The sequence below is a fragment of the Lacticaseibacillus sharpeae JCM 1186 = DSM 20505 genome, assembly GCF_001436225.1.
Classification (GTDB): domain Bacteria; phylum Bacillota; class Bacilli; order Lactobacillales; family Lactobacillaceae; genus Lacticaseibacillus; species Lacticaseibacillus sharpeae.
The window spans coordinates 1-43,723 of sequence record NZ_AYYO01000019.1 but is presented as its reverse complement, the minus strand read 5'-3'; the positions used below and the strand labels follow the sequence as shown (position 1 = coordinate 43,723).

Here is a 43,723-nt window from a genome sequence, read left to right as displayed (position 1 = left end):
GAAGGACGAACTCCAAATGATAAATTTACTATTCAACACCGTTTGACATAGTTCCGGAAATATTTGCCTTTAAATCTTGAGGAAACGCCGCATGGAAACAACCGCGCCGACAGCCCCGATGACAATCCCGACGACTGCGAGCAGGAGGTCCAGCCACAGCAGGAACGGCATGACTGGGTACAATGAGAAGCCGTTGCTGGCTTCAGAGATATCCATCGAGCCGTGCACCACATGGTAAGCAATGTCGACGAACACCATGGGTACGATTGACCCGAGCAACCCGGTCCAAGCGCCTTCAAGCAGGAATGGCCAGCGAATGTAACTGTTGGTGGCCCCAACCAGCCGCATCACGCCGATTTCATCCCGCCGCGACAGAATGGTAATCCGAATCGTGTTACTAATCAGGAAGACGGCCAGCAGTAGTAGCAAGACAGTGAAGCCAAAGCCCCAGTTGCGCACACCATCAATGTAGGTGAACAGCTTCCGGGCCGTTTTGCCCCCGTATGACGCGTCGCTAACGTTATCCAGCTTCTGGGCCTTCTTGGCGATGGCCATCGTGGAATCTGGGCTCGTGGTCTCAACAATGAAGACGTCATTCAGTGGGTTTTCGTCCCCCTTGAACATGTTCCACTGTGAACCGTAACCACTAACGATGGTGTTCAGTTCCGTGGACTTCGACCGGTAGCTAACCTTGGTCACATTCTTCATCTTGGTTAGCTTCTTACGCAGCGCGGCCTTCTTGGTCTTGTTCACGTTGCGGTCGATGTAAACCCGGACCTGCACATCGTTTTCCACCTGGTGGCTAATCCGGTTCCCGTTGAACAGAATTGCCATAAAAATCCCGACCAGAAGCAGTGTGACCGTCACGGCCGAAACCGCAGCCACACTCATCCAGCCGTTACGGCGCAGACTCTTCAGACTGTCGCCAACGTGCCTTTTAATTACTTCAGTCTTCAATGCCGTATGCCCCCTGTTTTTCGTCTCGAACTAAGTTACCGCCCGCAATTTCCAGCACGCGGTGGGACCGGCCGTTAACCACGTCCCGGTTATGCGTGGCCATAATGATGGTCGTCCCCTGGTTGTTGATTTTTTCGATAATGTCCATGATTTCTTCACTAGTCTCGGGGTCGAGGTTACCAGTTGGTTCGTCGGCAATCAGCACCTTGGGACTGTTCACAATCGCCCGGGCAATCGCCACCCGCTGCTGCTCACCACCGGACAGTTCGCTCGGGAAGCGGCGGACCTTAGTTTCGAGGCCCACCTGGCGCAGCACATCAAGCACACGCGGCTTGATTTCGGCGTCGGTCTTCTCGATTACCTGCATGGCGTACGCCACGTTTTCGAAGATGGTCATCCGGGGCAACAGCTTGAAGTCCTGGAAGACAATCCCCATTTCCCGGCGCAGGAATGGTACCTGGCTGGGCCGCATGGTTGAGTAGTCGAAGTCATTGAAGACGATATTCCCTGTCGTCGGGGTCAGCTGGTGGTACAGCATCTTGATGAAGGTCGATTTACCCGCACCACTGGGCCCGATGACGTAGACGAATTCGCCCTGATCAATGTCCAGCGAAATGTCCTTAATCCCGGGAACACCATTATCGTATTTTTTACTTACATTTTTGATGGAAATCATTTTTGTCCCCCTCTAATCGCGCTCTATCAGCATTTATTCCGGATTGTTCTGCGCCAATTGCCACTGCAGGTAGGCGTAGATGAATGGGTTCAGGTCACCGTCCATGACGGCCTGACCGTTCCCCGTTTCGTAATTGGTCCGGTGGTCCTTAACCATCGTGTACGGGTGAAAAACGTAGGAGCGAATCTGCGACCCAAAGCCGTTATCGAGCTGCACACCCTTGATTTCGGCTGCGCGCTGCGCTTGGGCCTCTTGTTCCCGCTGATACAGCTTGGCCTTCAGCATGGCCAGCGCCGTTGCCTTGTTTTGGAACTGCGACCGCTCAGCCTGACTGGAAGTGACAATCCCGGTTGGAATGTGAATCAGACGCACCGCCGAACTGGTCTTGTTAATGTGTTGGCCACCCGCCCCACTACTACGGAAAACTTCCATCTTGATGTCATCCCACGACACGTCAATGTTAATCGAATTGTCGAGTTCGGGCATGACGTCAACTGAGGCAAAACTGGTGTGCCGCCGTCCCGCCGCATCAAAGGGCGAAATGCGGACTAATCGGTGCACCCCGCGTTCACTCCGCAGCATGCCGTACGCATTCGTCCCGTTAATCAGCAAGGTGACACTCTTGAGCCCGGCTTCATCACCCGGTAAATAATCAGCAACTTCCACCTTGAATCCGTTTTGTTCAGCCCAACGCTGATACATTCGCAGCAACATCGCACCCCAATCTTGGGCTTCCGTACCGCCCGCGCCCGGGTGGATTTCGAGAATGGCGTTGTTACCGTCATATGGTTCAGCAAGTAGCAGGTTCAGTTCGTAACGCTGCATTTCATCCTGCAGCTTGGTCAGATTGGCCTCGGTCTCCGCCTGCAGGTCGGCATCCGGTTCTTCTTGCAGCAGGTCGAAGGAAACTTCGAGGTCCTCCAGTGCATTTTGCAACTCGTAGAACGAGTCGTGCTTGGCCTTCAGTGCATTGTTCGCATCGATGACTTCCTGCGCCGCCTGGGCGTTGTCCCAGAAGCCCGGTTCAGCCATCTGGTGTTCGTTCAGAGCAATCTGTTCGTTCAGACCATCGAGGTCAAAGCGACCCCCTGAACTGCTGTATTTTGGTACTAATCTCAGCCAGTGCTGAGCGAATCTGACTAAATTCCATTGAGATATGCGCTCCTTTTACTTTGATAACCGCGATTGAACTCGCCAAATTATTATTATTGATAAGCCTAGTGTACGCACGTTACATTACGTTTAGGGCACGCCCACCTAACATAAGTGTAACATCTACCGTAAAATTGGCGATTTAGGCGCACCATGTAGCGATTACATTCTGTTTATTCAAGCCCAATTGTACAACGTGAGTCTAAATGTTTGGTAAATGTCCACGTCGTTTTGGCTTTTTTCAGAAAAACAAAAGAATCGGTCCCACCAACGCACACGCGCAGGCGGAACCGATTCTCGGTTAATTAACGGCGGATGTTCTGGCGAATTTCAGCCTTCATGAACAGACGCGTCGTGTTGTCGTCGATTGCCGCAATCATTTCTTCAAACATCCGGTAACCTTCTTCTTGGTACTCAACCAGCGGATTCATCTGGCCGTAACCACGCAGCCCAATTGACTGCCGCAGCTGGTCCATGGCATCGATGTGGTCGGTCCAGAGGGAGTCAACCACCCGCAGGATAACAACCTTTTCGAATTCCAGCATTTGCTGTGGATCGTTCAGTTGTTTTTCCTTGGCGTCGAAGTTCTGGTTCACAAGGTCCATGAGCAGGGCCTTGATTTCGTCGGCGCTGAGCCCGTCGAGGTCGCTTTGCTTGAACTTGTCGTCGCCGGCCATGTTCGCCAGCACGTAATCACTGATGGCTTCGAGGTTCCAGTCGGTTTCCGCACCCTGGGTGTGCAGGTTCACAACCCGGGTCACAGTGCGTTCAATCATCGCGAACAGGATTGGCTTCAAGTCCTCTTGTTCGTTGATAACCTGCTGGCGCTGGTTGTAAATGACTTCACGCTGTTCACGCATCACATCATCGTACTGCAGGGTCTGCTTACGGGTATCGTAGTTGTTCCCTTCAACCCGCTTCTGGGCAGACTCAACCTGGCGACTAACCATCCGGGACTTGATGACCTGATCTTCGTCATCGACGCGCAGCCGTTCCAGAACGGCCTTAATCCGGTCAGAACCAAAACGCTTCATCAAGTCGTCTTCAAGGGACAGGTAGAACTGGGTCAGACCCGGGTCACCCTGACGGCCAGAACGGCCACGCAGCTGGTTATCGATTCGGCGAGATTCGTGCCGTTCCGTCCCTAGTACGGCGAGTCCGCCGACTTCCTTGACGCCCGGTCCAAGCTTAATGTCAGTCCCACGGCCGGCCATGTTGGTCGCAATGGTAACGGCACCGCGCTGGCCCGCGTTCATAACGATTTCGGCTTCCTTGAAGTGGTTCTTCGCGTTCAGCACCGTGTGCGGAATCTGGCGTTGGTCCAGCAATTCACTGAGCCGTTCACTAGATTCAATCGCCACGGTCCCAACCAGCACTGGCTGGCCCGCTTCGTGCCGCGCCTGAATGTCATCGGCAACGGCGTTGAACTTGCTGTCAAGTGTTGGGTACAGCACATCGGGTTCGTCCACACGCACGATTGGCTTGTTGGTCGGAATGGAAATAACTTCCATGTTGTAGATTTCGCGGAATTCTTCCTGCTCCGTCTTGGCCGTCCCGGTCATCCCGGCAAGCTTATCGTACATCCGGAAGTAGTTTTGGTACGTGATGTTGGCCATGGTCTGGCTTTCATCCTGAATCTCGACGCCTTCCTTAGCTTCAATCGCTTGGTGCAGACCGTCGGAGTAACGCCGGCCCTCCATCGCCCGCCCAGTAAACTGGTCAACGATGAGCACTTCGCCATCCTGCACCATGTAGTCAATATCGTTCAGCATGATGTAGTTCGCCCGCAGCGCCTGGTCCAGGTGGTGGGTCAAAGCCGTGTTTTCGGTGTCGTAGAGGTTAGCGAGGCCAAAGTTCTTTTCGGCCTTCTTAATCCCGCTTTCAGTCAAGCTAGCGGTCTTGGTTGGCCAGTCAATCTTGTAGTCTTCGGTTTCGTGGAGTGTCTTCACGAACCGGTCAGCCCGAATGTACAGGCCGGTTGACTGCTGGGCCCCACCAGAAATAATCAGTGGCGTCCGCGCTTCGTCAATCAAGATGGAGTCAACTTCATCGACCACGGCGAAGTTGAGTTCCCGCTGGACCATCTGTTCCTTGTACACAACCATGTTGTCACGCAGGTAGTCAAACCCGAGTTCAGAGTTGGTTGAGTAGGTGATGTCACAGTTGTAAGCCGCGCGCTTCTCGTCGCTGCTCAGCTGGGAAACATTCAGACCGACAGACAGGCCGAGCCAGTTGTACAGTTCGCCCATTTCGGTTGCGTCACGGGTGCTCAGGTATTCGTTAACCGTCACCACGTGCACACCCTTGCCGGCAAGCGCGTTCAGGTAAACCGGCATGGTACAGGTCAGGGTCTTCCCTTCACCGGTACGCATCTCGGCAATGTTACCTTCGTGGAGCGTAATCCCCCCGATAATCTGCACGCGGAATGGGAACAGACCAAGCACACGCTTAGCCCCTTCACGTGCCACCGCAAATGCTTCTGGCAAAATATCGTCGAGAGTTTCGCCATTTTGTAAGCGAGTTTTGAATTCAGGTGTCTTAGCCTGCAAGTCTTCATCGGACATTGCGGCGTATTCGTCTTCATATGCTTGGACCTTGTCGGCAATCTTACCGAGTCGGCGTACTTCACGGTCGTCACTTTCGACCATTTTACGTAACAAGTTAGCCATGTAGTTGATCCTTCCCCTGCACCGCTGTTTCTGTGTGCAATATCCTTACTATTCTATCATAATTCTGCATTAGCAACAGCCCCTACAACAAATGGTCGCTAAAAGTTGCGCGATTGTAAAATTATGGCACTATCCGTGCGGAAACGCCACACTTCGGCAACATTGATTTCTGCTACTAATATACTACAGCGATGGGGGCAAATAAAATCAAAACTGCAGCCTTGCCGCCCAGTCGGCCATGCGCAATTTTTCACATCAAATTTTTAGCTTAGCCAACAAAAAACAGGTTCTGCGCTATGCGGCGCAGAACCTGCTTCTGGATTGTTAAAATATCATTCGTCGGTTTCAATCAGGCCGTAGCGACCATCACGACGACGGTAGACGATGCTGGTGCCGTTGGTCTCTGCGTCTTCGAAGATGAAGAAGTTGTGGCCGAGCATGTCCATTTGTAAGATTGCTTCCTGAGAATCCATTGGCTTAAGGGAAACACGCTTGGTCCGGACAACGGTCAAGTCGGGTGCGTCTACCTCATCTGCGCCATCAGCTGCACCAGTTGGCGCAGTCGTGAATTCAGGGAATCCCTTCTCGCGAGACTTCCGGTTGATCTTGGTCTTGAACTTGCGAATCTGGCGTTCAAGCTTGTCGGTTACCAGGTCAACAGATGCATACAGGTCGGGGCTGGTTTCCTCTGCGCGTAACGTGATGAATGGCATTGGGATCGTCACTTCAACCTTGGCGTTCTTATTCGTGTACACCTTCAAGTTGACGTGTGCGGTCGCCTGCGTGGAATCAGCAAAGTACTTGTTCAGCTTGCTGATCCGCTTTTCGACGTAGCTACGGATTGCGTCGGTGACCTCGATGTTTTCACCACGGACATTGTAAGTAAGCATAAAACTTCTCCCCTTTCCGGTAACAGGAAGTTCTCTTCCTTGACTTAATTATACTAAGACAAGGTTCGGAATACAAACGTTTTCACAAATTCCTTGTTAACGAATGAGCGTGCGTGAAATCACTTTCCCCGAATAGCCAGCATCACGAATTGCTGCGGCTGCGTGGTGCAAAGTCGTGCCCGTTGTGTAGAGGTCATCCAGCAAACAAATCAGGCGGGTGCGGTTCAAAGTCTTAGCCGGCACCACGCAGCGAAAACTTTGGGGCGTTCGCAGCCGCGCCGCCCGATTCTTCTGGGCCTGGGGCTGCTCCGTATCAGCTTTAGCCAACCACATTTTGAGCGGCAAGGTGCCAAACAAACCTACTACTGGGTCAAACCCGCGCACTGCAAAATGTTTTGCTTCCGTTGGCAGCGGCACAAAAGTCGCGCCCCGGACCATCCGCAACCGCTCAACATCCGCGGCAAAACAGGTGCGTAAGTTGTAATCGCCAATCCCCTTATATTGCTGAATCAACTCCTTCATCGCGTCGTTGTACAGGTAGAGCCCGCGATTTTGCAAAGCGGGCACGCCTAACTGCGCCCAGCGCAGGCAGTCACGGCAGCGTCCCGTCTGCTCTGCCCGGCCGCAATCCGGACAACAGCGCTGCTGGTCAATGCGCGCAAATAGCTCACGGCACTGGTTGCATAGCGTTTCGTCAATCAGCGGCTGCAGCGAAATCAAGGCGGCTAAACTATGTTGGCCAAATAACGGCTGGCCACACCGCCGGCACTTCATCGCGCCCCCCGGCGGTTCAGGGACCGAATCTGCTTAATGGCCGCGTGGACGGTTTTGGTATAGTTAGCACAGACGAATTCGACCGGATCGTCGGGATGCTCCTTGCTGCGCCCCGCCCGGCCCGCCATCTGCACAAGGGCAGAGGTGGCGAAAATCAGCGCATCGGCTTGCAGCACCACGACCCCACAGTTGTAAAACGTCACGCCCCGTTCCAGGATCGTGGTCGTCACCAGCACGTTGATTCGTCCTTCCCGCAGTGCCCGCACCCGCTCTTCCCGGGCCGGTTCCCCCGCGTGCACCGTCAGACTCGCAATCTGCATCGCGGCCAGTGCCTGCTGCACCGGCTTTAGCGCGGTAATCGAGGGGACAAACACTAACATGCGCTGACATTTGCGCATAACCCGGGAAATAATTGCCCGCTGCTTGGCGCCAAAATGTGTCGGCTGGGGCACAATCGTCACCTGGGGGACGGGTAGCGGATAGCCGTGAAAACGCCGCGGCAGATAACTCACCCCAATTTGCCCCCGTTTAACCTGGCGCATGAGGTTGACCCCGGGCGTGGCCGTGAGGAACAACACGGTGCCGCTGCAGGCATTGCGCACGGCGCTTTCGAGCATCGGATCAGTACTAAACGGGAACGCGTCCACCTCATCCACCACAATTAAGCCGAACGCCTGCCGGTAACGCAATAATTGGTGCACGGTCGCCAGGAGCAACTGGGTGACCGGCACTGGCCCACTGGCACCGTAGCGCACGGCTAAGGGCACGTCCGCAAACGCCGCAGCTATCCGCGGGGCGAGCTCCAAAATCACGTCGATGCGCGGGGACACCACCGCCACCCGCACTCCGTCACGTAGCGCGCGCTCGAGTACGCCAAAGAGCATCTCGGTTTTACCCGCGCCGGTCACAGCCCACAGCAAGCGTTCTGCGCCGCGCTCGTAAGCTGCGACCAGTTCGTCCGCGACCCGCTTTTGCGCGGGCGTCAGATTACCGGTCCACGACATCTGAACTGGCGTTGGTACAGCCGGTTGCGCCGGGAAATACCATAGCCGGTCTTGATCCGTCACCCGCCCCATCGCGATGCACGCCGGACAATACACGCTGCCATTGGGCAATAGCTGCTTGTGCTGGGCAAAGCGGCTGCCGCACCGGTTGCACCGGGCACTGCGGCCGGAACGTGTGATTGCCGCAACGCTGCGCCCCTGTGCTAGAATTGATTCAGGCAGTTTGAGCCATGCAACTTCGGCGGTGGTTAATTGCTGTCCCGCCACGTCTTCAATTTTTACCATCAATATCACCTCATAAGGAGATTACGCAAAATGGACCGCATTACCCTTGCCCAATCTGGAAGAAATGAAATTGTAATCAAAAAATCCCGGTTCATCACGAGTATGGGCCGGGTTGCGACGGCCGAAGAAGCGGAAGCCTTCGTGGCGGATGTGCGCCGCGCAAACCGGAAAGCAAACCACAACGTCTGGGCCGCCCGCATCGGCTGGCCCGTAAGCGTCGAACGGGCCAGCGATGACGGCGAACCCAGCGGCACGGCCGGTGCCCCCACCCTGCGTGGACTCACCGTGCACGATGTTAGTAACGTCGTGGCCGTCACCACGCGCTACTTTGGCGGGATCAAGTTGGGCGCCGCGGGACTAATCCGTGCCTACACCCAATCCGTAACGGAGGCCATTAGCACACTTGGCCTGGTGCAGCTGGTGGCAGAACGTGAGCTGAACATCACCACTGATTACGCGACGTACCAAGTGGTGGACAACTACCTGCGCGAACACGAACTAACGGCCACGGCGGATTTTACCGACCACGTCGTCATTCACGTTTTTCTTGCTGCCGAACAAGACGCAGCCGTGCAAGCTGAACTGACCAATATCACGCGCGCGAAAGTCGCGTTCAGCTTCGGTTCCACCCGAACCGCAGAAGTGCCGCTAAAGGAGCAATAAGCAGACAAATAGCGTTCTAACCAGCAACCAGAAGGCCGCGGTTAGAACGCTATTTTATTAACATCATTTATTTAGTTTATGGACAATCTTGCGGATCATGAATAGCAGCGGCGTGCGGTTATTGCCGAGCAGGCCGATAAGTTCCACGAACATCTCAATCCCAAACAGCACCCCAATCGTCAGCAATACGTTCCCCAGCGTGCTGCTCAAGGGGTAGAGCAACGCAATCATGGCGAAAACTAATTCAATGCCATAAATCACGAGTACGGTTTGCCGGTGCGTGAGCCCGAGCTGCATCAGACGGTGGTGCAAGTGGTGCTTGTCCGCTTGCGAAATGGCCACGTGGTTCAAGAGGCGCCGGATGATGGCGTACAGGGTGTCGGTCACCGGCACCCCGAGCGCGATGACGGGCATCACCAGCGAGATGAAGGTCACGTTCTTCAACCCCTGCAAGGAACACACTGCGAGCATGAAGCCGATGAACAGCGAGCCAGTGTCCCCCAGGAAGATGCGGGCCGGATAGAAGTTGTGCGGCAAGAACCCGATTAATGCGGCAACGAGGGCGAAAATCATGATGGATGTGCCCACTTCCGCGACGCTCAGGAAGAAGAAGCCGATGATGCCCATCGTGGTCAGCGCGATGATGGATACCCCCGTGGCCAGTCCGTCCAGGCCATCAATCAAGTTGACGGCGTTCGAAATCCCGAGAATCCAGAACACGGTAATCGGCAGACTAAGCCAGCCGAGCTGGAAGTGAATCGGGCCCAGGTTAATCTGCGTCATCTTCACTCCGGCAAGGAAGTACACGATGAGGGCAGCAATGAAGAGCCCAAGCATCTTCTGCCGGGGCGTCAGTTCCTTAATGTCATCAATCATCCCCGTTACAATCACGACGGATTCGGCGAGGAACAGTGAGAACATCAGGTGTGTGTTGAATTGTGGCCGTAATAGCACGAACGTGGCGAATGTGAACGCGAGGAAAATTGCAAGGCCCCCGAGCGTTGGCATTGGCACTTTATTCACCCGGCGCTTACCCGGATTGTCTACCGCACCCAGTACGAAGGCAAGCCGCCGAACGAACGGCGTAATGGCAGCCGAAATAATCATTGTCGCAATTAAGCTGACTACGATTTTGAATACCGACATCTGGTCGTCCCACTTTCTATCTACATACAACCATCATACTACGTGTAAAGGCAAAATTAGTCATTGCAACATGTTCTTAACCTATCTGTAGCTTTGCTATGTACGAAAAAGGAACGCCGGTATGCGTTCCTTTCCCTAAATCATTGTTACTTAGCGTACTCAACTCTTCTAGTTTCCCGAATAACCGTGACCTTAATGTGGCCGGGGTATTCAAGATTGTGTTCGATTTCGTTCTTAATGTCGCGTGCGACCAGGGTGGCCTGATCATCACTCAACTTCTCGGGCTTAACAATGACCCGAATTTCCCGACCTGCCTGAATCGCATAACTGTGATCCACGCCGTCGAAGCTGTTCGCGATGCTTTCGAGCTTCTCCAGTCGGTGGAGGTAGTTCTCAAGCGATTCGCTCCGGGCGCCAGGACGGGCGGCCGAAATGGCGTCAGCAGAAGCGACCAGAACCGCAATGGTGCTGGTTGCTTCGGTGTCACCGTGGTGTGAAGCAATTGTATTCACAACTACTTGTGGTTCGTGGTACTTGCGCGTCAATTCAACGCCAAGTTCAACGTGTGAACCCTCAACTTCGTGGTCCACCGCTTTACCAATATCGTGTAATAACCCCGCGCGTTTCGCTAGAGTGATATCTTCACCAAGCTCGGCCGCCATGACGCCGGCAAGCTTAGCAACTTGAATCGAATGGTCGAGCACATTTTGCCCGTAACTAGTCCGGTAATGCAGCCGACCAAGTGTTTTAATCAAATCTGGGTGCATGCTGTGAATGCCCACATCAAAGAGGGCCTTCTCCCCAATTTCGCGCATCTGTTCATCCATCTGGCGCCGGGCCTTATCCACAGCCTCTTCAATGCGGGCTGGGTGGATACGACCGTCCTGAATGAGGGCTTCAAGCGCCATCCGGGCGATTTCGCGCCGAATTGGGTCAAAACCAGACAACACGACGGCTTCTGGGGTGTCATCAATGATGATGTCAATCCCCGTCAGCGTCTCAAGGGTGCGGATGTTCCGGCCTTCACGACCGATAATCCGCCCCTTCATGTCATCTGTTGGCAGGTTAACCACCGTCACCGTGGTTTCGGTGACGATATCTGCGGCCGAGCGCTGAATTGCATCCGCAATCAGCGTCTTGGCGGTTTTACCAGCGGTGCTTCGTGCTTCGTCTTCACTTTCACGCACCATAACGGCCCGTTCGTGTGTCAACTCATCACGCGTCTTATCAAGTACTTCCTTACGTGCAGCTTCAGGCGTCAGTTCCGCAATGCGGGCCATTTCGGCTTCGGCATCGTCTTCACTGTGTGCGAGCTTAGCTGCAAGTGCGTCAAGGTCATCCTGGCGCTTGCTTAAATTCGTATCCCGATCCGCAAGACTCTGTTCCTTGCGATCGAGCGTGTCATCACGACGGTCTAAAGTTTCTTCTCGGGCGTCTAAGCGGCTTTCGGTCTTGGCAACCTCATTGCGCCGTTGTCTTACTTCGTCCTCAACCTGATTCCGGTAACGGTTAGCCTCATCTTTGGCTTCAATCACCGTTTCCTTCTTCAATGTCGCGGCCTCTGTCTTTGCTTGGGCGATAATTCCCTCGGCCGTGCTAGTTGCTTCGTTTAGATTTTTAGTATGGATGTGCTTGTGGACACTAAAACCACAGGCATACCCAATCACAATAGCGATGGCTGCGGGGACTACCGCGAGCAGAATATCTGCTGTCACGTTCTCACCTCCGCATCATCTTTAATAAGTTTTTCAAACTCAGATGCATATTATTTTTGTAGATTATTACAGTTCTTAATTCTAGCCGTACACTTCAAGGGTGTCAACGACAGATACCACACAAACGGCGAAAATGGGGCATTAGGCACAGAAAAACTCCCGCCCAAACTGTGTGGCGGGAGTTCTCCGTTACGCTTCTTCTGCTTCCGGTTCCGGGGCAGCTGCAGCATCTGGGACGGCTGCTTCCGGCTCTTCGGCCCCAAATTCCCGGATGCGCGCGCGAATTTCGTTTTTTACATCTTCGTGCTCGTCCAGGTAGGCCTTCAGGTTCTCGCGGCCCTGGCCAATGCGCATGTTGTTGTAGCTGTACCACGAGCCACTCTTATCAATGACGTCGCGGGCCACGGCCATGTCAACAATTTCGCCAGTCTGCGAAATCCCCTGACCGTACATAATATCCACTTCAGCCACCCGGAATGGCGGGGCAACCTTGTTTTTGACCACCTTAATTTTAGTGCGGTTGCCAATAATGTCCGTGCCATCTTTGATTGGCTCGGCCCGCCGCACTTCGAGCCGAATGGTCGCGTAGAATTTCAGTGCGCGCCCACCCGGAGTTGTCTCGGGATTGCCGAACATGATGCCGACCTTTTCCCGAATCTGGTTGATAAAAATTGCAATCGTCTTGGTGCGGTTAATCTGGCCCGACAGCTTCCGTAGTGCCTGCGACATCAGGCGGGCCTGCAGACCCACGTGGGCATCACCGATTTCACCGTCGATTTCCGCGCGTGGCACCAGTGCGGCCACCGAATCGACGACCACAATGTCAACCGCCCCGCTGGCCACCAGGGTGTCCGCAATCTCCAGGCCTTGCTCCCCCGTATCTGGCTGGGAAAGCAGCAGGCTGTCAATGTCGACGCCCAAATTGGTGGCGTACTTAGGATCCATCGCGTTTTCCGCGTCGATATATGCCGCCGTACCCCCGGCTTTTTGCACCTCTGCCACCGCGTGCAACGCGAGCGTCGTCTTCCCGGAACTTTCCGGGCCGTACACCTCAATGATGCGGCCGCGGGGAAACCCGCCCACACCTAATGCCTCGTCTAATGCGAGCGAACCTGTGGACACGGTCTGCACGCGGGTATCAGCTTTCGCCCCCATCCGCATCACCGCGCCCTTCCCGAAATTTTTTTCAATCTTCTTCAGGGCTTTCTCCAGTGCCGCCTTGCTTTCTGCCGTTTGTTCCATGCCGTCAGGCCTCCTGTCCTTGGTGCACACCTAGCCACTGCTAGCCGCGTGCACGTAACGTAAGGGAAAAGTCCAACTGGAACAGAATCGGCCTAATTGGACCGTAATTCGTGGAGCAACATCATGAGGGCTGTTTTCACGCAGCGAATCCGCACTTCATTCCGGTGGCCGCCGAGGTGGAATTCTTCAGCGCGCACACCGGTTGCAGTCGCGAGCCCAATCCACACTGTGCCGGCGGGGTGGCCTTCCAGACTGTCCGGCCCCGCAACCCCAGTGAAGCTGACCGCCATTTCCGTGCCCAAGGCCGACCTTGCGCCTTCAGCCATCGCACATGCGGTCTCCCGGCTGACCACGCCGTAATCGGCAATGGTTGCAGCGTTCACACCCACCAGCTGGTGCTTAACTGTTGGCGCATACGTGACGAAGCCGCCCGGGAAGACGGCCGAAACGCCCGCCACTGAGCCAAGTGTGGCCTGAAAGAGTCCCGCCGTTAAGCTTTCGGCGGCCGTAATTGAAATCTTACGCGCAATGAGCTCTTGCACAACCGTTTGCGCGAGCGTCACGTTCGCACCCGTCGCATAGTAATACGGCGCCAGCACGGCCAAAATGCGTGCTTGCAGCTGGTCAAGCATGGTGTTTGCGGCCGCTTCACTGACCGCACTAGCGGTTAGGCGCAGCGTGACTTCATAGTCCTTGATGTATGGTGCAACGGTGGGGTTGTCTTGTCCATCAATGATGTCGCCAATTGCGGTTACCAGCGCCGACTCGCCGAGGCCGAAGAATCGCAGCGTGCGGCTCACCAAGTGCTGCTTTTCCCCTTGCATGAGCCGGGGCAGCAGTTCGCGGTCCACCATCACGGTAAACTCGCGGGGTGGGCCGGGCAGGAGCACGTACTGGTGCGCTTCGCCTGAGACAATGGCGCCCACTGCCAGCCCCACGTGGTTGGTCAGCGTGACTGCGCCTTCCGGATATAGCGCCTGGGCCAAATTATTCGGCGTCATGACCTTTTGCCGCTGCTTTGCGAGATCATCCAGCTTTTGCCGGTGTGCGGCGTCCTCGACCAGTTGTAGGCCCAGGTGCTTGGCCAGGACCTGCTTCGTCAAGTCATCTTTCGTCGGGCCTAAGCCGCCCATGAGGATAATCATCTGACTGCGCTGTTCCGCCACGGTAATCGCCGCATCCAGCCGCTCCGGGTTGTCACCCACAATTTGCTGGTAGTGGCTTGTTACCCCCACCTGACTGAGTCCGCGTGCTAAATACGCGGCGTTCGTGTTCACAATCTCACCAAGCAGCATTTCTGTTCCGACTGCAATTAGTTCTGCATCCATGTTTTGCCCCCACATTAATAGATTTCGCCAATTAACGAAAATGCCCCGAAACTTTTTTGGCTGACAGTCAAAAAGTTTCACAGCACCGTTTCCGCTTCAATTATACGCCTTAAGCGCACGCGCACGCCGCACCAAAAAGGACGCCCAGTGTGTGGGCGTCCTTTTGGTTAGAAGCTATCTGAGAATACTGACCGGTTCTTGTAGAAGTATTCCACCCCAGAGTAGATGGTGAAGAATACGGCAATGTAGAACATGATGCTGGCCAGTGGGAAGTGCAGCGCCGCAAACCCGGCGTTGTTGACGAGCAGGAAAATGATGGCGAACATCTGGGATGTCGTCTTAATCTTCCCGGGCCAAGCAGCCGCGAGCACTTCACCGCCATTAGCCAGGAGCAGCCGCAAGCCGGTTACTGCCAGCTCACGCCACAAGATAATGGCAACGCCCCAGGCAGGCACCTGACCCGCAACCGCGAGGAAAATGAATGCGGTCATGACCAGCAGCTTGTCAGCCAGTGGGTCGGCGAACTTGCCGAAATTGGTGACCAGGTGGTTCCGCCGGGCGATTTGCCCATCAGCGAAGTCAGTTAGGGACGCAACGATGAAGATAACGACCGCAACGAGCCGCGCAATTGCGACCTTGGTGCCAAGAAACATGACGGTCCCGGCTGGAAAACCCAGGGCTAATACCAACGTGAAGATGGGAATCAGGATCATCCGCATCAACGTCAGTTTGTTAGGTAAATTCACTTTTTCGTCCCCTTATTATTCAACCGTGAAGGTGATTGTCCGTGTAAAGTGGGTGCTGTCACCCAGATCAACCTTCGTGCCGTTAATCTTGATGGCAGTTGCCTGCGTGTTCCCGGTGCGGATGGCGAAGCTCGTCGTCCCGTCCGGAATGTCGATTGACTTGCTATTACCAGAGGTCAATGTTCCCTGCCAGGTCATGGTTCCACCGACGGAGAAGCTAACCCAGGCAGAGCCGGTTGTCGCCGCAATGTCGACCTTGTTGCCGGAACTTGGCATCTTCTTGATGGTGTACGCAGTCGTGTCGGCGGCGGTCGGCGTAGAAATCGTCAACTTCTTGGCGTCCTTGGCCTTCTTGCTGGAAGATGCGGCCGCCTTCTTCTTACTGCTTGAAGCTGCCTTCTTCTTGCTGGAGGCCTTGGCCTTCTTGGAGGAGTCAACCTGCACGCTGGAGGAATCAACCGGAATACTTGGCTTGTTGTCCTTCTTCTGCTGGCTGATGGTGAAGCCGTAAACAACGGCAATCAGTGCGACAACAATCACCCCAATGATGATGGTTGGCACCAGCCGGCGCACCCGGTTGGTAACGGCTGGCGTTGCCTTTGGTGTGAGGCGCGTTTTTTCGCGCTTTTCTGGTTCTGGGGTCACTTGTTCAGGCTGTGGAGTCGGAATGTCCTGCTGGAATTCCTCAACCAATGTGTCTGGGTTAACGCCCACAACGCTGGCGTACTGCTTAATGAATGCGCGCACGTAAAAGTCGCCTGGCAGTGCGTCGAAGTTACCTTCTTCAATCGCTAACAGGTAGCGCTTTTGAATCTTCGTGATTTGCTGTAAGTCGTCAATCGTGTAGCCCTTTTCAAGTCGTGCTTCACGTAACTTCTGACCAATCTCGTCCATGTTGTTATCCTCACCCGTTCGCTTTAATATCTAGTAATAAGTCTAGCATAAATTTGGTTGCTCTTGAATTAAGAAATGGTTAGGTTACAAACTCTTTTCATCGCAACCAGCCCCCGGTTACATAAAGCGTCTGGCCGGTAAAGTAACCTGCACGCTGATTCACCAGGGTATTCACGAAGTACGCAATGTCCGTCGCGTTTGCAAACCGACCAGCCGGGATGGTTTCACGTACCGCTTCCAAAGCGGACGCCCCAAACTCCCGGTTCATCTTCGTGTCCACCGCACCGGGTGCCACGACGTTCACTGTGATGCCTAGGCTCGCTACTTCTTGAGCGTAGGCTTTAACGAACGCCGACTGCGCACCCTTCACCGTTGAATACGTCACTTCCATGGCCGAACCACTCGCACCGTAAACTGAGCCAATGAAGACAATGCGGCCATTGCCACTAGCCGCCAACTTATCTTGGACGTGATTAATCAGCGCCATGGGCGTCAGCAAGTGGACCCGCATCAGCGCCGTCATATGGTCAATCGTTGCGTCTTTGAACAGCTCGTAATACGTCATCCCCGCGGCAACAATCACGGCGTCCAGGCTAAACAGCTGGTTCGCAATGGTTTGCGCGGAATTTACGTCGCGCAAATCACCCGCGACGGTGAAGAAGTCTTGCTTGGGGTACTTAGCGCTGAGTTCCGCGGCCAGTTGATCCGCAATCGCAACATGCGCGTGGTAGTGCAGATAGAGGCTCCAGCCATTCCCCGCCATTTCCCGAGCAACAGCCTGGCCAATATCCCCGGAGGCACCCAGAATTAATGCACTAGGCATCAGCAACATCCCCCTGTTCACTAGCAATGTGGAACACGGACAGGGCGTCAAGGTTCAGTAACGATGCAGCCACTGCCTCGACGTCAGTGAAAGTAATGCCAGACATGAGTTCCGGAACGTCAAACAGGGTCGTACTCCCAAAGCTGCCATCCGTAATCTGGTTGGCAATACTCTCCAGTGAGTTGAGCGCCGCGTAGAACTTCCCCAGTGCCGCCTTCTTGAGCCGGTTGAACCGGTCAGCGTTCCAATCTGGACTCTGCTGGTAATTCGCCACCGCATCCACGATGGATTCGGTGAGCACCGCTGGATCAGCATTGTCGCCACCGATGGAAATGTAGTTGTAGCCGCGGCCTCGGGCGAAGTCGGCGAAGAATGAATCGTCAATCACGCCGGCATTGTACAGGTTCTGGTAGGTTGCCCCGGAATCGCCAAAGAGTAATTCCAGCATTAACCGCGCCGTTAACGTGTAGCGCAAGCCTTCAATGTCGTCTTCCAGATTCGTGGTCCCCTTGATGCCGACAATCCCCTTAGCGCGGGAAATTGGCATGGTCTGCATGCGAAACGGCAAAATCGTCTCGATGTCGTAATCTGGCACTACCCCCCGTTCCAAAGCGGGTGCGGGCGCGTAATCCTTCTGGGCCTGATTAGCCTCAACGACCGCCGCCATCTCGTGCACATCAAAGTTCCCCACCATCGTCAGCACCATGTTGCTGGGGTGATAGAACGCAGCGTGCACTTCCCGCAACACTTCTGGGGTGATGGTCGCAATTGATTCCACTGATCCCGCCACATCGAGGTGCACGGGGTGCGTTGGGTAGAGGTTACCCAGGATTCCGGAGTAGAGGCGCCAGCCCGCGTCGTCTTGGTACATCTGAATTTCCTGACCAATAATGCCCTTTTCCTTCTCAACGGTCTGGTCCGTGAAGTATGGGTCTTGGACAAAATCAAGCAGGATGTTCAGATTATCCGCAATTGCATCGGTCCCGGAGAAGAGGTAGCTCGTCTGGGTCGCACTGGTGAAGGCGTTCGCTGACGCCCCACTCTTGCCGAACAAATCAAAGGCGTCGTAATCGGCCTTATCGAACAGCTTATGTTCCAAAAAATGTGCAGTTCCGGCAGGCACAACGGTGTAATCCGCGTCCTTGTCGGTGCGGAAGCTATCGTCAATCGCCCCAAACTGGGTGGTAAACATCGCGTACGTCTTGTGGTAACCGGGCTTGGGCACAAAGTTGCACCGCAAACCGTTGGGCAGGGTCATGGTGTACAGATGCTCACCTAAACCCGTTCGTTCCTTCAGTTCTGTCATTATTGCGCCTCCCCGTTCAAGAAATAGACTGCCTGCAACTCCATCTGGGCCGCAGCCGCCTGTACGTCTGCACGGGTAACGGCCGCAATCTGTGTAAGTTCAGTGTGCGCGTCGAGTTTAGCGTCCGGCAGCATCGCACTGGAGAGGGCCAAACTGGACAAGAAGCCCTGACTATCCAGTGAGGACTTGCGGTCATTAATCATGCCATCCTTAATCGACTGCAGGTGTGCGTCGGTGAAGTCCCCCGCAACCACCTTCTGCAGCTGCAAGGCAACCAGTTCCTCGACCCGCGCGCGGTTTGTCCCGTCAATACCGGTTTGCACCATCATGAAGTGGCGCATCATGTTCGTATTGGCGCTGGCATAGTAAGCCAGACTCTCCTTTTCACGCACGTTGCGGAACAGTAGGGATAGCGGTGAGCCGCCGAACAGTTCACAAGCCACCAGCGTTGCGTAGTATTCTGGGCCAAAATGGTCCCCGCCGACGTGGTACGCGAAGTTCAACTTACTTTGGACCACGTTTTCACTGGCCGTTTTACGCACAATCTCGGTGTGTAGTGGCTGGTCATATTCGATTTCCTTGCTCGCGACAGTGCGGCCAGTAAGCCCCAGTCCGCTGGCAAGTGTGCGCGCCGTTTCTAAATCAACGTTGCCCAGCAGCACAATTTCCACCTGGTCGTTAGCCAGCATGTCCTTGTAGGTCTGCACAAGCCCGCGGGCCGTCAGTGGCTCAAGGTTCTGCGCGGTCCCAAAACTAGGAATTGCCTGTGCGGGGTCCTTGAAGTATGCCTGCTGCAATTCAAGTGCCGCCTGCGTGCCCCGGTCATCACTGAGCGAATCAAGGTAGACCCCGAGGTTCTTCTTCTCAATATCGAAGGTTGCCTGATTGAACTGGCCATCCTGAATATTCGGTCGCAGTAGCGCCTCCTGCAGAAAATCAAAGGCGTGACTGAGCAGCTCGGGGTCCGCAAACTCGGAGCTGAGCACGCGCATCCCCGCGCTCACCCGGTGCACCCGGCCCACACGCGCAACGTTAATGCCGAAGCTGGCACCATACAGGTCCTCAAGCTTGGCGGCAAACTCCGCCTGGGTGGGGTAGGCTGCCGAACTCATCTCCAACAGGCTGGTGAGCAGCGTCCGCGCGCCAATGGTTGCCCGCTGCAGTGGTGCCAAGAAGTTCACGCTAATATACGTGGTTTTAAACTGATCAGTGGGGACGACACTCAAATGTACCCCGTCGGTAATCTTTACTCGCAAATTAAGCTCCTCTATTAAAGTGCAATGCGCTGCGGCAATTGCCACAACGCTGCGCACCATCTTTATTCATTTTCACCCGGTGCCTTCGCGAACACCTTGCGTGGCTTACTGCCATCCGCGGGTCCGATGTAGCCGCGATTCTCTAGGTCATCAATCAACCGGGCCGCCCGGTTATAGCCAATCCGGAAGCGGCGTTGCAGCATCGACGTGCTGGCCGACTGCTTTTCCCGCACAAACTTCAGTGCGTCGTCGAACAACTCATCGTCGCTGTCGCCGCCCTCTTCTTGTTTTTCATCCTCCGCGGTCGGAATCATCTGCTCGTCATAGGCGGGCTTCACCTGATCCGTGATGAACTTCACCACCGCTTCAACGTCGGCGGACGGGATGAAGGCCCCTTGAACCCGCTGCGGCTTATTCATGTCGATTGGGTCATAGAGCATGTCCCCACGGCCCAGCAACTTTTCAGCCCCATTGGCATCCAAAATAGTACGGGAGTCCACCCCACTCGACACGGCAAACGCCATGCGGGAAGGAATGTTGGCCTTGATGAGCCCAGTAATAACGTCGACACTAGGCCGCTGGGTGGCGATAATCATGTGAATCCCCGCCGCCCGCGCCATTTGGCCGATGCGGATAATCGCAGTTTCAATCTCAGCACCGGCCACCATCATCAGGTCGGCCAGTTCGTCGACGATGACCACGATGTACGGCATCTTGCTCAGCCCTTCGTCAGGGTTCTCGCTCACTTTGCGGTTGTATTCGCCCATGTTGCGGACGCCAGCCGCGGCGAAGCGTTCGTAGCGGCGTTCCATTTCTTGCAAAATCTTGTTTAAGGCTGCCGGTGCCCGCTTAGCCTCCGTCACCACGGGGGCCAGCAAGTGCGGCACGCCATCGTACACGGACAGTTCAACCTTCTTCGGGTCAATCAGCATCAGCCGCACGGTTGTCGGCTTGGTCCGCATGAGCAAGCTGGTAATAATGACGTTAATCATGACTGACTTCCCGGAACCAGTGGCCCCGGCAATCAACATGTGCGGCATCTTCGCCAGGTCGGCCGTCACGATACTACCCGCAACGTCCTGGCCCAGCGGCACTTCAAGCGGCTTGTCCGGATGTGCAGGCGTTGCGCGCAGCACGTCTTTGTAGCCAACCGTCCGGATGTGCTGGTTCGGCACTTCAATCCCGATGAGACTCTTACCGGGAATGGGTGCTTCAATCCGGATATCTTTAGCTGCCAGCGCTAGTGCCAAGTCATCGGCGAGGTTCACAATCTTGGAAACTTTGACCCCGATTGCCGGCTGGATTTCGTACTTCGTGATTGACGGGCCGAGGGTCGCCGCCGTCACCTTCACGTCCACGCCGAAGCTGGCAAAGGTCCGCTCCAGCTTCCCCCGATTAACGCGAATGGCGTCCTGCTCTTCCCGCTGGTCAACGGGCGCAGGTTGGGACAGAATGTCTAGTGGTGGCAATTTGTAATCATCAGTTGGGTCGCCAGTGACGATTTCCGCATCACTGTCAGCCGCATTATCCGCCTTATCTGCAGCAGTCGGTGCCGGCGCTAACGTCGCTGCACTGTCAGTAATCGGATCCGGAATCGGCGTATCGGCAACGTTAATTTTAAATTCAGGCTCTGGAATATCCTGGCCCGCGAGCGGGTCGGTAAATTCGTGGGCCGCCGGTAATTCCTTGGCGTCCACTTCATCCGTGGTCCGCGCCGGCTGCACTGCCGCGTGTTTACCCTTTGCCGGCTTATTCGCTTGACCACTCAACTGTCGTTCATGCCAGTCACTAATGGCCGTCCGGATGCGCGATACGCCTTCAGCAAGCGCATGTCCAATCCGGTGCAACACGTCAAAAATCTGGCTGGACTGGATGCCAAAGAACAGGCAAAGGCCAACAAGTGCGATAATTCCGGCCACGATGTAGCTGCCGACTTGCCCCAGCAGCGGGTACGTCCCGGTATAAATCAGCGCCCCGAGCAGTCCGCCCCCGGCCGGCGTCCCCGTCGTCAGGGCGGCAAAGTCGGTCTTCAGGATAAACCAGGTGGCAGACCAAAAGTGGGCGTGCACGTTACTGGCGTGCATCACGTACCCAGTAAAGCCAATGAGGCTGGCCAGATACATGAGCGCGATGCCCCAGATGACGCGTTTGCGCAGCGGCGGCATGTGCCCCGCAACGACCATCCACGCGCCCACAAAAATAAACGCGACGGCCAGCGCCAGATATGTATCCCCGCCGAGCAGCCGGAGCACGTTGGCAATCGTCACCCCCAGCATGCCTGGGTGAAAGAGTGCGAGCAGGCCAAACGCCGTGATGCCGGCGCCAAACCAGTTCATTGTATAATCGCCGGCCTTGCGCTTAGTCTTACGCGCAGCTGGACGCCTTGTGGTTGTTTTTCTACGTTTGGTTTGTGGCATTGCCCATTTCCCCCAATTCTACAGAGACGATTATACATTAAGAGGGGTGTTAGACACAAAGAACATGGCCTAACACCCCTCTAACCGTTACTTTAACTTATCGTGTGCGTACGTGTGTGACTTCTCCAGCCCGGCAAAATTCTGTTGGCGCAGCGCCTCGTACGTGACCAGCGCGGCGCAGTTGGACAAGTTCAGCGCGCGAATGTTTTCCGTCATCGGAATCCGCAAGCACTTCTCCGGGTTGGCCCGCATGAATGGTTCGGGCAGCCCCGTGGTTTCCTTACCGAACATGTAGTAGTGGTCAACACTGGTATCGCTGAAGTCGGCGTCCGAGTACGTCGTGTCCGCAAACTTGGTGATAAGGTACAGGTAGCGCTGATCTGGCACGGTTGCGAGGAACTCTTCCAGACTGTCGTGGAACACCAGCTTAACCTTGTCCCAGTAATCAAGGCCGGCGCGGCGCACGGTGTGGTCGTTGATTTCGAACTTCATCGGCCGGATGATGTCGAGCACAGAGTCGGTGCCGGCCGCCGTGCGCGCAATGTTCCCGGTGTTCTGCGGAATCTCTGGTTGGTACAAAACAATATGGTTGGTCATTTATTTACCCCTCACTATGTATCATCGACAATTAATTAATTACAATTCTACCGCTTTTTGCTCGAAAAATCTGTGCATGATTTTTGCACAAGTGTTTTCGGTTTCATGCAAGCTTCCAAAACGTGGTTGCCCCCACCCGGACAGTTTGCTAGCATCATGCAATCCCCAAGGCTTTGGGCATGAAAAAAGCGCATCCCCTCGGTTTTGACACGGCGAGAAGATACGCTAGTAAAGACTTAATCGTTAATTTTTATCAAACCCGGCAACCACGCACCTGATAAAAATCAAAGAAAAATTCTCGTGAAAAATATACCACCTACGATGAACAATTGCAAATTTCTGCAAGAATTAATATCACAAGGATACTTTAACCTGGACTCTATTTGCCGTATCCTTAGGGGTAGAAGCAAGTTGACCAAAAAACGGCGACGGTGGAGGAATAACCATGCTCACAATATACAAGCACCGCAATGGCGGCGGGGTCATGCAAACCAATAAAATCGAAACTGGTGTCTGGATTAACGTCGTGGCGCCCGATCAAAAAGAACGGGCCGAACTGATGGCCCAAACTGGTGCCCCCGAAGACTTCCTGCTCTATGGCCTGGACCCTGACGAAGGTGCGCGGTTTGAATACGACGATGACACCGACAGCAGCCTCATTATTTACGACATGCCCGTCCCCCAGCGCACCGAGCGCAGCAACGGTTACGAAACCATCCCGCTGGCGGTCATCGTCACCAAGAAGTGCATCATCACCATTCACACCGAAGACATTCCGCTCATGCAGTACTTCGCGGAGGGCAAGGTGCCGAGCTTCGACCCGCGCAACGCCTACCACTCCGCCTTCCAGTTCCTGTATCAGGTCAGCGTCAGTTACCTCACCTACCTGCGCGACATCAACAAAGCCCGCGTGCAAATCGAAAACAAGTTGCAACGAACGCTGCGCAACGATGAACTCTACGGACTCATGGGCATTCAGCGCAGTCTGGTTTACTTCATGATGAGTCTGCGGACTAACCGCATCGTGCTCGACAACCTGGGCCGGGGCAACGTGTTGCACCTGAACGAGGAAGAGCTCGATTACCTGGATGACATCACCATTGAAAACCAGCAGGCAACCGAAATGGCGCAGATTAGTAACTCCATCATCCGCGAAACCGCCGATACGTATTCCTCCGTTATCAACAACAACATGAACGGCGTGATGAAGTTCCTCACCAGCTACTCCATCATCCTGACCATCCCCACGCTCGTCTTCTCCTTCTACGGTATGAACGTTGAATTACCGTTCGCGGGCACCCACTGGAGCTGGGTCATCACCATCGGCATCTCGGTGATCATTGCCCTCGTTTTGGGGATTCAATTCTGGCGCAACAAATTTTTCTAACTTACCTTGCAGAATTACTGACAAAAAGTTAGTAATTCTGCTTTTTTAGTGCTACAATAACCGTATTGTTAGAAGCGAACCGACTCCAACCACGAAGACACCATTAGTGAAAAGGAGCTATACATTGGCCAAGAAGTCAAAAATTGCGAAAGCACAAAAAATTGCCCGCACGGTCGCCAAGTACGCCGACCTGCGCGCACAGTACAAGGCGGACGGTAACTACGCGGCACTGGCAACCCTGCCCCGCAACGCCTCGCCTGTCCGGATGCACAACCGTGACGAACTCGACGGCCGGCCGCACGCCTACATGCGTAAGTTCGGGATGTCCCGCCTCAACTTCCGGCAGCTCGCACACAAGGGCCAGATCCCTGGGGTCCGTAAAGCCAGCTGGTAACCTAAAAAATTGCAAAATAAAAACAACGATTGGCCGCAACTGGTCAATCGTTGTTTTTGTTTAGTCCAAATCGTACACAATCTCGGTGCCGACCTTGAACACCGGCTTGGCGGTTGGGGTCAAGTAAATCGCGTTACCCAGCTGGTCTTCAGCCGGCACGGGCTGGAACACGAGGGTGGCGTGACCGATTTGCTGCAAGTTAGCGTTGGTGATGCCGCCGACGCCAATCACGCGGTACTTAATCTGATTGATGTATAGGTGATCGCCCACTTTGACGGTCATTTTTTTCTGGGCGCTGGGGTCAGCGAACTCCTGAATTACAGACACGTCACGCAGCGCGGGGGTCGCCTTGTCCCCGAACAGAATTACCATTTGGTCCTTGGGGCTGAGTGCCTGCGCGCCAATTTCTTTAACAACAGATTTTAATTGCATACTTCACTTCATCCTCACTACTTGGTATATATTCATGATAACATGTTTTGAGGGTAGCGAATCCGCTTTCTTTAGATATATACTACCTTATGAAAGGGGGCCAATATTTTGGCAGAAGAAAAAGTAATCCTAGGTGGCTACACGAAAAAAGGTGGCGCCGGGATTTATCAGGCGGTACTCGATACCGTCACGGGGAGTGTGTCCACGCCACTGCCCTACGTAACTGGCATTAATGGCCCAACATATCTGGCATTATCCAAGGCAAATCGCCTGTACACAGTCGCTGGCGGCGATGGCGTCGGCGGGGTGGCCGCAGTGGATCTAAACGGCGAGCAGCCTAAGATTCTCGGCAGCGTCCTGCAACCTGGTACCTCACCCGCACACGTGAGCGTTGACGAAGACCGGCGGCTGGTATATGCGGCTAACTACCACGAAGGCCGCCTGAACGTTTACGCAATCCAAGAAGATGGCAGCCTCGTCGCCACGGACGAAGCTAAGCACAACGGCAATGGTCCATTGCCCGAGCAAGACGCCAGCCACGTCCACTTTGCCGGGCTCACTCCCGACAAGCGGATTGTGGTCGTGGATCTTGGTAACGACACCGTTAGCACCTATGAAGTCAGTGCAGCCGGCAAGTTGAGCACACCAACTGTGTTCAAGACCGCCCCTGGCTTTGGTCCGCGGCACATCGTCTTCCACCCAACTAAGCCTGTCGCTTACCTGCTGGGTGAACTCAGTAGCAAGGTGCAGGTGCTGGACTACGACGCAACTAACGGCACGTTCGCTGTGCGCCAGACATTAACCACCATTCCCACCGACTGGACTGAACATAACGGTGCCGCCGCGGTACGCATCAGCGCCGACGCCCGCTTCCTGTACACCAGCAACCGGGGCCACAACAGTATCGCCACCTTTGCGATTGACCGGTCCGGCGAACTGGAATTCGTGAACCACGTCAGCACGTTTGGCGACTTCCCCCGCGACTTCGCCATCGACCCTAGTGGCAACTACCTGCTGGCAGTGAACCAGAACTCGGACAACGGCACATTGTACCGCCGCGACCCCGTCAACGGGACTTTGACCACCCTGGCCATCAACATTCCGACGCCAGAAACAGTTTGCGTGGTATTTGCCTAAAACTTTGGCAAAAAACAAGTAACGACCCGTCTTGACTAAATAACTATCTGCTATACTTGTAGCTATTGTAATAGTGAAGGAGTAAAAGTATTAATGGCAGATATTATTAAGGCAATCATCATTGGGATTGTCGAAGGGTTAACGGAATTCCTGCCGGTCAGCTCGACCGGGCACATTGATCTGGTGCAGTCCGTGATTCACATGGGCCAAAGCGCCGATTTCAAGTACATGTTCAACTATGTGATTCAACTCGGCGCCATCATGGCCGTGGTCTTCCTGTACTTCCACAAGCTCAACCCACTCGCGCCCAGCAAGACGCACGCGGAGAAGAACGCAACCTGGACGCTGTGGTTCAAGGTCATCGTCGCCGTCATTCCGAGTGTCATCATTGGGTTGCCACTCAACGACTGGATGGATGAACACCTGCAGACCCCACCCGTCATCGCAACGACGCTGATTATCTACGGGATTCTGTTCATCATCATTGAACGCTACAACAAGAACCGCCGGCCAGTGGTCACTAGCCTGGCGGACATCTCGTTCCAACTCGCGATTCTGATTGGCCTCTTCCAGGCCCTCTCCATCGTGCCTGGGACCAGCCGTAGTGGGGCAACGATTCTCGGGGCCATTCTCCTCGGGACCTCCCGCTATGTTGCGACCGAATTCTCGTTCTTCCTCGCCATCCCCACGATGTTCGGGGTTTCCATCCTCAAGATGGGTTCATTCTTCCTTAAGGGCAACACTTTTGGCGGCGGCGAAATCGCCGTGTTGGCCACTGGCTTCATCGTTTCGATGATTGTGGCCTGGGTCACCATCAAGTGGCTGCTGAAGTTCGTGCAGGGACACGACTTCACCGGCTTTGGTTGGTACCGGATTGCCCTCGGGATTGTCGTTTTACTAGTAATGTTCTTATAAAAGCTGCCGCAGTTGCGGTAGCGTGACTGATTGGAGATAACTATGCTTAACGAAATTGCAATTGAAAACTTCACCCTCATTCCTGCCGCAATGGCTGCCGGTGCCCAGCGCATCGAACTGGTCGGTAACCTCGGTGCTGGTGGGACGACCGCCACAAAAGGTACCGCCATTGAAGCCCTGAAGTACTGCCACGAACACAACGCAACGGTCGTCGCAATGGTGCGGCCCCGCGGTGGTGACTACTACTTCAACGACACCGAACTGAAGATTATGGAACGCGACATGCTCGACATGCAGTCCATCGGCATGGACGCCGTGATCTTCGGCGCCTTGACTCCAGACAACCACTTCGATGTCGACGCAATGGAGAACCTGATTGCCGCAGCTAGTGGCATGCAGCTGGTCTGCAACCTGGCCTTCGACTGGATTCCACATGAGGATCAGAAGGCTGCCCTCGACTGGTTGGTTGAAAAAGGCTTCACGCGTGTCCTGACCCATGGTGGCCTGCTCGACACCAAGGTCACCGACAACCTTGAACACCTGAAGGAAATCGTTGACTGGGCTGACGGCCGCATCCAGGTTCTGCCTGGTGGGGGCGTCAACGATGGCAACAAGGATGAAGTCATGGCCGCAATGGGTGTTTCCCAGGTACATGGGACCCACGTACTCGGTGAACTGACAGCTAAGTAAGCTTTTGGGAGCGGACAACATGTCCGCTCCTTTTTTGTTGCTGCCGGACGGACTGGCCAAACTTGTCCGTGAAGACCCGCAGCTAGTGCCTTATACTGGAACCAATTCTAATCAGGGAGCCAAAGATGCACGCAATCGACGTTAACGAACTTTACCACATTCTATACACCAAATTGGGGCCCCGCCACTGGTGGCCGGCCCGCAGCACGGAAGAACTACTGTGCGGGATGATTCTCATTCAAAACACGAACTATAAGAATGTTGACCGGTCTTTAGCCAATCTTGATGCAGCCACGAACTTCGGGTTAGCGGCCCTCCTCGCACTGCCAGATGGTCAGCTACAAGCGCTGATTCGTCCCAGCGGTTTCTACAAAAACAAAGCTCGTTATTTACGCGCCGTGCTACAGGCATATCACGACCACTACCACGAGCTGGCGGCGCTGCCCACGCCCAGCCTGCGCAAACGGCTGCGGGATTTACCAGGCGTCGGCAACGAAACGGCCGATGTCATGCTGCTGTATGTGTTCATGCGGCCAGCGTTTGTCGCCGATTCCTATTCGCGCCGGTTGTTTGCCCGTCTTGGCCAAGACGCGCCGTATCCACAATTGCAGGCGCATATTGCTCCCACCATGCGGCTGAATATTGCCCAAGCACAAGAATTCCACGCACTACTGGACGATTATGGCAAATTGGGTCCGGATGTCTTTGGTTTAGCTGATCAATATCAGCTGAAACTGTAATTTAGCGCAAAAAAATAAGCGGTTCAGCCGCTTATTTTTTTAGCCCTAACTGCTCCTGCAACTGCTGCATGTCGCTAGTTAGCGGTGCGTGCAGGTGCAAATCTTCCCCGGTGAACGGGTGCTTGATGTACAGGTCGCTGCAGTGCAGCGCCTGCCGTCCCAGCAACATTTCCCCGCCATACAGCGAATCACCCACGAGTGGCCGGCCGATGCTAGCAAAATGCACGCGAATCTGGTGGGTGCGCCCCGTGTGCAGGTACACGCGCGTTAAGGCGTACGGCCCGGTTTGCGCCAGTGTGCGGTATTCCGTGACGGACTTTTTGCCGTCCGGTGTCACCGCCCGGCGCATGTAGAAGTCAGACGACAGGCCCAGCCGTAAAACCAGCCAGCCGTGGTGCATCAGCGGCACCGGCCCACTGCTAATGGCCAGGTACTGCTTATCCAGCGACTTGCTGTGCAGCTGCCGGTCCAGCAGGGTGTGGGCGAAGGAGTGCTTGGCAAAAATCATCAGACCGCTGGTGTCCCGGTCCAGCCGGGTAACTACATGAATCGACGTGCTATCCGCGCCGCTTTGCTGCAGGTAGTACTTCACGAAATTGGCCATCGAGTCATCCGCCTTGTTCGCTGCCGGAATCGAGGCCGTCCCCGCGGGTTTGTTAACCACCAACAGGTCGCGGTCCTCGTACACGATATCTACCGGTCCGGGGGTGGCCACCACCGCGTCGGCCGGCACTTCCGGCGCCATCAGCACGCGCACCACGTCCCCTTGGTGCAAGGTGAACGCCGACTTGCGCTGCTTGTGGTTCACAAAAATGGCCCCACCGTGAAACTTCAGTCGGGTCATTTGGGCCATACTCATTCCTTGCTGCACCAGGAATTTTTGCAACCGCACCGGGCGTTCATCCTGGACAATCCACTTCAGCAACATTAGTTCTTCGCCCCGATGAAGGCGTCCTCCACGCGGTCCCAGAAGTGCATGTGCTTGTAGCGAGCGAAGTAGATGCGTTCGTCCGCAATCTTGTAGCGAACTTCCTTAATCGGCCGGTCCGTCATGTTGAACTGGTCAATGGTCATCACGTAATTCACCCCTGGCGCGGGCTTCAAGACCACCCACTCGTCCGGTGCAATGATGATTGGTGCCGACAGCGTCCGGAAAACGCGGTTGTTAATCGACGCGATTTCGGTAATCTGAAGTGCTTCCAGCCGGGGGTGCAGCACCGCCCCGCCGTTAGACTTCGAATACGCCGTGGAGCCGGTGGGCGTGCAGATGCACAGGCCATCCCCGCGGAAACTCTCAAAGAAGTTATCCTTAATCAACACGTCGGTCTTCATCGTGCCCGACACCCGCTTGAGCGTCGATTCGTTGAGCGCGACATAATGCCCGGTCGTGTCGTCTTCGTACGTAACTTTGATGTCCAGCAACGGGTAACCGACGCGTTCGCCCTTATCGTTCAGGAGTGCCTGCACCAGGTCATCGAGCTCAAAATCACGCCAGTCGGTGTAGAAACCGAGGTGTCCCGTGTGCACCCCCACGAAGCGAATCTTGTCCAACGCGGCGTTATACCGGTGAAAGGCGGAGAGCAGCGTACCGTCGCCGCCAACCGTAATCACCACGTCGGGGCGGGCTGGGCTCACGGTGAATCCCGCTGCCTTGAGCTTCTTGCTTAGCGCGTGGGCTGCGTTCGTACTTGATTCACCTGAATTATGAAATACCCAAACTCGCATTAACGTTCCTCCTTGGCGTCCGGATGGTCATCCGGCGTCTTTGGCTGCTGTCCTGCACTGTCATCGTTATCCGCACTGTATTGCATCCCCGACATCTGCGGCAAATCTTGCCCCTTGCCGTATGAAAACAGTTGCTGAGCTTCCTGAATTTCTTCACGGATTTCGGACATCTCTTTATCCAGCTGGAAACTGGCCTCGGCCGCACGCTTGAGTCGTGCCTTCAAGTCATCCGGGAATTCGCCCTGGTACTTGTAGTTCAGCGAATGCTCAATCGTGGCCCAGAAGTTCATCGACATCGTGCGAATCTGAATCTCCGCCAGAATCTTCTTCTCGCCGTCCACCAGCTGCACGGGGTACTCAATCACCACGTGGTATGACCGGTAACCAGACGACTTAACGTTCGTGACGTAATCCCGCTCTTCCAGCACTTCCATGTCGGTGCGCTGGTGCAGCAGGTTCACCACTTCATAGATGTCTTCCACGAACTGGCACATGATCCGCACCCCGGCGATATCCTGCATGTCCGTTTCAAGCACATCGTCATCAATGTAGCGCCGCGCCTGCTTTTCGATGATTGAATCCACCGACTTCACCCGCGCCGTCACGAACTCGATTGGAGAGTGCTTGCTTGCTTGTTGGTATTGTTTGCGCATGCCGCGAAACTTTATTTTCAGTTCGGCTACCGCTTGTTCATACGGCATTAAAAATTGATCCCAGTTTTGCACCATCACAAAGGCCTCCCAAACACTCGCACCCACAACCTGTTGGTGGGCGTACTTATCTATTCTATGTTAATCCCGTACTATTATAGCAAAAAGAAAAGTTATCTGCCCGGATTCAGGCGTGCTAAAATATGCGTGTGCAAAAACAACTGTAATTTAACCGCCGATTCTGGTTCGCGCGCTATTATTTACCGCCCGGACCACAAATCACTGGAGGACATCATGCCTGTTAATACTGAAAAAGAGTTCAAGTGTCTAATCAATGCCGACCAGGCTGGCGCCATCACCACCGCTTACGCCTTCAATGCCCCATACACCCAAACCAACACCTACTTCGACACAGCTAAACGCGCCCTCGCTGCTAGCCGCTGCGCCCTGCGTATCCGTCAGTTTGCGGACCACGGTGAACAGACCATCAAGGTGCTGGCCAACGCCGTCCCGCGCAAAATTCTGGAATACACCGATCCACTCACCACCATGCAAGCTAGCGAGCTGGCAGACGCGGGCAAAATTCTGGCTCCCGGAACCGTCGCCAGCCAGCTGCACGTGCTGGGCATTGACCTGGATGCCGTCAAGCCCTTCGCGCGCGCAACCACCACGCGCTCGGAGTACCCCTTTGCTGCCGGCTTGCTGGTAGTTGACCACACGCAATACCCCGACGGTTACTGCGACTGGGAACTCGAAATGGAATACAGCGACTTCGAGCCCGCCAACGCCTTTTTCACCAATCTTGAAGAGCAGTTCCACATTCAGCCCAGCAAGGTCACCAGTAAGATTGTGCGGGCAACTGCGCACAGCTAAGGCAGCTGCGCAAGTTTCGCATCGATGCCGCTAAACCACTGCGGCGCCCGCACCCAGCGCCAGCCGGTAGGAGTCGGCGTCAACAGCTGTGCATTAACCAGCACCCGGCAAAACACCGGTGCAAGCTGCTCCAGATAACGGGCCCAGTTAACCAGCGGCATGCTCGCTGTGCGGCAATACTGCGCCCAAAACCGCGTGTTGTCCGCCTGGGAAATATTGCGGCCGCTAAACCGCAACAGCCACATTACCCGCAGTGCCCATTCAGGTAGTGCAAGGCCGGGGAAGCAGGCACAGTCTTGGTGCACCACCCACGGACACCCGAGCAGGTTTAGGCGGCGCGCATAACACGCATTTTGCAGCGCCATGATTTTACGGTCGCGGTAATGCAAGGATAGTTGCACCTCACGCGCACTTTGCACCAGCACCGGTGGTTTACCCACCAGGTGCGCACCTCCAGGATGGGGCCAAAGTTCTTGTTGCTGACAAAAACTGGTACGCAGGTCGGTGCGCAAAAACAATTTGCCGTGCTGCACATCTAGGTGTTCGGTCATTAGCCGCCCGTCTGGGGCCAACCGGGCGAATTTCGTTGCTGCCGCCAGCCGGTCATAGCGGTGCCCCAAAATCCAGCGTACCGGAATGTCTTCCTGCCGGTAGCCCTGGGTGCGGGCACGCAACTTGGGCGCGGCCAGCGGGCTACACTGGAACTCAAGCGCGAGGCGCGCCGGCCCCCGCCTGAGCAGCACATCGATGCGCTGCTTGATGGCCGGCACGTACACCTCAAATTCAGCTTCCCAGCCCGCCGCACGGCCAATCTCTGCCAAGAGCAGCTTGCCGCGCAGGTGCTCGGCGCTTTCCGGCTCGCTGGCCACACAGGCATTGTGGCGGTGGGCAAAATGGGCGGGCATCTGGCTGCCATTTTTGATTAGCACCGCCCCGTGGCAGGCCGGGCAACGATACTGTCCCCCGCCGGCCCGCAGCCGGGCTGCTTGCGCGTGCGAGAGCAACGTCACGCGCTTTCCCCGTTCATCTTCACTTACAAACATCTAGTCATCACCTCATAACTAGATTGCGCGAAAAGAACGCAAAACCCCCGAAAAAATTTTTCGGGGGTTTGTTTTTTTAGGAAACCGCGTTGTTGACGTACTGGGCCAAGGCCTCGCCCTGCTTACCCGCACTGAGCGCCACAATCAGCTTAATCCGCGCTTTTTGGCCGTTCAGTCCCTGGCAGAAAATCACGCCTTGCTTCTGAAGCGGAATCCCGCCACCAGCGTAATCGTACACCGGCTCGGCGACCCCGTTGAAACACCGGGACACAAGTACCACCGGCACGTGCCGGTCCAAGAGCTTCTGGATTGCCGGCAGGGTCGCTGGCGGCATGTTACCCGCACCCAAGGCTTCAATAACCACGCCGTCCACTGAATCGGGCAAAAGGTCAAATAAAGTGCCGTCCATTCCCGCGTACGCCTTGATAAGCACCACGTTCGCATCGACCGAGTCGATTGGGCAGGCCTCCTGGTTAATCAGTTCCTGGAAGAACCGCGCGCCGTCCTTGGTCACCAAACCCACAGGTCCGAACGTGGGCGTGCGGAATGTGGCCACGTTGGTCGTGTGTGTCTTGGTGACGAAGCGTGCCGTGTGAATTTCGTCATTCATCACAACCAGGCACCCCTTACCGCGCGCACCGGCGCTGGCAGCCACCTTGATGGCGGACTGGTAGTTGTAGACACCGTCCGAGCCGATTTCGTTACTGGAACGCATGGCCCCAGTCACGACGACGGGAATCTGCGGATCGAGCGTGAGGTCCAAGAAGTACGCGGTCTCTTCCAGCGTGTCGGTGCCGTGGGTGACGACCACACCCGTCACGCCGGCCATCTGGGCGCGGCGAATGCGCTTGGCGAGCACCAGCATCTTCGCTGGTGTCACGTGCGGTGAAGGCAGGTTGAAGATTTCCTCCACCTCTAGTTCGATGTCGCTGTCGAGGTGCATCCCCGCCGCGAGCAGCGGATTGGTGGTACTGGGCGCCACGGCACCGGATTCGTCGGCAGTCATGGAAATGGTGCCACCGGTGTGCAGCACAAGAATTTTACGCATAGTCAAACCTCCGTTTTAATGATTACTACCAGTATATCGCGCCACTAGTGGGACAGAAACAGCTATATTTAAACAAATTTTTGTCGCGGCACAAACTAAGTGTGTAACCCTGATGGTACGGGCATTGGCGCAGAAATAAATATAATTTTGTCACTTGTAACGTGGCAAAATTATGTTATGCCACAAATTTATTCTTGACGGTCATTTAATTTGGTTATATGCTAGGCCCATCAATTTGTCAGGGAGTTTTAATTATGACTAATCAACGAAACACAGCAGCACGCAAGTTTTTTACCCGGTTTTTCGGATAGTCATCCGAGTACCGGGAACTTTGCGGTGCGTGGATGACGGCAGAAACATCCACGTGCTGAGTTGATTATTGGCTTCATTGGTGAAGCCCAACCAAAACACCGGATGTTTCTCAATCGTCGAGAAGCACCCGGTGTTTTTTTGAATTAATCGCTCCCGTCCCTCAACCAGAAAGGATTGCAATATGCCCAACACTAAAGCTAGTCTCCTGCAAGATTTGAAGCACACCTACGACGGCCTGAAGCCAAACCCCATCCGGGTTTTTGACGCCGAAGCCAGCAGCACTCCCGGCGTGGTCAAACTCACACTTGGTGAACCCGACTTCAACGTGCCGCAGCACATCAAACGCGCCGCCATCGATTCCATCAACAACGACGAATCCCACTACGGCCCCTCGAACGGCTGGCCTAAGCTGCGCCAGGCCGCAACGGGCTTCCTCAAAGACCGCTACAACCTCGACTACAATCCGGACTCTGAATTAGTGGTCACGGTCGGCGCCACCGAAGCGCTGCATTCCTGCTTGGACGCGGTGCTCAACCCCGGCGACAAGGTGCTGATGCCTAGCCCGACATTCTCATTGTACGACCAGCTGATTCGCATTAACGGCGGGATTCCAGTCTACATCAACACTGAAGCCACCGGTTTTGTCCTGACCCCTGACCAGCTGAAGGCGGCCATCGCTGAAGAAGGCCCGCGCGTGAAGGCCATCCTGCTCAACTTCCCGTCTAACCCAACCGGCGTGACCTACAATAAGGAGCAAGTCGCAGCCATCGCCGCAGTTGTTGCCGACACCGACATCGTGGTGATCTCCGACGAAATCTACTCCGAACTCACTTACGGCAGCAAGCACGCGTCCTTCGCCGCGGCACTGCCTGAACAAACACTGCTCATCAACGGGGTCTCCAAGTCCCACGCCATGACGGGCTGGCGGATTGGCTTCATCGCCGGACCCGCGGACCTCATGAAGCGCGTCGCCTTGGCCCACGCGTTCAACGTCACCGTGGCGTCCAACCCCGCAATGGCCGGCGCAACCGAAGCCTTGGCCACTGAAGCGGGCCGGGAAGACTCAGAAGCGATGAAGGCAGAATACATCAAGCGGCGCGATTATGTTGTCGCGGAGATGACCAAGATGGGCTTTGCGATTCCTGAACCGAACGGGGCCTTCTACGTGTTCGCCAAGATTCCGACTGGCTGCATTCAAGACGACACGGAATTCTGCTACGACCTGTTGCGCAAGAACAAGCTCGCGGTCATCGCGGGGAGTGGTTTCGGCCCTGGGGGTGAAGCACACGTGCGGATTAGCTATGCCGCATCCATGGCGACCCTGCAGGAAGCAATGAAGCGCCTCGGTGCTTACGTTGCGGCCAACAAACACTAACGCCACCCATTATTTGGAGGAAAAACAATGACTAAAGTACTGATGTACAGCGTGCGGCCCGACGAAATGGCTGCCATTAACGCGCACGCCGCGGCCAATGATATGCAAATTGACACCACCACCGACTTGCTCGACGGCACCACGGTGGCCCAAGCTAAGGGTTACGACGGCATCGTCATCCAGCAACGCGCACCCATCGGCGACGACACGGTTTACGCAACACTGGCCGGCTATGGCATCAAGCAGCTCAGTACCCGGACTGCGGGCTACGACACCATCAACGTGCCAGCGGCCCATGCTGCCGGCCTGATTGTGACCAACGTTCCCGCCTACTCCCCGCGCTCGGTCGCCGAGAACGCGCTGATGGGTATTTTCTGCATCTTACGCAAGAGCGCCGTGGTCGACAACCGTGTTCGCCGTAACGACTACTCCTGGGCCGGATTACAGGCTAAAGAAATTCACTCCGCGACCATCGGTATCATTGGTGCCGGCCGTATCGGGGGCACCCTCGCCAACTTGCTGCACGCCCTGGGCGCCACCGTTTTGGCCTATGACGTGAAGGAGCGCGCCGACTTGCAGGACATCGTCACCTACACCAGCAAGGAGGACCTGCTCCGCCGCAGTGACGTGGTCAGCCTGCACGTTGACCTGAACGCAACGAGCGCCGGCCTCATCGGCGCCAGCGAGCTGGGCCTCATGCAGAAGACCGCCGGCATCGTGAACGCGAGCCGCGGTCCAGTTATCGACACCGCTGCCTTAGTTGCCGCGCTGGCAAGCAAGCAGATTGCCGCTGCCTGCCTGGACACCGTGACGGGCGAGGAGAACATTTTCAACTTCGACCATACTGAGGACGGCATCGACGAGCAGCCACTGATTGCGCAATTGCACGCGATGGATAACGTCATCATCACGCCCCACATTTCCTTCTTCACCAACATTGCAGTCCAGAACATGGTCGACATCTCGCTGGACGACGTGACCGCCGTGCTGAACGGAACCACACCGAAGAACGCAATCCAGTAATGCACCGAATTTTCGCTTAATAAGGAGTAAAAAATGTACGCCACAGCTAATCGTCTCACGCTCAAAGAATATACGCTCAATATCCTGAACGGCTCCAGCCTCGGGATTGTCATCACCTTGATTCCGGCTGCCCTGACCAGCCAGTTGCTCAAACTGTTCCCTGCTGGTCCGGTCGTCAGCGAAATCACAATGATGGTCACGGTCGTGCAGAGTCTGCTCGCCGCCGTTGCCGCCGTCGTGGTTGGCCACATGCTGAAGCTGCAAATCATGGACACCGCCTGCATCGCCCTGGCCAGCTTCGTCAGTTCCGGCGCAATCGTTACGTTACCGAAGAACGCCGGTTACGCCCTCGCCGGCACCGGTTCAATCTTGAACATCATGCTGACGCTGTTCATCACCACCGGCATCGTGCTCGTGCTTAAAGATCACCTGGGCCAGCTCAAAATCGTGCTGGAGCCCACACTGGTGCTCCTCATCGGCGGCGGGATTGGGCTGCTCACCTTGAAGCCCATGGTTGCCGTGCAGACAGCAGTCGGGGACGTGGTCGCTGCGGCCACGCACCTCACCCCAATTCTGATGGGCGTGGCGCTGGCCGTGCTCTTCGCCATTTTGATTTTGAGTCCCCTGTCCACCGTCGGCATCGCCACTGCCATCACGCTTTCTGGCGTTGGTTCCGGGGCCGCCAACGCCGGCATCGTGGTCGCCAGCTTCACCCTCGCCTGGATGGGCGCGTCCGTGAACCCACTTGGTGGCACCCTGGCGCACTTCCTCGGCTCACCTAAGATCCAGATGGCGAATATGCTGCGGAAACCGCAACTGTTCATCCCCGTCATCATCGGTGCGGCCATCACTGGCGCCACTGCCGCAGCCCTCAATCTCAACGGGACCCCCTTCTCCGCCGGCTTCGGTTTCTCCGGATTGATTGGGCCCCTCACTGCCTGGCAAGAATCTACCGGCGCCATGGTTGGTGTCCGCGTACTTATTGCCTTCGTTATCGTTCCGGTCGTACTCGCCGGGCTGCTGAACTTCATCTTCGTGCGCCAGCTCCACCTCGTGCACCCAGAAGATTTAAAATTACCAGACTAAACGTTGGCGCGACCCATCGCGGCAACCAGCACGCAGCCAGATTAAGCAAAAGATTTATCGTCCCCAGCACGCAAGTTATGCTGGGGACGTTTTTGCGTTTTGGGCCTATTTTCATAAATTATTTCAGTGTTCTTGCGTTTTCATCCATATCGAAAACACGAACGATTTTAGGCAACGCTACGTAGAGACACAAAATAATGTTCGTGTTTTCACGTTGTCTGAAATTCGTTGTTTACTTACATTCGGATTTATTGTAATATTATTCCTGTTGTTTCGGCGGGCAAATCGCCGAACGTTCGTATTTTTAGGAGGCATTTTTTATGAAAGAGAAGTTTCTTGCCTATTTCGAAGTTGAAAAGCTGAACACAACCGTGCGTCGGGAAATCCTCGCCGGGTTCACCACTTTCATCTCCATGGCATACATCTTGTTCGTCAATCCATCCGTACTGGGGGCTTCAGGGATGGATAAGGGTGCGGTCTTCACCGCTACCGCATTGGCGAGCGCACTGGGCTGTTTCCTCATGGGGATTCTGGCCCGTTACCCAATCGCGACCGCACCAGCACTCGGGATTAACGCGTTCTTCGCTTACTCCGTCTGCATCGGGATGAAGATTCCGTGGCAGACAGCCCTTGCCGGTGTGTTCGTTGCCTCTTTGATCTTCATTCTCATCACGATTTTCAAACTGCGCGAAATGATTATCGACGCCATTCCGTCCGACCTGAAGTACGCCATCTCCGGGGGGATTGGGCTGTTCATCGCCTTCCTCGGCTTGAGTGACGGGGGAATCATCGTGGCAAACAAGTCCACGCTGGTCGGTCTCGGTTCACTCAGCGTTGGTACCACCTGGCTAACCATCTTCGGACTGGTCGTCACGGCACTGCTGATGGTTCGCCGCGTTCCCGGGGGGATTTTCATCGGGATGGTGCTCACGACGCTGCTCGGTCTCGTAACCGGCCTGATTCACGCACCAAGCGCCATCATCTCCGCCGCACCAAGCCTTAAGCCAACGTTCTTCGCCGCTGTTAAGCACATCGGCGACATCAACTCCATCCAGATGTGGGTGGTGGTTCTCACGTTCCTGCTCGTCACCTTCTTCGACACCGCCGGCACACTTGTCGGTCTGGCAACCCAGGCAGGCTTCATGAAGGACAACAAGATGCCGCGCGTTGGTAAGGCCCTGGCCTCTGACTCCACCGCGATGCTTGCCGGTTCGCTGCTTGGGACCTCACCAGTTGGCGCCTTCGTGGAATCTTCCGCGGGGATCGCAGTTGGTGGTCGGACCGGTCTGACCGCCGTCACCACCGGGGTATTCTTCCTGCTCGGATTGTTTTTCTCACCACTGTTGGCCGTTGTGACCACGCAAGTAACGGCACCAGCACTGATTATCGTTGGGGTGCTCATGGCTGCTAACTTGAAGAACATCAGCTGGGACAAGCTCGAAATCGCCATTCCATCATTCCTCATCGTGCTGGGCATGCCCCTCACGTACAGTATCTCTGACGGGATTGCACTCGGGTTCATCATGTACCCAATGACGATGATTGCGGCCAAGCGCGGCAAGGAAGTGTCACCAATCATGTACCTGCTCTTCTTCGTGTTCATCGGGTTCATGTGGATTCTCAATTACAAATAAATCAACATAAAAATGCGGCGCCAACCCCAGGGTTGACGCCGCATTTTTGAATTGTGCTACTTCATCACGCCATCAATGTTGATGCGATTCCGCCCGGCGCGTTTAGCCTCGTACAACGACCTGTCAGCGCGTTTGTACACATCCAGGTAGTTCAGATCATCCGGACGGACTTCCGCCTGCCCGAGCGATACCGTTACACCAAACTGCGTGCCGTCATCGGTAAAGGTTAACCCGTCCAAACACTGCTTGAGCGCTGTCGCCACCCGCCAGTGGCCGTCAGCGTCCTGCTGTGCGTTGTAAACGACAAGGCAGAACTCTTCGCCACCCAGACGGTAGGCGGTCGCAGCGGGCTGCTCCTGCGCGAATGTCGCTAGTGCTTGGCCTACTTGCTTCAATACCTCGTTGCCCAGGATATGGCCGTGCAGGTCATTCACCCGTTTGAACCAGTCGACATCGAGTTCATAGATGGCGAACTGCGCGCCGTCCGTCCGAAACTGCTGGTAATTGCGCTGCATGTCCGCGTTGAAGGTGCCAAAATTATTAATGCCGGTGAGCCCGTCAGTGGCCCCCGCTTCTATTTCATATTCAGTTTGCACCTGCCGCATTAGTAGCGTGCGGAAATATTCATAACTGCAAACGGCCAGGATTGCAAACGCCAGGAGCTGGCGCAACCAAAAGCCGGCGGCAGTCGGCACCGTCGTGAGCAACGCATAACTGCCAAACGCAGCGGCCCCGTATACCCCAAACACGAGGTAAATCTTGGTCCGATTCTTCCAGAACAGCCAGCCGCGAGTGGACAGCACCCATTGACAGGCAATCACAATGGCCAGGAGCACCACTGCGAGCAAGTTGAAGTGTTCCGCAAAGGCCACGGCATAGATAACCGTCACGCCGGCACTAAGGGCGAACTGCCACTTACTGGCCACTAGCAAATCAAAGATATACGAAACGGCCAGCATCAAGTTCAGCGCGGGCCAGTGGCTCCCCAAAGCGGCAGAGTTGTAATGGTGATTAATCAGGTAGTACCACAACAGATAGACCTGAAAGAGTAAGCCTAACGCCATTTCGATTTGATCACCATGCTGCTTGAAGAACGAATTATGTGCCTTATTCGCCCAGATCCAGTCGACAAACGAGATGCCGCCGAAAAATACAGCGACGTTCGTGATGACCGTAAACAGAAATGCTGCGTTCGTCCAATCCATACTCACTCTTCCCACCCAGACTGCCGGGCAACTCCACTGCGCGCGTTAATTAACGTGCAGAATGTTCTTACTGATAATGTGTAAATGCCGGTCCAAATCATAGACGATGGGCTCAGCATTACCGACCTCGACGCCGTCAATATCCGCATCCGCAATCTGCTCTAAGTACTTGATGAGCGCCCGCAGCGTGGAACCGTGTGCCACGACGAGCTGATTTTCACCCCGCAACAAACGGGGGGCAATCTGATCCGCCCAGTATGGTAGTAGCCGTTTCTGCGCATCCGCCAGGCTCTCCCCGGCAGGCACGATGCTTGCGGGCCACGCACGATACTTGCTTTCCAAATCCGGCACCGCTAATCGTGGGGGCACCGCAGTGTAGCTCCGCCGCCACTGGGCAACCTGTTTGGGGCCGAACAGCTCACGGGTCACGTCCTTATTCAGCCCCCGCAGTGCGCCATAATGCCGCTCGTTCAGCCGCCAGCTCTTAGTGATTGGCACGTATGCCTGGTCAATGGCGTCCTGCACGATGTACGCGGTCATGATGGCCCGGCGCAGCATGGACGTGTGCACCTGGCTGAAGGCGATGTGTTCGCGGGCCAGCCGCTCACCCGCAAGCGTTGCCTGCACGCGGCCGTTACCGGTCAGCGGCACGTCAGACCAGCCGGTGTATGTATTATCGTAATTCGCGGTACTTTCGCCGTGGCGAATCAAAACTAGTTTGGCCATGGTTGCTTCCTTTCACTTACCTTAACACGGAGAGTAAGGGCTTCGAACCCCTACTCCACCTTTGAATCCAGCTATTATTATACACTGTTCCTGAAAACCGCACTGAAAATTTGTTCACGAGGCTAAAAACCGTTAGAATAGTAACCAATTGAGTTTCGTTTTGCGCGTCAAAACGGAAAGGAGGAAAATCGTGCCGAGAATACCAACCACTGCCGCGAAGGTCCCGGAGTTGTTCTACGACGTACTCTTCACCTTCGTGCTCAGCCATATTACCAGAGCCATGGTTTTCCCCGACTTTGGCGAAATCGTGTGGCTTAGTTTCGTTAAATACATCGTCGTCCTGGCCTTCTTCTGGTTAATCTGGACGCACCAAGTCATCTACAGCAGTCGTTACCGCGAGCGACCCGTCGTCGACAATTTGTTCCTTACCCTGAACTTATTCCTCACCATCTATTTGTCGTCGACGTTCAGCCTAATTGGGGACGACCTGACGAGCACCAGCAAACTGTTCGCGGCCATCCTGCTGCTGAGCGTTGGCTGCCAGTACCTATTGGCCTGGCACGAGCACGAGCCCCTCGCCGAGATCCTGGCCATTAACCTGCTGATTGGCAGTGCCATCGCCCTGCTGTCGCTTGCGGCGGGCACATCGGTTGCCGGGAACGTCATTTTCGCCATTGCGACTGGCGCCACGGCACTGGGACCCCTGGTGTTGCGGAAAAAACTGACGCAACAGTCCCATTTCCTGAACATTAGCAACCGCCTCACCATCTTCACCCTGTTCATCTGCGCCCGGGCAACGCTCCAGGTGACCGACAGTCTGAACCACATCGATATTCAATCAATCCTGTTCTTCGGCAGCACCGTTTTATTGCTGCTGAGCTACCTGCTGATTGTGGCCTCAGGGATTAACCAGCAAACCACCAAGTCATCCATCTACGCGTTGCTGGTTCACTTCCCGCTCGTGACTGCCATTTTGCTCATGTCGAGTGTTGCGCGCCTGTTCATCGCCGGCCGCATCCTGCCGTGGAACTTCGCCGCCTGGACGCTTGTGCTCCTGTTTATCTACACGGCCACTCTCGGCATCTACCTCGCGCTATATCGGCGCAGCACCGTCACGTGGCGGCCTAAGCGCGCGTTTTACTTCATCTTCTCGTTTGCGCTGTTCACCCTGTACGGCATGGTCACCGTCGCCATTGGCCCACTGTTCTTGGCCGGCCTGTGCGCGTACCTCATCGCCGATGACCTGTTCCTCTGGCAGTTCGTCCTGAACGATCCGGCGAACAACGACTACGAAATGTAGGGACTAAAAAAGCCTTCCTGATTTCATTCAGGAGGGCTTTTAGTTTACTTTTTTTCGTCTTCTTCAGGCTTGGGTGCGGTAACTGGCTTGCCGCCTTTACGAATGTGCTTGAAGTTAACCACGGTTTTATTCTTCAGGTCATCAACAACAACCGCATCTTCACTATCGAAGTCGTCGATTGTCAGCAGGGCAGAGTTGACGTAAATTTTCTCGACGGTTCCCTTAAATGTCAGGGGAACATCGGCATTCTTTTTAACAGTCACCTTATCGCCAAGAGCAATTTCCTGTGTGTCCATAATACTGCCTCCTTGTGTACGGGTCACGCCCGCGTATAATGCCTATCAATTATAGCACAGACGCCGCTCTAGGCAAATATCGCCCGCACCGGTGTTGTGTGGTTACGCGCGTATTTAGGCCTAGAAGTCGTCAAAATCACTGTCATCGCCAGTGTCGTTATCAGTTCCTTGATCCGTGTAGTTAGCCGCACTGCCCTGCTGCATCCCAGCATAGCTCAGAATAGTCATGGCCTCTTCGTAGTTCTTCCGCCGGGTTGCGCCCATAATCAGGAAAAGATCAATAAACCACCAAATGAAACCCGCCACCCCGAACGTCAGAAACGTTGCGGCTAGTTTACCAACGCCTAGGCCGACATCACCAATATAGAAGCGGTCGAAGCCAAAAACGCCAAGGAAGAACGATAGCAGCAGTGCAACAATCGGCTCACGATAACTAGCAGTCATCACGGCGATTTGCGCACCCTCTGGCGCCGTCTGCATCTGACTGTGCAGACCACCAATTGCCACACTCGGGAATTTATTACTGTTTGTGATTAAGAACGTATCGTAATTCATAATTGCCCTCCATTTAGATGGAACGTGCAGCCACCTGAAATCATGCGTCGTCTCCGCGGCTACCTGATCATCATTACTCTATACCTGTATTTTGCAATATCAACTAATCCGCGTCAATCAGACTTCAGTAGGATATACAAAACGTAAACGAAGATAAACAAAAAGGACTAAACATGACGTTTAGCCCTAATCACTACGGAGAGTAAGGGATTCGAACCCTTGATACAGGCAAAACCCGTATACATGGTTTCCAACCATGCTCCTTCGGCCGCTCGGACAACTCTCCATAAAAAACTCCGGTTGTCGGACTCGAACCGACGACAACCTGATTAACAGTCAGGTGCTCTACCAACTGAGCTAAACCGGAATAATGAGCGTGGCAGCTTCCTACCCTCGCAGGCAGTTTCCCACCAACTACTATCGGCGTTAAGAAGCTTAACTTCTGTGTTCGGCATGGGAACAGGTGTATCCTTCTTGCCATCGCCACCACACTCTATTTAATTGAGGAACAAACGCGGCAGAGCCGTGTTTGTGCATTTCTCTAAGCTCGCTTCGCTCACTAAGAGAAATAGCAGCTTACGCCCTCAAAACTGGCTATCATTGTTTTTGCGTTGAACCGTATTTGTAAAACCACTTG

At 55.0% G+C, this 43,723-nt stretch carries 41 protein-coding genes, 2 tRNA genes and 1 rRNA gene; 13 read left to right on the top strand and 31 right to left on the bottom strand.

Annotation, left to right across the window (positions count from 1 at the left end; translation table 11 throughout):
• Positions 1 to 69: 69 nt before the first annotated feature.
• From ftsX to FC18_RS05265, 7 genes are all read right to left on the bottom strand, one after another.
• Entirely contained in the window at positions 70 to 957 is an 888-nt protein-coding gene (ftsX, locus tag FC18_RS05295; RefSeq protein WP_054679774.1) for a permease-like cell division protein FtsX, read from the bottom strand.
• The gene (gene ftsE / locus FC18_RS05290; protein WP_054679771.1) at positions 947 to 1,633 is read right to left on the bottom strand and encodes a cell division ATP-binding protein FtsE; all 687 of its coding nucleotides are present in this window, start codon (positions 1,631 to 1,633) and stop codon (positions 947 to 949) included. The genes ftsX and ftsE overlap by 11 nt, the downstream gene beginning before the upstream one ends.
• Positions 1,634 to 1,666: 33 nt before the next feature.
• A protein-coding gene (gene prfB / locus FC18_RS05285; protein ID WP_191983037.1) for a peptide chain release factor 2 occupies positions 1,667 to 2,783 on the bottom strand; the annotation gives its coding sequence in 2 pieces (ribosomal slippage) (positions 1,667 to 2,710 and positions 2,712 to 2,783; 1,116 coding nt in all).
• 307 nt (positions 2,784 to 3,090) lie between these two features.
• The gene (secA, locus tag FC18_RS05280; protein WP_054679768.1) at positions 3,091 to 5,454 is read right to left on the bottom strand and encodes a preprotein translocase subunit SecA; all 2,364 of its coding nucleotides are present in this window, start codon (positions 5,452 to 5,454) and stop codon (positions 3,091 to 3,093) included.
• A gap of 332 nt (positions 5,455 to 5,786) precedes the next feature.
• A complete protein-coding gene (gene hpf, locus FC18_RS05275; protein ID WP_054679764.1) occupies positions 5,787 to 6,344 on the bottom strand; it encodes a ribosome hibernation-promoting factor, HPF/YfiA family in 558 nt (185 codons plus the stop codon).
• 96 nt (positions 6,345 to 6,440) lie between these two features.
• The gene (locus tag FC18_RS12295; protein WP_225353747.1) at positions 6,441 to 7,118 is read right to left on the bottom strand and encodes a ComF family protein; all 678 of its coding nucleotides are present in this window, start codon (positions 7,116 to 7,118) and stop codon (positions 6,441 to 6,443) included.
• On the bottom strand, positions 7,115 to 8,407 hold the full coding sequence (locus tag FC18_RS05265; protein ID WP_054679761.1) for a helicase-related protein: 1,293 nt from the start codon (positions 8,405 to 8,407) through the stop codon (positions 7,115 to 7,117). Before FC18_RS05265 ends, FC18_RS12295 begins: the two co-directional genes overlap by 4 nt.
• Positions 8,408 to 8,437: 30 nt before the next feature.
• Between FC18_RS05265 and FC18_RS05260 the strand changes: the two genes are divergently transcribed.
• Positions 8,438 to 9,070 (top strand): IMPACT family protein, encoded by a 633-nt coding sequence (locus FC18_RS05260; protein WP_054679758.1) that lies wholly within the window; start codon positions 8,438 to 8,440, stop codon positions 9,068 to 9,070.
• A gap of 63 nt (positions 9,071 to 9,133) precedes the next feature.
• Here the strand turns inward: FC18_RS05260 and FC18_RS05255 are convergent, their stop codons facing one another.
• The 11 genes from FC18_RS05255 to FC18_RS05205 all read right to left on the bottom strand — a co-directional run bounded on the left by FC18_RS05255 (position 9,134) and on the right by FC18_RS05205 (position 22,540).
• Complete coding sequence (locus tag FC18_RS05255) at positions 9,134 to 10,216, bottom strand: glycosyltransferase family 4 protein (RefSeq protein ID WP_054679756.1); 1,083 nt, start codon at positions 10,214 to 10,216, stop codon at positions 9,134 to 9,136.
• A gap of 146 nt (positions 10,217 to 10,362) precedes the next feature.
• On the bottom strand, positions 10,363 to 11,931 hold the full coding sequence (gene rny, locus FC18_RS05250; RefSeq protein ID WP_054679753.1) for a ribonuclease Y: 1,569 nt from the start codon (positions 11,929 to 11,931) through the stop codon (positions 10,363 to 10,365).
• A gap of 189 nt (positions 11,932 to 12,120) precedes the next feature.
• Entirely contained in the window at positions 12,121 to 13,173 is a 1,053-nt protein-coding gene (recA, locus tag FC18_RS05245) for a recombinase RecA (RefSeq protein ID WP_054679750.1), read from the bottom strand.
• A 92-nt stretch (positions 13,174 to 13,265) separates the two neighbouring features.
• Positions 13,266 to 14,501 (bottom strand): competence/damage-inducible protein A, encoded by a 1,236-nt coding sequence (locus FC18_RS05240; RefSeq protein ID WP_056975654.1) that lies wholly within the window; start codon positions 14,499 to 14,501, stop codon positions 13,266 to 13,268.
• A 167-nt stretch (positions 14,502 to 14,668) separates the two neighbouring features.
• Positions 14,669 to 15,247: a CDP-diacylglycerol--glycerol-3-phosphate 3-phosphatidyltransferase gene (gene pgsA, locus FC18_RS05235; RefSeq protein ID WP_054679747.1), complete on the bottom strand. Its 579-nt coding sequence runs from the start codon at positions 15,245 to 15,247 to the stop codon at positions 14,669 to 14,671.
• A 15-nt stretch (positions 15,248 to 15,262) separates the two neighbouring features.
• A complete protein-coding gene (locus FC18_RS05230; protein WP_054679744.1) occupies positions 15,263 to 16,141 on the bottom strand; it encodes a helix-turn-helix domain-containing protein in 879 nt (292 codons plus the stop codon).
• Between the two features lie 97 nt (positions 16,142 to 16,238).
• Complete coding sequence (gene ymfI / locus FC18_RS05225; RefSeq protein WP_054679742.1) at positions 16,239 to 16,964, bottom strand: elongation factor P 5-aminopentanone reductase; 726 nt, start codon at positions 16,962 to 16,964, stop codon at positions 16,239 to 16,241.
• Positions 16,957 to 18,270 carry an EF-P 5-aminopentanol modification-associated protein YfmH gene (yfmH, locus tag FC18_RS05220; protein WP_056975653.1) on the bottom strand — a complete coding sequence of 438 codons (1,314 nt, stop codon included), beginning with the start codon at positions 18,268 to 18,270 and terminating at the stop codon, positions 16,957 to 16,959. Before yfmH ends, ymfI begins: the two co-directional genes overlap by 8 nt.
• Positions 18,270 to 19,526, bottom strand: a complete 1,257-nt coding sequence (gene yfmF, locus FC18_RS05215; RefSeq protein ID WP_056975651.1) for an EF-P 5-aminopentanol modification-associated protein YfmF — start codon at positions 19,524 to 19,526, stop codon at positions 18,270 to 18,272. Before yfmF ends, yfmH begins: the two co-directional genes overlap by 1 nt.
• A gap of 62 nt (positions 19,527 to 19,588) precedes the next feature.
• Positions 19,589 to 21,943 (bottom strand): FtsK/SpoIIIE family DNA translocase, encoded by a 2,355-nt coding sequence (locus FC18_RS05210; protein ID WP_056975649.1) that lies wholly within the window; start codon positions 21,941 to 21,943, stop codon positions 19,589 to 19,591.
• A gap of 87 nt (positions 21,944 to 22,030) precedes the next feature.
• Entirely contained in the window at positions 22,031 to 22,540 is a 510-nt protein-coding gene (locus tag FC18_RS05205; RefSeq protein WP_054679740.1) for a tRNA (cytidine(34)-2'-O)-methyltransferase, read from the bottom strand.
• Between the two features lie 445 nt (positions 22,541 to 22,985).
• Here FC18_RS05205 and FC18_RS05200 point away from each other — a divergent pair, with 445 nt between their 5' ends.
• Complete coding sequence (locus FC18_RS05200) at positions 22,986 to 23,927, top strand: magnesium transporter CorA family protein (RefSeq protein ID WP_054679737.1); 942 nt, start codon at positions 22,986 to 22,988, stop codon at positions 23,925 to 23,927.
• A 124-nt stretch (positions 23,928 to 24,051) separates the two neighbouring features.
• A complete protein-coding gene (rpsN, locus tag FC18_RS05195) occupies positions 24,052 to 24,321 on the top strand; it encodes a 30S ribosomal protein S14 (RefSeq protein WP_054679732.1) in 270 nt (89 codons plus the stop codon).
• Between the two features lie 60 nt (positions 24,322 to 24,381).
• Here the strand turns inward: rpsN and FC18_RS05190 are convergent, their stop codons facing one another.
• A complete protein-coding gene (locus FC18_RS05190; RefSeq protein WP_054679731.1) occupies positions 24,382 to 24,753 on the bottom strand; it encodes a PTS glucitol/sorbitol transporter subunit IIA in 372 nt (123 codons plus the stop codon).
• Positions 24,754 to 24,861: 108 nt separating this feature from the next.
• Between FC18_RS05190 and FC18_RS05185 the strand changes: the two genes are divergently transcribed.
• The 4 genes from FC18_RS05185 (at position 24,862) to FC18_RS05170 (ending at position 28,235) form a co-directional block, all read left to right on the top strand.
• Positions 24,862 to 25,890 (top strand): lactonase family protein, encoded by a 1,029-nt coding sequence (locus FC18_RS05185; protein WP_056975648.1) that lies wholly within the window; start codon positions 24,862 to 24,864, stop codon positions 25,888 to 25,890.
• Between the two features lie 93 nt (positions 25,891 to 25,983).
• Positions 25,984 to 26,805 (top strand): undecaprenyl-diphosphate phosphatase, encoded by an 822-nt coding sequence (locus FC18_RS05180; protein ID WP_054679728.1) that lies wholly within the window; start codon positions 25,984 to 25,986, stop codon positions 26,803 to 26,805.
• A gap of 42 nt (positions 26,806 to 26,847) precedes the next feature.
• The gene (locus FC18_RS05175; protein ID WP_054679726.1) at positions 26,848 to 27,495 is read left to right on the top strand and encodes a copper homeostasis protein CutC; all 648 of its coding nucleotides are present in this window, start codon (positions 26,848 to 26,850) and stop codon (positions 27,493 to 27,495) included.
• A 125-nt stretch (positions 27,496 to 27,620) separates the two neighbouring features.
• Complete coding sequence (locus FC18_RS05170) at positions 27,621 to 28,235, top strand: endonuclease III domain-containing protein (protein ID WP_054679725.1); 615 nt, start codon at positions 27,621 to 27,623, stop codon at positions 28,233 to 28,235.
• Between the two features lie 31 nt (positions 28,236 to 28,266).
• Here FC18_RS05170 and FC18_RS05165 read toward each other — a convergent pair whose 3' ends face one another.
• From FC18_RS05165 to yjbM, 3 genes are read right to left on the bottom strand one after another with little or no spacing between them, the layout of a single operon-like run.
• Positions 28,267 to 29,163: an RluA family pseudouridine synthase gene (locus tag FC18_RS05165; protein WP_054679723.1), complete on the bottom strand. Its 897-nt coding sequence runs from the start codon at positions 29,161 to 29,163 to the stop codon at positions 28,267 to 28,269.
• Positions 29,163 to 29,960 carry an NAD kinase gene (locus tag FC18_RS05160; RefSeq protein ID WP_054679721.1) on the bottom strand — a complete coding sequence of 266 codons (798 nt, stop codon included), beginning with the start codon at positions 29,958 to 29,960 and terminating at the stop codon, positions 29,163 to 29,165. The genes FC18_RS05165 and FC18_RS05160 overlap by 1 nt, the downstream gene beginning before the upstream one ends.
• Positions 29,960 to 30,688, bottom strand: a complete 729-nt coding sequence (gene yjbM / locus FC18_RS05155; RefSeq protein ID WP_054679719.1) for a GTP diphosphokinase — start codon at positions 30,686 to 30,688, stop codon at positions 29,960 to 29,962. The genes FC18_RS05160 and yjbM overlap by 1 nt, the downstream gene beginning before the upstream one ends.
• Before the next feature lie 216 nt (positions 30,689 to 30,904).
• On the opposite strand from yjbM, the gene FC18_RS05150 reads away from it, so the two are divergent.
• Positions 30,905 to 31,483, top strand: a complete 579-nt coding sequence (locus tag FC18_RS05150) for a CYTH domain-containing protein (RefSeq protein WP_054679717.1) — start codon at positions 30,905 to 30,907, stop codon at positions 31,481 to 31,483.
• Here FC18_RS05150 and FC18_RS05145 read toward each other — a convergent pair.
• Positions 31,480 to 32,526 (bottom strand): competence protein CoiA, encoded by a 1,047-nt coding sequence (locus tag FC18_RS05145; RefSeq protein WP_054679714.1) that lies wholly within the window; start codon positions 32,524 to 32,526, stop codon positions 31,480 to 31,482. The genes FC18_RS05150 and FC18_RS05145 overlap by 4 nt on opposite strands.
• Before the next feature lie 76 nt (positions 32,527 to 32,602).
• Positions 32,603 to 33,574 carry an asparaginase gene (locus tag FC18_RS05140; RefSeq protein WP_056975646.1) on the bottom strand — a complete coding sequence of 324 codons (972 nt, stop codon included), beginning with the start codon at positions 33,572 to 33,574 and terminating at the stop codon, positions 32,603 to 32,605.
• A 493-nt stretch (positions 33,575 to 34,067) separates the two neighbouring features.
• Here FC18_RS05140 and FC18_RS05135 point away from each other — a divergent pair, with 493 nt between their 5' ends.
• The 4 genes from FC18_RS05135 to FC18_RS05120 all read left to right on the top strand — a co-directional run bounded on the left by FC18_RS05135 (position 34,068) and on the right by FC18_RS05120 (position 39,004).
• Positions 34,068 to 35,261 (top strand): aminotransferase class I/II-fold pyridoxal phosphate-dependent enzyme, encoded by a 1,194-nt coding sequence (locus FC18_RS05135; RefSeq protein WP_056975645.1) that lies wholly within the window; start codon positions 34,068 to 34,070, stop codon positions 35,259 to 35,261.
• 27 nt (positions 35,262 to 35,288) lie between these two features.
• Positions 35,289 to 36,284, top strand: a complete 996-nt coding sequence (locus FC18_RS05130; protein ID WP_056975643.1) for an NAD(P)-dependent oxidoreductase — start codon at positions 35,289 to 35,291, stop codon at positions 36,282 to 36,284.
• 33 nt (positions 36,285 to 36,317) lie between these two features.
• Positions 36,318 to 37,370 (top strand): PTS sugar transporter subunit IIC, encoded by a 1,053-nt coding sequence (locus FC18_RS05125; protein WP_054679711.1) that lies wholly within the window; start codon positions 36,318 to 36,320, stop codon positions 37,368 to 37,370.
• A gap of 320 nt (positions 37,371 to 37,690) precedes the next feature.
• Positions 37,691 to 39,004, top strand: a complete 1,314-nt coding sequence (locus FC18_RS05120) for an NCS2 family permease (RefSeq protein WP_056975641.1) — start codon at positions 37,691 to 37,693, stop codon at positions 39,002 to 39,004.
• A gap of 56 nt (positions 39,005 to 39,060) precedes the next feature.
• Here the strand turns inward: FC18_RS05120 and FC18_RS05115 are convergent, their stop codons facing one another.
• On the bottom strand, positions 39,061 to 40,209 hold the full coding sequence (locus tag FC18_RS05115; RefSeq protein WP_056975639.1) for a GGDEF domain-containing protein: 1,149 nt from the start codon (positions 40,207 to 40,209) through the stop codon (positions 39,061 to 39,063).
• A 45-nt stretch (positions 40,210 to 40,254) separates the two neighbouring features.
• Positions 40,255 to 40,935, bottom strand: a complete 681-nt coding sequence (locus FC18_RS05110; RefSeq protein ID WP_054679702.1) for a 2,3-bisphosphoglycerate-dependent phosphoglycerate mutase — start codon at positions 40,933 to 40,935, stop codon at positions 40,255 to 40,257.
• Positions 40,936 to 41,125: 190 nt separating this feature from the next.
• Here FC18_RS05110 and FC18_RS05105 point away from each other — a divergent pair, with 190 nt between their 5' ends.
• On the top strand, positions 41,126 to 42,235 hold the full coding sequence (locus tag FC18_RS05105; protein ID WP_162260705.1) for a low temperature requirement protein A: 1,110 nt from the start codon (positions 41,126 to 41,128) through the stop codon (positions 42,233 to 42,235).
• Between the two features lie 44 nt (positions 42,236 to 42,279).
• Here the strand turns inward: FC18_RS05105 and FC18_RS05100 are convergent, their stop codons facing one another.
• The 5 genes from FC18_RS05100 to rrf form a co-directional block, all read right to left on the bottom strand.
• A complete protein-coding gene (locus FC18_RS05100; protein ID WP_054679691.1) occupies positions 42,280 to 42,531 on the bottom strand; it encodes a hypothetical protein in 252 nt (83 codons plus the stop codon).
• Positions 42,532 to 42,651: 120 nt separating this feature from the next.
• A complete protein-coding gene (locus tag FC18_RS05095; protein ID WP_054679688.1) occupies positions 42,652 to 43,086 on the bottom strand; it encodes a TM2 domain-containing protein in 435 nt (144 codons plus the stop codon).
• A 196-nt stretch (positions 43,087 to 43,282) separates the two neighbouring features.
• Positions 43,283 to 43,372: transfer RNA gene (locus tag FC18_RS05090), tRNA-Ser, on the bottom strand.
• Between the two features lie 8 nt (positions 43,373 to 43,380).
• Positions 43,381 to 43,453, bottom strand: a tRNA-Asn gene (locus tag FC18_RS05085).
• Between the two features lie 7 nt (positions 43,454 to 43,460).
• Positions 43,461 to 43,577, bottom strand: a 5S ribosomal RNA gene (rrf, locus tag FC18_RS05080).
• Positions 43,578 to 43,723: the final 146 nt, after the last annotated feature.

Excerpts from the sequence above, each read along its gene's own strand:
- hpf (WP_054679764.1), bottom strand. The coding sequence starts at position 6,344 with ATGCTTACTTACAATGTCCGTGGTGAAAACATCGAGGTCACCGACGCA.
- FC18_RS05100 (WP_054679691.1), bottom strand. The coding sequence starts at position 42,531 with ATGGACACACAGGAAATTGCTCTTGGCGATAAGGTGACTGTTAAAAAG.
- FC18_RS05190 (WP_054679731.1), bottom strand. The coding sequence starts at position 24,753 with ATGCAATTAAAATCTGTTGTTAAAGAAATTGGCGCGCAGGCACTCAGC.
- FC18_RS05145 (WP_054679714.1), bottom strand. The coding sequence starts at position 32,526 with ATGTTTGTAAGTGAAGATGAACGGGGAAAGCGCGTGACGTTGCTCTCG.
- FC18_RS05150 (WP_054679717.1), top strand. The coding sequence starts at position 30,905 with ATGCCTGTTAATACTGAAAAAGAGTTCAAGTGTCTAATCAATGCCGAC.
- FC18_RS05110 (WP_054679702.1), bottom strand. The coding sequence starts at position 40,935 with ATGGCCAAACTAGTTTTGATTCGCCACGGCGAAAGTACCGCGAATTAC.
- FC18_RS12295 (WP_225353747.1), bottom strand. The coding sequence starts at position 7,118 with ATGAAGTGCCGGCGGTGTGGCCAGCCGTTATTTGGCCAACATAGTTTA.
- FC18_RS05165 (WP_054679723.1), bottom strand. The coding sequence starts at position 29,163 with ATGTTGCTGAAGTGGATTGTCCAGGATGAACGCCCGGTGCGGTTGCAA.
- FC18_RS05125 (WP_054679711.1), top strand. The coding sequence starts at position 36,318 with ATGTACGCCACAGCTAATCGTCTCACGCTCAAAGAATATACGCTCAAT.
- FC18_RS05095 (WP_054679688.1), bottom strand. The coding sequence starts at position 43,086 with ATGAATTACGATACGTTCTTAATCACAAACAGTAATAAATTCCCGAGT.
- FC18_RS05210 (WP_056975649.1), bottom strand. The coding sequence starts at position 21,943 with ATGCCACAAACCAAACGTAGAAAAACAACCACAAGGCGTCCAGCTGCG.
- FC18_RS05140 (WP_056975646.1), bottom strand. The coding sequence starts at position 33,574 with ATGCGTAAAATTCTTGTGCTGCACACCGGTGGCACCATTTCCATGACT.
- FC18_RS05200 (WP_054679737.1), top strand. The coding sequence starts at position 22,986 with ATGCTCACAATATACAAGCACCGCAATGGCGGCGGGGTCATGCAAACC.
- FC18_RS05115 (WP_056975639.1), bottom strand. The coding sequence starts at position 40,209 with ATGGATTGGACGAACGCAGCATTTCTGTTTACGGTCATCACGAACGTC.
- secA (WP_054679768.1), bottom strand. The coding sequence starts at position 5,454 with ATGGCTAACTTGTTACGTAAAATGGTCGAAAGTGACGACCGTGAAGTA.
- FC18_RS05120 (WP_056975641.1), top strand. The coding sequence starts at position 37,691 with ATGAAAGAGAAGTTTCTTGCCTATTTCGAAGTTGAAAAGCTGAACACA.
- FC18_RS05135 (WP_056975645.1), top strand. The coding sequence starts at position 34,068 with ATGCCCAACACTAAAGCTAGTCTCCTGCAAGATTTGAAGCACACCTAC.
- FC18_RS05160 (WP_054679721.1), bottom strand. The coding sequence starts at position 29,960 with ATGCGAGTTTGGGTATTTCATAATTCAGGTGAATCAAGTACGAACGCA.
- yjbM (WP_054679719.1), bottom strand. The coding sequence starts at position 30,688 with ATGGTGCAAAACTGGGATCAATTTTTAATGCCGTATGAACAAGCGGTA.
- FC18_RS05180 (WP_054679728.1), top strand. The coding sequence starts at position 25,984 with ATGGCAGATATTATTAAGGCAATCATCATTGGGATTGTCGAAGGGTTA.
- ymfI (WP_054679742.1), bottom strand. The coding sequence starts at position 16,964 with ATGCCTAGTGCATTAATTCTGGGTGCCTCCGGGGATATTGGCCAGGCT.
- FC18_RS05260 (WP_054679758.1), top strand. The coding sequence starts at position 8,438 with ATGGACCGCATTACCCTTGCCCAATCTGGAAGAAATGAAATTGTAATC.
- FC18_RS05240 (WP_056975654.1), bottom strand. The coding sequence starts at position 14,501 with ATGGATGCAGAACTAATTGCAGTCGGAACAGAAATGCTGCTTGGTGAG.
- FC18_RS05170 (WP_054679725.1), top strand. The coding sequence starts at position 27,621 with ATGCACGCAATCGACGTTAACGAACTTTACCACATTCTATACACCAAA.
- FC18_RS05230 (WP_054679744.1), bottom strand. The coding sequence starts at position 16,141 with ATGGACGAGATTGGTCAGAAGTTACGTGAAGCACGACTTGAAAAGGGC.
- FC18_RS05205 (WP_054679740.1), bottom strand. The coding sequence starts at position 22,540 with ATGACCAACCATATTGTTTTGTACCAACCAGAGATTCCGCAGAACACC.
- FC18_RS05255 (WP_054679756.1), bottom strand. The coding sequence starts at position 10,216 with ATGTCGGTATTCAAAATCGTAGTCAGCTTAATTGCGACAATGATTATT.
- recA (WP_054679750.1), bottom strand. The coding sequence starts at position 13,173 with ATGGAACAAACGGCAGAAAGCAAGGCGGCACTGGAGAAAGCCCTGAAG.
- FC18_RS05265 (WP_054679761.1), bottom strand. The coding sequence starts at position 8,407 with ATGGTAAAAATTGAAGACGTGGCGGGACAGCAATTAACCACCGCCGAA.
- FC18_RS05175 (WP_054679726.1), top strand. The coding sequence starts at position 26,848 with ATGCTTAACGAAATTGCAATTGAAAACTTCACCCTCATTCCTGCCGCA.
- FC18_RS05130 (WP_056975643.1), top strand. The coding sequence starts at position 35,289 with ATGACTAAAGTACTGATGTACAGCGTGCGGCCCGACGAAATGGCTGCC.
- ftsE (WP_054679771.1), bottom strand. The coding sequence starts at position 1,633 with ATGATTTCCATCAAAAATGTAAGTAAAAAATACGATAATGGTGTTCCC.
- yfmH (WP_056975653.1), bottom strand. The coding sequence starts at position 18,270 with ATGACAGAACTGAAGGAACGAACGGGTTTAGGTGAGCATCTGTACACC.